The following is a 57,671-nucleotide window of genomic DNA, read 5'->3' as shown; positions in this document are numbered from 1 at the left end:
ATTTCAAGCGTCCTCGGACCAAGGACCGGCAAAAGGGATTCTCAGAAGGCCGGTTGGCCTCCTTGGCGCTCTCCCTGGTTAAGGCCTATTCCCTGAGGCCACAGGTCGACCGCGAAATATGCACCGGCTGTGGACGATGCGAGCGCATATGCCCCAAGGGGGCGGTCACGGTGCGAAAGGGCAAAGCCCGTATCAGGGCGCGCAGCTGCATCCGCTGCTTCTGCTGCCATGAGATGTGCGCCTCCAAAGCCATCGTCCTGCGCCGCAGCGCCTCGGGAAGAGTTCTGGCGCGGCTGGTCGAACGCCGCTCGAAAGGGTAAGCCTTCGGTTCGAGACGATGGAATACGAAAATAGGTAAATACCGCCTGCTGGAATGTTTGCATCACCGATAGGAGGTATTACAGAATGGGAGAGAAGACATACCAACTGCAGCCTTTGCCCTACGACTACAACGCTCTGGCGCCTGTCATTTCCGAGGACCTGTTGCGCCTGCACCATGACAAGCACCACGCCGCCTATGTCAACGGCGCCAATGCCGTATTGCAGAAGCTGGAGAAGGCGCGAAAGGAAGGCACGGATCTGGACATGAAGGCCTTGGCCAAGGAGTATTCCTTCCATTTCGGGGGACTATTCCTGCATGAGAGGTTCTGGCAGAACATGGGCCCCAGCGGGAAGTCGGGAGGGAAGCCGGGGGGTAAGATAGGGGATCTGATAAACAAGGAGTTCGGATCCTTCGAGCGCTTCAAGAAGGAGTTCTCCGCCGTGGCCAGCTCGGTGGAGGGTTCGGGATGGGCGGCCCTGGTCTATTGCGGGCATATCGAGCGTCCCATGCTGGTGCAGATAGAGAAGCACAACGTGAACGTCACGCCACAGCAGAAGGTGCTGTTAGTCTTGGATGTCTGGGAGCATGCCTACTATCTTGACTATAAGAACGACCGGGGCAAGTTCATAGAGAACTGGTGGAACATAGTCGATTGGGAGGCGGTGGAGAAGCGGCTTCCTTGAGCATCCTGACGGCTCCTCCCTCCCAATAGGGATGGGGCAGGAAGAAATGATATGACCTCCTCAGGAGCCAAAGGGGAGAAGCTGACCAGTCTCTTGCGCCTGATAAAGCGCGATCGTGGCGAGCTGCACCTGAAAGAGGGGATGAGGCTGGCGGATGCCAAGGAGTGGAGTGCTGCCGTGGAAGAGCTGCAGCTCGCCCTTTATGAGTTCGAGGAGATCGAGGATGGGGCGAGGATGTCCGCTGTCCTTGCCGCCCTAGCCCTCTGCCGCTTCGGGCAGGGAGATTTGGAAGGAGCTGAGGTAGACTCGAGGAGATCAATCGAGGCCATGAGGCAGGGGGGCGACAGGGAGGGTGAGGCCACCGCCATATTAGGGCTGGGGTATGTACTGCTGGCCAGGGGTGAGTATTCAAAGGCTCAGGAAGTCTTCCATGAGGCCCTTTCCCTCTTCAGGGCGGAGAGCTTGTGGGAGGGGGTGACCCGTTCCTATCTCGGCCTGGAGAGGGCTTTGAGGGCTAACGGGCAAGAGGAGGAGGCGGACGAGGCTCGGGCTAAGGCAGAGGATGCGAGGCGAAGGCTAGCGCATGGCATATGAGCCCCGAAGAATATTTCTAATCAGTAGATAAGTTGGAGGTGCATGAAGCTCAAATGCACCAAGGATGTCGCCATTTCATCCTTGGCATTGTTGCTCATCCTATTGGTCATTTTGGCAGTGATAGCCATGATCCTCATCGCCCCGATCAGATCGGTGGAGGTGGACGAGGAGAGACGCGCGTTATACATGGAAGGTCTCTCAGTTCTGGAACTGAGCTTGAAATGTGATGTGGGTAGAGTAATGGTGGATTTCTCGGATGAAGGCGAGGAGCTAGTCCTAATGAAGGTGCAGGGCGAGGTGCGACAGAGCCTGTTCTCCATGGGAGATCCGGTGCAAATCTCGTGGGATGCCTACGTTATTGATTCCCGTCTTAGGATTGAGGCAAGGGTGGGTTTGAATGCCTTCAGCACCAGCCTGGGAATGAATGGCCTGGATGTTAAAATCAGCATCTCCCCCTCCCTGCTGGCTGACCTGACAGTGGAGCATACGGTAGGAGAAATACAGCTGCAGGCCGACGAGAGCTGCTCCTTGAGCCATGTGAGATTGATAGGGAAGACAGGGAGCGTGGCAGCAAACCTCGCACCAGGCACCAAGCTCTTGGGAGATCTAAGCATCCAGACCACCACTGGCAATGCCAGGCTATATTGGGATGAGGTGGATGTACAGGGCCAAGTCAACGTTAGCGTTCGAACCACAACGGGGAGCATATCCATAAGCGTCATCCAGACCCAGCCCTATTCCGGCAGCGTCCTCATGCAAGGCTCAGCCACTACCGGTAGGGTGGATATGGAGATGAGCATCCAGCCACCGATCTCATCCCGGATCTCGTCCAGCGTATCCACGGGAAGCATCGAGATCGCCAGCAGCCAAGGTTTCGTTGGGGGCGATGCCCTGCTAAGCTCCGCTAATTATCCCTCTCCTCAGAGGATGGATGTCTTCCTCAGCACCAATACTGGAAGCATACGGTTGGACCTGGTATACTCATGAGCGATGTTCGCTGGGCTCAGATCGTCCATAATTACTACATCTTCCTCCTGCGAAGGGGCAAGGCCAGCAACAGCGCGATAACGGCTAGGCCGAACATGCCTATCAAAGGCCATGGCCCGAAGGGGCCTTGAGGACTGAAGGGATTGGTGTTGACCTCGAACAGCACGACCTCCCTCAAGCTGTTCCCCGCCTCATCGGTGATTATTATCTCCAGCTCATGCAAGCCATCCTTCAGCTCTCCCACGTCGATGGCCTCTCCCCCCAAGGGTCTGGTGAAATACTCTCCTCCGTCAAGGCGTACGGTTAATAGCGCCACCGAGGATGTCGGATCACTGGCCTGGAATGGTATCTGCACTCTCTTCGAAGTAAAAGGTTGGTTTGGTAGCATGAGATGCAGCATCGGCTTGTCCAAGTCGATCTTGAAGCTCTCCTGGCGTGTCTGTTGCACATTACCGGCCACATCCGAGCTCCTCCATTCTAGAGTATGATGACCTGAGGCATTTATCCTCACAACGCCTGAATAAGGTTGCCAATCCCCCCCATCCAGCCTCCATTCCGCGGAATAGATGCCACTGACAGCATCCTCGAAACCCAAGGTCAGATTCACGGCCGAGACGAACCACTCCGCTGCCCCCCGCTCCCCTTCCCACCTGAGCGCGCTTTGGGGCGCAGTCCAGTCGATTTTCAGAGCCATGGCTATCTGCTCTTCCTCGTTGCCTGCCTGGTCAACGGAGCGGAAGCGCAATAGATGCATGCCCTCTCCCAATGTTAAGGGTGAAATGTATTCGCGCCAAACCTCCTCGTTGAGCTTGTAGAATGTCTTCGCTGCACCGCTCGTCTCGTCCGAAGGCGATAATTGAATGGTGACTTGTGATCTGAACCACCCTCTTGCACCGTACTCGCCTGTGGTGATAGCCAGGGTGGCAGGAGGCTGCGAATCGACCATTATTTCCCGTGCTTGGAATCTCTCCTGGTTGCCAGCGCTGTCCACGGAAAAGTATTCCAGCATATGCCTTCCATCCGCGATCATTATTGATGACCAGGCCTCCTGCCAGCTCCCACCATCAATGCGATAGTATGTCCCCGCTATCCCGCTCACCCCGTCCCCAGGGTCCAAGTTAACTTCCACCTGGCTTACGTACCATCCTTCTCGCCCCTCACGCCCCGTGATATATAACTCGGTCACGGGTGCGCTCATATCCATCCTGATCTCCTGGGAGCTTATTTCTCCAGGGTTGCCAGCGTTGTCCACGGCGAAGAATCTCATCTCATGCACGCCCTCGTCGGACAGAGTTATGGGGGAAGAGTATTTCCTCCAAGCCTGTCCTGAGAGAGAGTAGTAGATCTCTCTGACTCCACTGGTCTCGTCCCTGGCATCTATATGCAAGTCCACCAAGGACACGAACCATCCCTCTTGGCCTTGGGAGCCTGAGATCCCAAGGGAGGCGATGGGCGGGCATCTATCCACCATGATGAGCAGTTCCCTCTCCTCTCCTTGGTTTCCTGCCCAGTCTACAGCGAACCATACCAGCCTATGCACCCCATCCTCTTGCAGTTGCAGGGAGGAAGGCAGAGGAGACCAATCCTCTATGCTAATGAACCTATAATAGAAAGCGGCCACGCCGCTTCCCTCATCGTTACCTTCAGCCATAATGAGGACGTCGGATCTATACCAGCCTTCATTGCCTATCTCCCCCACCACGACCAGATTGCCCATGGGAGGGGACACGTCCATCTTTAGTATCAACTCTCGCACTTCCTCCAGATTGCCTGCCAGGTCCACAGAGCGGAAGCGCAGTAGATGTTCCCCCGAATACGCTACAATGATAGGACTGACATAATCCTCCCAAGCGCCACCATCCAAAGACCACGTCGTCTGGCCTACACCGCTCAGCGCGTCCTGAGCATATAATCGAACAGTGATGGGGCTTACAAACCAGCCTGCGAGACCTTCGACCCCTTCTACGTCATATGAGGTGGTAGGCGCCGTGGCATCGATCCTTATGGTGAGCGACTGCGCCGCCTCCTCGTTACCAGCAACGTCAGTGGCATTGAAGCTGAGCGCGTGTTCTCCTTCCTTGTCTAACACTATGGGAGCCGAATAAGGAGTCCATGCTCCTCCATTCAAGCTGTAGAAGCAAGGCCCAGGACCGCTTAGGGCGTCATTGGTGCTCAACGTCACCATGACAGGGCCGCGGTACCATAGCGGACCTCCCTCGCCCTCGATGCTGCAGGTGGTTATGGGAGGGCTGAGGTCGGCTTTCAGATTCATCTTCTTGATGCTCTCTCCATTACCCGCGACGTCGACTGAGTAATATTCTAAGAGTATAAGGCCTTCTGCATTTATGATGGTGGTCGTGGTGTATATTCTCCAGATGCCACCGTTCACTCGATAGTAACTGTACTGAACCCCGCTGACAGAATCGCTGGTCGTGAGGCTAAGGCTTATGGAGGATACATACCAACCATCGCGGCCTTGTGCGCCCTCTATCTTGGCGCTCGTAGTGGGAGGGGTGGTGTCTATGCGCACCATCACCTGCCTCTGCTGTTCCACGTTCCCCTTCCAATCCACAGAGTAGAAACACACTAGATGCACCGCCGAGCCTGATACTTCGAAGGGTGACGAATACGATGCCCAAGCTCCTGAGTCCACGCTATACCAGGTCTCCTTTACTCCTGTTCCTCCGGTGTCAGTCGCAGTGAGAGTGACCATGACCGAAGAGCGATACCATCCATCCTGACCCGTCGTGCCGGAGAGGGACGCCATTGTGGAGGGGGGCTCGGTATCCAAAGATATGGCCTCGATGGTCAGCACCGCACAAGGGAGATATAGGAGGTGCATGCCATCGGGCATAAGCCAATCCACCAGCGCCCGACCTTCTGCCTTGCTCTGAGCGATTTGAAAGGGGCTCAGGGCGGAGAGATCGTTGCCATCCTCCCAGATAGGCATGCCGATAAGATGCGAAGTGGCAGAGGCGATCAAGGCCGGGGAAGATTCGTTGCGATAGGCGAAAAGGAGATGATATGCCCCCGGCTCCGTAGGGATGTCTAGGGAGATAGAGGTCTCGAGCTCTGATACACCTGAGCCTAAGTCATTCAGGATGGTCCAGAAAGAGGTTTTGGCATCACCCCACGAGGTCGTCGCGACCAAGGGCACTTCATCATCTATGCTCCAAAGGTTCGAGGCGCGCAAGAGAAGCTTTCCCTCCAGGCGGCTGCCCACCTCAATCACCAGGCTCGTTGCTGAGATATTGGCGAATCCTCCAGCACCAGAGACGATGGTCAACGAGGATGCTCTTCCCTGATCCGGTTCCCCTGGCTCGAACTGGAAGGAGAGCTCATACTGGGCCCATGTTCCAGCATCAGGGAGGACACAGATGTAATGATGTCCCTGCACGGTGGCCGTCATGTTAGCTATCTCCATTCCTCCACTTGTGGCGGAGAAGCCTAAAAGATGCGTGCCATCGGTGCCGAAGAGATAGAGGTCCAGGTCTCCTTGGGAAGAGTTGAAATCGACTCTCACCCGCAACCGATCTCCTGGCCGGAGCCAGACTTTGAACCAATCAGGGTCCAAGGCCTTCAGCCCGCTATAGCGCTGCTTGACGTCAAGCGGCTTTGCCTCGCTCCAAGCATCATTCTCCTCATAGAGGTCATCAGCAGGAACGAGCTCCACCGCGTCCACCCATCCTGCATCGGCATAGGCGCAATCATCCTCATCGTGCACGAATTCCCAGCGCAGCACGTGAACCGTGGGGGATATGGATATGCTGAACTTCGTCCATTCGACATTGCCACTAATGCTTCCTTGCAGCCCGTCATCCACGTAGAATCTCAGGAGATCCTTTCCGGACTGTGAGCTAACTTTCCAATAGAAGGAGACGCTGGAAGCTCCCGAAATCACTGATTGCAGGCTGCTGGCTGCCTTGTCTGGAATGCAGCCGCTCTGTGCGCTGTAGCCTCCTTTGTAGTAAGTATGATTCACCGCCACCCATCTTGCTTCCCCGTGACTGGTGAAGGAGAGGCCAGGAGTGTCGAGAGCGGAAGAAAAAGAGACGCTAGGGTATTTATAGAACTTGATAGAAGCGAAGCCCGGTAGGGTTCGTGGCACGGAAGCACTCTGCCCTGATGCCAAAGTGGCCGCACCAGGAAAATAAACTCCTTCATAAGCTTCCATGCGGAAGGAGCTCAGTTGAGCCGAGCCGCCTCCCTGTACCTCGATCCAGAAAGAGGATGTCCCTGCCTCCCATTCAGGAAGGAAGGAGGATATGTCCAGGCACATGAAGGCAGGCATAGGGCGCGTTGTGTCGTATTCATAGAAAGGAGATATGCTCTTCAGCGCCGTGGGATACTCGCCCAAGGCGATGGTGATCGATGCGCTCCTCAGAGGAGGGGTGTTGAAATACCAGGTGGCTAGAAGGGAAGGGGAGTAATCGGGAATGTCGACCACAGTGGTCATCCAAAGCCCAGCTCGGTTGGATATCTTCTTGAAAGCCTCGTAGGTGAGCCAATAATACCCTTTATCCCCCCAATCTGAGCCCCAGGAGTTGACCACGCGGAACGCACCCACCTCTCCGTCCTCGCTGATGCTGTCATCATAACCCACCAGGGTCTGGGCATGGTTAAGGGTGTCAGAGTTGTACTCTTGTGAGGTCACGATGAATGCCCCGTTGTCGAAAACGTAGTATCTGGAGTCCAAGGCGAAGGTGACTGGTATATCCTGAGAAAGCCAGGCCTTAGCCTGAGCCACCGCCGCATCCCCTTTGTAATACCACTCCTGATAGGTATGAGCCTTGTGCAAAGGGGCCTCCCTGAAGGCAGCAGCGCTTCCCCAGCTCACATAATCAGTTGGATTATAAGGATGCGTGGCCAAAGAGGCTACACCCCAATCCACGGCCACCCGGAAATTCTCGCTCATCCATGAGCCTTGATCCACCCCACCATTGATCTTATTGTAGGCCCAAGCGGGGCTCATGAGTCGTGAGCTATTCGTCCCGTTCTTGACATCGTACCAACCGTTGTCCTTAGCTTCCAAATAGCCATAGGTATAATATATCGCGGCCCATGCGGCGCATGAGCCTTGGCTCCCCTGGTTGCCCACCTTGGGGAAGAAGCCCTGCTTGGATATGTCATAGGAAGAGGGTAGAGTAAGATCTTGGAGAGGAACAGCGTCCGCCACCCACACCCTTCCCACCATCGCCCTATACTCCTCCTCGGTAGGAGGCGCCAGGCCGGTCCCGAAACCATCCACGATCAAATTGTAATCCACTCCTGCCTGCCTGACGCCCAAAGTCGCCTTCAGCTGCAGCATCTCCGCTTCGGTCATGAGATGGTGGCCAGGGATTGAAATCATCGATCTATCAGAATCGCTGGTGCATGCGCTTAGCTCCAAGTTCGCCTCCGGTGGCAGCGCTAAGGCGTAAAGGGAATTCACGGATAGGAGAAGTAGGAATAATGGGAATATCGCGATGAAGCGCCTCATGTTTATACCGTCTTCAATTGGTCAATGCTTATCCCATTACTCAGGGCACAGCAGTATAATCATCTTTTCTAACCGGTTATCGTTTATTGTTCTACAGGAAAGTATGCGAGCGCATTCTCACTGTTCTCCAAAGCGCGAAATGCGAAGGAATCTTGATATCCATTCGAAAGAAATGCGGTACGATATCATGAAGGTCAACCTCTTCGCCGTGATTGGAGGACTGTTGGGGGTGATGTGCGTCCTCATGCCTTGGCTGGTGGTGGAGACGCACAACATCTTCTGGGACAACCACCAAGAATACGCTATGACCGACCTGATGCATGATGAGGACTCCTCCTTGGCGGTAGCGGTGATACTGATGCTGCTCGGTTCTGCCCTGGCCATCGCCACACCCTTAGGTGGGATGGGCATGCTCTTCGGCATCCTGGTGTTCCTCGGTTCTACATATGATCGCCTGGGAAAAGTGACCAGCGGCATAAACGAGACCACTACCTCACTGGGATTGGGCTTCGCAGTAGGGCTGTTGGCGTTAGGCATGGTGCTGGTGGGTCTGTTGAGGCCGATAGGTCCAGGATACTCCAGAGGGAGAGTACTGCCGCGGGACCGCTTCTTGACATGGTCGGGGTGATCATTTCTCGGCCAGATCGTGAGTGGTGTAGCTCGTTTCCCCTTCATCGGGGCCACCAGTGGACTGTTCAAGGCAAGAGGGACAGGCGTGCCTCTTGCGATCCATCGGATCCATGCGCTCGGCGGTCACCATGTACACTACGCGCTCCCCTATGTTGCATGCATGATCCGCTATCCTCTCCAAATACCGCGCCACCAGGATGATGTGTGCTCCCACAGTAATCTTTCTGGGATCCTCGATCATGTACGTCAGCACGGCCCTGAAATTAGTGTCATACAGGCAGTCCACCTCATCATCGCGCTCGAAAAGCCTCTTCGCCATCTCCACGTCCCTGGTGGTGAAAGAGCGGATGGCGTCAGTGACCATGCCAACTACCAAGGAGGCCATATGCGGTATATTGACTGGCCTTCTGAATCCGTTGCTGGAGGCCAACACATCATAGAGCTCCACAATGTCGCTGGCGTATCGCCCTATCCGGTTCAAGTCGGTGATAATCTTCAGGCAGGTGGAGATGGTCCTTAGGTCCCCCGCTACCGGGGTGTGGAGGGCGATCAGGTCCAAGCAATGCTTCTCGATCTGCTGGTCCATTCGGTAGATCTCCTTATCCAGTCGCTCCACCTCCACCTTGAGCGCCGGCTCTTTATCTACGATGCATCTGACGGCCTTCTCGATGGCCTCGCGGGCCAAGGAGGCCATCTGAGAGACTTCTTCATTGAGCTTCTCCATCTCTTGATTGAACAGCACCCTCGACGTCATCATCCCATTCTCCCAGTGATATACTGCTCTGTCAACTTCTGCTCCGGCTTCTCGAATATCTTCTCTGTCTCCCCAAACTCTATCAACTCGCCCAAATAGAAGAAGGCGGTCTTGTCCGCCACACGGGCGGCCTGCTGCATGTTATGCGTCACTATCACCACCGTATAGTCCTTCTTGAGGTCCACCAATAAATCCTCTATCTTGGCGGTGGCAATGGGATCGAGGGCGGAGCACGGTTCGTCGAAAAGGATTATCTCAGGCTCCACCGCCATGGTCCGCGCGATGCACAGCCTCTGCTGCTGCCCGCCCGATAGCTCGTAGGCGCTCTTATCCAGCCTGTCCTTGACCTCATCCCACAGCGCAGCCCTTTTAAGACTGCGCTCCACCAATTCGGCCAGCTCCTTCTTGGTATATTTGACGGTACGCTTGCCCTGCAAGCTAGGGTCCAGATCCTTGCCGTGGATGCGAGGCGCGTAGGCGATGTTCTCGAAGATGCTCTTGGGGAACGGATTAGGCTTCTGGAACACCATTCCGATGCGCCTGCGCACCTCCACCACATCCACATCATCGTCGTAGATGTTCTTGCCATCCACCATCACTTTGCCGGTCACCCTGCACTTAGGCACTAAGTCGTTCATGCGGTTCAGGCAGCGTATGAAGGTGCTCTTGCCGCATCCCGAGGGTCCTATGATAGCGGTGATCTCGTTCTTGGGTATGGTTATGTTAACGTCCTTGAGCGCGTGGTTCTTATCGAACCATACGTTCAGACCAGTGACTACGATGTTCTCGGACATGTTATCACCACTTGTATTTCTCCCTGTATCGGTCGCGGATTATGATGGCGGCGAGGTTCATCAGCACCACCATTATTAGCAGCACCAATGCCGTCCCATATTGGAAGGGGGCCGTCTTCTCGAACACCGTCTGGGTGGCCAGGGCATAAAGCTGGAAGGGCATGGCCATGAAAGTGTCCCAGACGCTCTGGGGAAGTATGCTCTTGGTGAGCACTACACCGGTGAGCAGGATGGGGGCCGTCTCACCGGCTGCCCTGCTGAGCGACAATATCACACCTGTGAGTATGCCCGGGGTAGAGTATGGCAGGACGTGATGACGGATGGTCTGCCATTTGGTGGTGCCCAAGGCTAGTGAGGCTTCCCTCAAGGATTCAGGCACCGCCTGGATCGCCTCCCTGGAAGCCGTAATGACCAGGGGCAGGACCAGGAACGCCAAGGTCACGGCGGAGGCCATCAGGCTGAAGCCCCAATTGAAGTAGAGCACCAGCATTCCCAGACCCAGGAGGCCATAGACGATGGAAGGCACGCCGGCCAAGTTATTGACCACCACTCGAAGTATATTGGCGAAGCGGCTCTTTCCCTGATACTCGGAGATGTACACCGTAGTCAGCACGCCTATGGGAACGGCGATGAGCATCACCAGGCCCATGAGGTATAAGGTGCCCACGATGGCAGGGAAGATGCCTCCCTCCGTGAAGCCGCGACGGGGAAATTGCGTCAAGAACTCCCAGCTCAGCGTGCCCATACCTAGAACTATGATATAGCCTAATATGATGACAAGGGCCAGACCGACCACCAGGGCGCAGCCCCGGAACAGCATGAAGAAGATTTTCTCCTTGACACGTCGGCTCATTGATACCTCTCCGCGTATTTTCGCATGGCCAAATCGGCCACGTAATTCAGCACGAAGGTGATGGCGAATAGGACCAGGCCCAGTTCGAAGAGCACGTGATAGTGAGCTGTATTGGCCGCCACCTCCCCCATCTCGATGGCGATGGTGGAGGTGATCGGCTGACCGGATGAGAAGGGGTTGAAGGTCAATTGCGGCGAGCTGCCTGTGGCCATGACCACTACCATGGTCTCCCCCACGGCGCGGCCGATGGAAAGCATCACAGCTGCCACTATGCCTGGCCTGGCCGCTGGGATGATCACTTTCCAGGTGGTCTCCCACCTGGTCATGCCCAAGGCCAAGGAGGCCTCCTTCAACGCCCTGGGCACCGAGTTCATGGCGTCCTCAGATAATGATACCATGATGGGGACCATCATGACCGCCAGGAAGACCGCTCCATTGAAAAGGTTAAGATAATCATTAGGCCTCCAGCCGGGGGCGAAGGCTTCCCACATAAATTTGGCGAACACCGTCAGGGCCAAGAAGCCCAGCATCACTGAAGGGAGCCCGGCCAGCACTTCAATGGCTGGCTTGAATATCTTACGTACGCGAGGGTGAGCGATCTCAGAGAGGTATATGGTGGCACCAAGGCCGATAGGTATGGCTATGAGCGCAGACAGCAAGGTCACGATCAGTGTGGAGACCAGAAGAGGGAGGAAGCCATACAGTGGCTCCACCGGATGAGTAGGGTCCCAGACCGTCCCGGTGAAGAACTTCCATTGGTCGATCATGAAAAATGCGGGATAGGAGTTGGTGAAGAGAAAAATAGCCACGGCCGCGAGGACGAGTATGGCGAAGCCGGATACAATCGCCAAAATGACATGGACGCTCTTGTCATAGAAGTAACGTCTCTTGGCCGTTACTATTCTCTTCTTGGCCATGATTCAGGCTCTCCTTCCGCTCATTTCAAACGACAGTCTTTCATCTATGTTAGAATGATTTTGGAAATGACTTATCATGATTATGTAATTACAGTAATTATTGAAAGTAGAAAAGGTTTAGGAGCGGCCTAATGCTCAAAAGAGCTTAGCACGCTGTTGCTCCAGCACATCCGAGGGCAAGGCGTAGAAGCCTATATCCTCAGCCACCTTCTGGCCTTTGTTGGCATCGAGTATCCAGTTCAGCCACTGCCAGGTCCCCCCCGTAGGAGCGTCGGCGGTGTAGAGGTAGAGATACCTGGCGATGTCATATTGGCCTGAGAGCACTGCGTCCTTGTCAAGGGGCGAGTAGGCTGGGGAGCTGGCGGTCTTCTTTATCATCAGCACGTTGATGCCGGATGCGCCCGAGACATAGCCGATCCCGACGTAACCTATGCCACCCTCGTTGAGCTGCACCGCCTGCACGATGGCAGCGTTGCCAGTCATCTGGTTCATGCTGGCGGCGTAGGCGCCGTTGAGCAGCACATGCTCCTGGAAGTAGGCGTAGGTGCCGGACGTGGATTGTCTGCCGTAGAGAGCTATGGGCCGATCAGGACCTCCTACCTGGTTCCAGTTGGTGTAGGTGCCGTTGTATATGCCGCGCAGCTGCTCGATGGTGAGCTCGGTGATGGGGTTGGACTGGTGGACGATTATGGCTATGCCGTCGATGGCCACCTTGAACTCCACTGGATTCAAGCCAGCGGCTTGAGCTTGCGCGTACTCAGAGGACTTCATGGCCCTGGAGGCCTGCGCCACATCCACCTGCTTGGCTATCAGCGCGGTTATGCCTGTGCCGCTACCACCGCCCGAGATCTCGACGGTGATATTCCTCTCCTCTATTCCGAATTCCTCGGCCCAGGCGCTGCAAAGCTCCAACATGGTGTCGGAGCCTTTCTGCTTGATCGTCGTCTTGGCTGGTGTATCGCCTCCTTCTCCCCCCAGAAGCAATACGCCGGCCACGGCCGCGATTATCAACACGGCAACGACGCCGACCGCAATCATCATAGTTTTCTTTTCCATTGTGCTACCACCTCTTGGGATAAGGTCCTGAGCCGCGCCCCGCGGTGAAATGAAAGGTAGGCAGGAGGAAAGCGATTCTTTTGCCTTGTTCCTTCCAGTCTTTCGCTGCATGGCGCTGGCTCAAGTTGCATTTCTTCGAAAATTCCAAAAAAACGGGTATATCTATATGCATATCCAAAGTAGAATATGTTAGTATATATTGTAATACTTATGTCTATATATGATATATATTGAAAATACATTACATTATGATATACCAAGAAAAGTGAGATATGGTGATGGAATTGGAGATAAGGCGAGTACAGAAAACTGGTGCCTCCACCATGACAGTATCGTTGCCCAAGGATTGGATAGAGAGCAATTCCATAACACCCGGAACTCCAGTCGTGGTCCGCCCGATGCCCGATGGTACGATCTCCATCGACCCCCGCGTGCAGCGCGAGAAGGAGGAGACGCGAAAGATAATACAGGTTGATGATGACGAGACTAAGGAACACCTGACGCGCAAGCTCATCGGAGCTTATCTCGCAGGCTATAATATTATAGAAGTGAGGTCGAAAACGCGTCTTGACCTGGAGCTCAAGCATGCGGTGAAGGAGATTTCACGCATGGTCATTGGACCAGAGGTCATCGAGGAGACGATTAACACCGTCATACTCCACGATCTTTCGGACCCCGTGGAGTTGCCTCAGGAGAAGTGCGTGCGCCGCATGCATCTCATCGTCATGAGCATGCATAAGGATGCTATAATCGCGCTGATGGAGGAGGATAGCGCTCTGGCCAAGGACGTGATCGATCGCGATGCGGATGTAGACCGCCTATATTGGATGGCGGCTAAGCAGTACAACATGATTCTTAAGGACCGGAAACTGTCGGAGAAGATCGGGGTGGATATCTTCGAGGGCATGAACCTCATGCTGGTGGCAAGAGGGATAGAGCGCATAGGGGACCATGCGGAGAAGATGGCCAACAACGCCATAACCCTGATAAACTCTGGCATGAAGCTAGGGAATGCGGAAGAGATCCATAGGATGAGCGCTCAGGCCATGCGGATCTTGGAGATGGCCATGGAATCCTACTTCCGCAAGGATATCAAGGCCGCCAATAACATCATTGACATGGGAGACAAGCTGGTGCAGGAATGCCAGGACCTGAGCGTGTCGGAGAGGCTGCCAGCAAACCTTTGCGCTGTGGTTCGAACCTCGGTCATAGACTCGATAACCAGAACCACCATGTACGCCATGGATATAGCTGAGATTGCTATTAATGGCGCCATGCGGATGGACGGTTGAAGAGGTACCCCGGTCAAGAACTCAGATAAAGATTGAAGATTAGGATGAATCAAAACTCGTCTCAGGCGTCCTTAATAGCCTGCCAAAGGGCCATCCATGAATTCTGAGTATAGCATGCGGTGGCACTTGGGACAATAGAACCTTCTCTTCCTAGAATAAGCGAAGAAGACCAGGGCCACCGAGTCCAACAGAGTCTTCTCCCTCTCTTCCACCACCAGCTCCTCCTTGCTCCCCACCCAATCACACCTGTCGCACTTCACATTATTCAATACGTTCTTTTGACGATAAAGGTTACTTTTATGATTTTACGCCCGCCCTTCCCCCATTATCCGCCATGGGCTACGGGTGGATAAGCAAGGAGTTGGAAGATTTGAGTTAAGGAACGACGTAAGTGGTCCATTTGCAACCTGACACCTGATTTTTGAACTACTCCCCTTGTCCTTAACCGCGACCTTTCTTCGCTTGGTAATTGCTCCATCTGCTCTCCAGTTCAGGGTCTGCGAGGGTATCCATGAGGTATCTTGCGAACTGCTCTCCCGTGGCTCCGTTAGGACGGCCAGTGATCACCACCTTGCGTTCGAACTGGCAACAAATATCCAGCGCCATCTCCAGGCGTCGCGACTTCTCCGTGCGCCCGATGTGATTGAGCAGCATGGCCGCAGCCTTTATGATGCTGGAAGGGTCGGCGTACGCCGCCCTTCCCTCCTCCACCATGCGCGGCGCCGAGCCGTGAATAGCCTCGAACATGGCGTACTTGGTGCCGATGTTGGCGCTCCCCGCCGTACCCACCCCGCCTTGTATTTGCGCGGCCTCATCGGTGATTATATCGCCGTAGAGGTTGGGCAGAACCATGACCTTGAATTCGTGCCTTCGCGCTTCATCCAACAGCTTGGCTGTCATGATGTCTATGAACCAATCGTCCCACTTGATGTTGGGATAGTCCTTGGCCACGCGCTCCGCCACTGCCAGGAACTTGCCGTCCGTGGCCTTGACCACATTGGCCTTGGTGACCACGGTCACGCGGTCGATGCCATTCTTCTTGGCGTACTCGAACGCCAAGCGGAGGATGCGCTCGCAGCCTTGCGTAGTGGCCACGCAGAAATCGAAGGCCAGGTCGTCGGTAACATTGATGCCTTTGCTGCCCAGTATGTAGGCGCCCTCGGTGTTCTCCCTGAAGAAGATCCAATCGATGTTGAGAGAGGGCACCCGCACCGGGCGCACGTTAGCGAATAGGTCTAGCTCGCGCCTCATGGCGACATTTGCCGACTCGATATTGGGCCAAGGGTCACCCTTCTTGGGGGTGGTGGTGGGCCCTTTCAATATCACATCGCACCTTTTGAGCTCTTCCAGAACCTCCTGTGGCAGCGCCTGCATCTGCCGCACCCGGTTCTCTATGGTGAGGCCTTCGATGCCCCGCAGCTCGACCTTGCCCTCTGCCATCTCCTCTCTTAACAAGAACTCCAGGACGGTGCGGGCATGCGCGCAAATATAAGGACCGATCCCGTCCCCGCCGACGATCCCTATCACAATCTTATCCTTCTTGGCATGGTCCACCCATTCCACGGAGCGCTTCATCTTTTCCACGCGCTCCATCTGCTCCTGGACCAGCTTCCCGAAGTGCTCCTTGGCCCTCTCCACGGCCGCTTCGTCCATGGAATCCTCACTCCAGGTTGAAACAGCCGTGCTTCTTGAAATGCTCGGCCAGGCCACCGTCGTTCAATATCCTGACCATGACGGGAGGCAGGGGGTTGGCCCTGATCTTGATGTCCTTGGATATGTCATGCACCAAGCCCCGTTCCAAATCGACCCGAAGCTCGTCCCCTTCCTCGATCTTGGAAGTGTCGCATTCCAGCACCGGCAGCCCTACGTTTATGCAATTGCGATAGAAAATGCGGGCGAAGTCCTTGGCGATCACCGCCGAGATGCCGGCTGCCTTGATCACCAGCGGTGCCTGCTCCCTCGAAGAGCCCATGCCGAAGTTGTGCCCTGCCACGATGAAGTCGCCCTCCTCGATCTCCTCGTAGAAGCCGGGGCGGATATCCTCCATCAGGTGCTTGGCCATCTCCTTCATGTCCGTGCTCTTGAACTTGTACTTGCCAGCGATGATATAATCGGTGTTGATGTTGTCTCCGAACTTATGCGCCCGGCCGCACAGCTCCTTCATCACAGCACCTCCCTGGGGTCAGATATGCATCCTTTGATGGCGGAATAGGCCGCCGTGGCCGGGGAAGCGAGATAAACGGAGGATTTCACGTTGCCCATGCGCCCCTTGAAATTGCGGTTGGCCGTGGAAAGGACGTTCTCCTCATCCGAGGGAATGCCGTTACAGGTGCCCACGCAAGGCCCGCAGGACGGTGTGGTCACCGCCGCCCCCGCCTTGACTAGCCTTTGCATCACGCCGCACTCCATGGCCTGCTGCAGGATGGCGCGGGATGCCGGCGCCACTATCAGCCTCACGTCCCTATGTACCTTCTTGCCGTCGAGGATGGAGGCCGCTACCATCAGATCCTCCAGCCTGCCGTTGGTGCAGGTACCTATGAACACTTGGTCTATATGGAGTCCCAGCACCTTCTCGATGGGGACCACGTTGTCCACGTCCGGAGGGCAGGCGATCTGGGGCCCCAGGTCGGAGACATCCTCCTCCATCACCTTCTCGTATACCGCATCCGCGTCCGCATCAACTCCCTTGTAAGGATATTTGGCTCTCGGCGCCACGTAGTCCAAGACCTTCTGATCCGCTCGCATCAAGCCCACCTTGGCGCCCGTCTCCACCGCCATGTTGGAGATGGTCATGCGCGCCTCAGGCGTAAGGGCATCGATGGCCTCGCCCGTTATCTCCAGCGCCTTGTAGGTGGCACCGTTAGCGGTCAGTCGTCCGCACATACGCAGGGCTATGTCCTTGGAGAAGGACCCCTTGGGAAGCCTTCCAGAGTAGACGAGCTTGATAGTTTGCGGCACCTTGAACCAGGTCTTGCCCGAGATGAGCGCGGCCGCCATGTCCGTGGACCCCACGCCAGTGGCGAAGGCGTTGAGGGCGCCATAGGTCGTGGTGTGCGAGTCGGCGCCGATGATGACGCTGCCGGGAAGGGCATAGCCGTTCTCTGGCACCAATACATGGCATACGCCATCCCCTACGTCATACAGAATCGCTCCCTGCTCCTTGGCGAACTGGCGCATCTGCTTGTGCAGATTGGAGACGGATTCCAGCGGGGAGGGGGCATTGTGATCTATGACCACGGCGTAGCGGTCTGGCCTTGCCACTTTCTTACCCTCCATCTCCTTGAAGGCACGTATGGTCAGGGGTGTGGTTCCGTCCTGGCTCATCATGAAGTCCACAGGACATACCACGATGTCATTGGCCTTGACTTCTCTCCCCACATGATTCGAGATTATGTTCTCGGCTATTGTTCCCATAATCACCTACTCCAAGCGTTGGTTGCGGAACTTGTAGTCCTCGTACAGATAGATGAGCTCCCTTTCTGTCAGTGAGCGTTTGAGCGCCACACTGCTAGCGCGGACCATTTCCAGCAGCTCTCCGGCGGCATGGTCGTCCACCTCGAATCCATGCTTGGCCAAAACGCTCTTTATGGTGTGACGGCCGGAATGCTTGCCGATGGATATCCTCCTCTCCAAGCCTACGGATTCAGGAGCGAAGGCCTCGTAATTGGAGGCACATTTGATTACCCCATCCGCATGTATTCCAGCCTCGTGGGTGAAGCAGTTGAGGCCTACTATAGGCTTCCAATCGGGAATGGTGCGTCCGCAGGCCCTTGCCACATACTCAGCTATCTCCCGAAAGCGGGAGGTCTCGATGCCCGGATCGATGCCAAGAGTGTATTTGGAGGCCATGACTATCTCTTCCAGCGGTGCGTTGCCCGTCCTCTCCCCTATTCCCATCACCGTGGTGGAGATGAACTTGGCTCCTGCTTGAATTCCCGCCAAGGCATTGGCCGTGGCCATGCCGAAGTCGTTATGCGTATGCATCTCCACATCGATCTGAGCGTTTTCTATCAGGTCCTTGATGACTTTATGCGTGCGCAACGGCTCCATGATGCCTAGGGTATCGCAGAAGCGCACTCTGTCGGCCCCCGCCTCCTTGGCGGTGCGAGCGAATTGGATGAGGAAATCCCTGTCTGCACGGGAGGCGTCTTCAGCGTTGCAGGAGATGTAAAGGCCGTGGGACTTGGCGTACTCGATCGCCTCGGTTATCCTATCCAGCACCCACTGCCTGGACTTCATGAGCTTATGCTCGATGTGGATATCAGATGAGGACATGGAGATGGCTACTGAGTCCACGCCGCAATCCAGGCTATGGTTTATGTCCTCCATGCTGGCCCGATTCCACCCCAGCACCGAAGCGGAGAGACCGGATTTGGCGATCTCTTTGATGGCCTTCTTCTCGTCTCCTCCCATGGCCGGGATGCCCGCTTCTATCTGTGGCACCCCTATCTCATCCAGCATCCTGGCGATGCGGACCTTTTCGATGTTGGCAAAGACTATGCCGGCCGCCTGCTCTCCGTCTCTCAGGGTGGTATCGCATATCACCAATGGCGTTCGACTCAATTTCTCGAGGACTTTGCTCTTGTCCTTCATCTACTGCTTTCTCCTTGATGTGTGAGCGCGCCCATCCATCAGGGGCGACGGAGCCGCAGAATCTGCGGCCTATATGCATGAGGCGACTCGTGTCGGACACGGCGGTCGCATCCGCGTCGAAATGCATACAGAGCCCGAATCGATGCACCCTCGGGATAAGGCTGGGGAAAAAGCATACCGCATATCATACAAAAGCGTTACGCATAGTTCCATGGAGCTCTCCGGAGCGACGCTCGATACACGAATCGAGGAGTGGATGATGACGTTCGCCCAATGGCATTTGTGATCGCAGCCTTCTTCTTCATTCGCAAACCAGTCGCGGCTATGAAAATGAATTCCAGATCGACCGCGATTGAGGGGGATCGGAATCGCGTTCCTTTCTGCTTCCCATCTTCATTCCCTGAATCCTCTCAAATGAAAAAATTGGCTCGGCATTCTCTCTTATTCAATGAAGCCAGGAAAAGAGAGTCTGAGAGTTAATTCTAAAGGCTCGGAGATGTGGAACGATAGTGCATTGACATTCATACACGCGATTAAAAGGGGTCATGTTGCTTGTTCAATTGCCCTCGCCGGTTTTTTTCTATTAAAAATTGGTAAGAACAAGGTTTTTTATTAGGAAATTGGTAAGAACAAGGAGGGATTGAGGCCTTTCCACCTTTTTCTTCAACTGGCGAGCTTATACCTAAGAAGGGCGGCGATGCCCCCCAAGGCTTCCAACTTCTTACCCGCCTCGTGATGCTCGCTCACCACCACCACCTTGCCTCGCGCGCTCTCCACCGCCTTCATCAATTCCTCCACATCCTTCTCCCTCAGAATCGGGTCGAGTAGCAGCAGAGTGTCCACCGCCCCCGCATAAGCCGCCCTGCTGACCTCCTCTGGACCATAGGCCACCGGGCCCTCCTTGGCTATCTCTTCCAGGACCCTCTCCACTAGATTCGTCTCCTCGGCCACACGAGACCCTTGGAGGACTTCCGCTCCCAGGCCCTTCTTCATCAGCTCGTGCACCCCGGCCATGCCTGCCTGGCCGGTGTGATAAATGAAGGCGCGCTTGAAGACCTCTGGCGCCTTCTGCCTTCCCATGCTCACCAGAGTCTCCTTGGCGAAGCCTGGGCCGAGCACCACCAGAGGCACGTTCTCTTTGACCAATTGCTTCACCTTCTCAATTATCTCCTCATAATATGCGTCATCCGTCCTCTGCTCATACATCTTCCCTCCTGAGGGACCGTATATCGTGGCTATAGGCTGCATGCCATACTGGCGCATGACGGCGATGGTGGCCTCATCGTTCTCCAAGGCCACGAAGACGATGGAGGGGCGCTTAGAATCCTCCACTGCGCGCTTTATCCGCTCCAGCGTAGAGTCCTTCCAATCTCGCTTGACCACGGTCAGGACCTGGCCCTCTTCCACATTCAGGGTGTGATAGGCGCCTATGTCCTGGGGGCCTTGCTCGATCACCCCCGTTATCCTCAAGCGGTTATCGAACTCGTGGAATTCCACCTTCTCCACCCTGATGCCCAGGAACACCCTCCTCTTCTCCCCCCTCTCCGACCTTACCTTGTCCGACTTCTGCTCCTCCCGGCGGAAGGTTGTGGCCAGGACAAGATCGCCCTTCTCTATGATATTGTACAAATGCCATAGGTCGTCCAGGTTGTCGACCTCGAACTTGATCTCCCCCGTCCTCCTATCCTGGTGCAGCAGGCGCATCGGCCTAGTGATTCATGCCTGTCATATTAATCATGTCATTCCTGCCGCCTTGGTTCCCTTGTACTATGGCCCTAATAACGTCAAGGCCCTCATCCCCATACCATCATTATCGCTATCAATAACGCATAACCATGAGACACCCTTCATATTCGCAGAGTGCCAAGACATGGCGCAGGTCAGAGTCACGTGAGCCCTTCGCAAGTCCTTGTCTCAGTGCTACTGCCAGTGGCGATATCCTGCCTTCTATTGGCCATGTATACGTGGAGGAATCGAGAGGAGCCGGGCGCGGAGGCTTTCGTGGTCGTAATGCTGGCTGGGGCTGGTCTCTGCGCTGCTAATTTAGGGGAAGCGTTCGCGGCCACGTTCCCTGGCAAGATGATATGGAACAATCTCTCCTACCTCCCGCTCACTCTCATTCCCACGGCCTTCTTCCTCTTGGCCATGTCTTATACAGGCAGGGAGCGCTATCTCACGAAGAGGAACATAGCGCTACTCTGCATAATGCCGTGCTTCACCATACTCATGGTCTGGACCAACGACCTGCATCATTGGTACTATTCATGGATCGGCCTCACCACCACGGACGACCTAACTTATCCCATAAGAGAATATGGCATCCTCAGCTGGGCATGGATGTACTATGCCTATCTCCTCCTGCTCATAGGAAGCATGCTCCTCGTAGGCCTCTACTTCGGCACGCCCAAGAGGAAGAGGGGGCAGATTGGTTTGGTCACCCTGGGAGGGCTGGTAGGCTGGAGCGGGAACTATGTCTACCTTAATCTGAACCCCTTCCCCTTTCTGGACACCACTTCCGTGGCGGTGTTCACCGCGGGGATGCTGGTCTTCTTGGGCATCTATCGCTACCGCCTCTTCGACATCACGCCCATCGCTCGCATGGTCACCTTCGACCGCATGAAGCATGGAGTGATCGTGACCGACCGCAAGGGAAGGGTGGTAGATGCCAACGGGGCCGCTCTGACTCTGATGCGCTCGGACGCCTCCGAGGTCATCGACTCTCCGCTCACTGAGGCTTTCGCCCGGCGGCCCGAGCTGCTCGAGGCCATAGCCATGAACCATGCTGTCAGCGAGGTGGACTTGCGCTGGGGCGACTGCCCTCTAATCGTGGAGATGCACGTGCATCCAGTGTACGAGTTCAATGGCGCGAGGGGAGGGAGCATCATCGTCTTGGAGGACGTCACTGAGCAACGTCACGCGGAATATGAGCTTCGCTTGACACAGGAGAAGCTGGACATGCTGAACAGCATAACTGCGCACGACATCATGAACCGCGTCATGGTCATCAGAGGCTATGTAACCCTCCTGGAGGGCTTCATCTCGGACGCTAAGGGCAAGGAGCATCTCAGCAAGATAGCCCATGCCACGGAGTCCATACAGCGGCTGGTCCGGTTCTCCAAGGATTATCAGGCGGGAAAGGTCTCGGCCATGGCCTGGCGCTCCCCTTACACCATGCTCTACCAGGTCTCCGCCCAGCTGGAGACATCCCTAATTGAGCTCGATCCCTCCCTGCACAGGGTGGAATTATATGCGGATGCCCTGTTGGAGAAGGTCTTCTACAACATCATCGAGAATTCCCTGCGGCACGGAGGGAAGGTGACAAAGATTCGGGCCTGGGCGCAGCAGAACGATGGGCATCTGAGCCTCATCATTCAGGACGACGGCATAGGCATACCCTTGCAGGATAAGGAAAAGATATTCCAACAGGGATACGGACGCAACAACGGCTACGGGCTGTTCTTCTCGCGCGAGCTGGCCTCGGTCATGGGCTTCTCCATCGAGGAGAATGGCGTGCCTGGAGAGGGGGCCAGGTTCGAGATCCGCGTGCCCCAGAACAAGTTCCGTTGGAAAGGAGCTGTGATGATGGAGGATTCGGCTCCCTGACGACTGCGAGCCACTTCTCTGTCCCCTTCCCGACTAGGCTGTCCGTAATCGGACAAGTTTTATACGGCCTTGTCCCTACGCAGTGGGGAAGGGTTAAGTATCCCTTAACTTTTCCATCGAACCTTAATGGCGACTTGCTACCTGGTGCTCGAGGACGGAACGGTAATGGAGGGCACCGGTTTTGGTCATGAACAAACGGTCTATGGCGAGGTCGTCTTCAACACCGGGATGACCGGCTATCAAGAGAGCCTCACCGACCCCTCTTATCGCGGGCAGATATTGATTCAAGCCTACCCTCTGATAGGCAATTATGGCATCAATCCTCATGATTTCGAGTCCGATCGTGTGCAGGTGCGCGGCTACGTGGTGCGAGAGCGCTGCCTCGAGCCTACCTCCATGTATGGAGGGGAACGCCTCGAGTCCTTCCTTAAAAGGAATCGTGTCCCGGGCATCGCGGAGCTCGATACCCGCGCTCTGATAATTAAAATAAGAGAGAAAGGGACGCCTCGAGGCGCCATCTGCTTCGAGGAGGATGTGGACAAGGTGCTGAGCAAGGTGCAGAGCATGCCTTATCCCTCCGAGTCGAACCTGGTGGAAGAGGTGAGCGTCAAGGAGCCGCAGCGCTTCGAGCGCGAAGGCCTCAAGGAAGTGGTGCTCATCGATTGCGGCACCAAGCAGAATATCGTGCGCGAGCTGAGGAAGCGCTTCTCCTTGACGGTGGTACCATATGACACCCCGCCGCGCTTCTTCCGCGAGCATGAGGTGGATGGAGTGGTGCTCTCCAATGGGCCAGGGGATCCCGCTCATCCCGTGATACAGGAGACTACGGTGCGCACCCTCAAGGCGATAAAGGAGGACTATCCCATAATGGGCGTCTGCTTCGGGAACCAGCTCATCGCCCGAGCCTTCGGGGGAAGCACCTTCAAGCTCAAGTTCGGGCATCGCGGCGTGAATCAGCCAGTCAAGTACAATGGCAGAGTGTACATAACCTCGCAGAATCACGGCTTCGCCGTGGACCCTGAGAACCTCCCTGCAGAGCTGGAGGTCTCGATGGTCAACGTGAACGACGGCACGGTGGAAGGCTTGCGCCACAAAGAGCTGCCCATCTTCTCAGCCCAGTTCCATCCGGAAGCTTGCCCAGGGCCCAGGGACACGGCGTTCTTGTTCGATGAATTCGCCAAGGTGCTGGAGGGGAGGGGATGAACGTCCCGCCCAAGGGAGCCACCCTCATGGTCATCGGCTCCGGGCCCATCGTCATCGGCCAGGCGGCGGAGTTCGATTTCTCCGGATCCCAGGCCTGCCGCTCCCTAAGGGAGGAGGGGTACCGTACCGTCCTGGTAAATTCCAATCCAGCCACCATCCAGACGGACCTATCCACCGCCGACAAGGTATACGTGGAGCCTTTGGACGTGGAGACCATCACCGAGATCATCAAGAAAGAGAAGGTTTACGGCATCCTCTCAGGGATGGGGGGCCAGACCGCCTTAAACCTGTGCTCCGAGCTGGCGGACAGAGGCATACTCGAGCGTCTGGGCGTTCGGCTTCTAGGAACCCAGCCGGAAGCGATAGCCCTGTCCGAAGATCGAGAGCTTTTCAAGCAGACCATGCTGAAGATAGGAGAGCCGGTGCCCAAGAGCAGAGCGGTCAACTCCATCGAGGAGGCGAAGGAGGCAGTCAAAGAAATTGGCACCTATCCCGTGCTGATAAGACCTGGATTCACGCTTGGAGGCACGGGAGGAGGGATTGCCCACAACGAAGAGGAGCTGGAGGAGATCTGCGGCCGGGGATTGATATATTCACGCATACACCAGGTGCTGATCGAGGAGAGCGTGCTGGGCTGGAAGGAGTACGAGTACGAGGTCATGCGCGACGCCAAGGACAATTGCATAATCGTATGCAACATGGAGAACCTTGACCCCATGGGCATACATACCGGTGAGTCTATAGTGATTGCGCCCTCGCAGACCCTGAGCGATGTGGACCATCAGCGCCTCAGGACAGCGGCCATAAACATCATCCGCGCTTTGAAGATAGAAGGAGGTTGCAACGTCCAGTTCGCCCTGGACCCAGAGACGCGCGAGTACAGGGTCATAGAGGTGAACCCCAGGGTCTCGCGCTCCTCGGCCCTGGCCTCCAAGGCCACGGGTTATCCCATAGCCAGAGTGGCGGCGAAGATCGCCGTGGGCAGGACTCTGGACGAGATCCCCAACCGCATAACAGGGAAGACCTTTGCCGCTTTTGAACCTGCCCTCGACTACGTGGTGCTGAAGATACCTCGTTGGCCCTTTGACAAGTTCCGCACCGTGGACAAGCGATTGGGCACGCAGATGAAGTCCACAGGGGAGGTGATGGCCATAGGCCGCACCGTGGAGGAGGCGATAATGAAGGCGGTGCGCTCCTTGGAGATTGACAAGATGGACCTGGAGGCAGAGCCTTGGACGCGGGAGGAGCTGCTGGAGGAGCTGCGCCATCCCACGGACATGAGGCTCTTCGCCATCGCCGAGGCTTTGCGCCGGGGAATGGCGGTGGAGGAGATAGCCAGCATCACCAAGTGGGACGCCTTCTTCATCCACAAGATCAAGAATATAGTGGAAATGGAGCGCACCCTGAGGGACCTGCCTCATCTCGAGTTGAAGACGCTATTGAAGGCCAAGCGCATGGGCTTCCCGGACGAGAGCATCGCTCGCCTCAAAGGGCTGCCACCCGAGCATGTGCGCGAAGGCAGGAAGATAGCCGGCATATTGCCTACGTACAAGATGGTGGACACCTGCGCCGCGGAGTTCGCGGCCCAAACGCCCTATTACTATTCCACCTATGGCGCGGAGTGCGAGGCCAAGCCCTCCAAGAGGAAGAAGGTGGTGATAGTGGGAGGGGGGCCCATCCGCATAGGGCAGGGGATAGAGTTCGACTATTGCTGCGTGCATGGGGTGATGGCATGCCAGGAAGAAGGGGTTGAGGCCATAGTGATCAACAACAACCCTGAGACCGTGTCCACGGACTACGACATCTCGGACCGTCTCTACTTCGAGCCCTTGACCCTGGAGGACGTACTCAACGTGATAGAGAGGGAGGATGCCGACGGCGTCATAGTGCAGTTCGGAGGCCAGACCTCAGTCAACCTAGCCGTGCCCTTGGAGAAGGCATTGCAGGGGCACAAGTGCAAAATCCTGGGCACCTCTCCGGACATGATCGACGTGGCCGAGGACAGGAAGAGATGGACCGCCCTCATGAAGGAGCTGGGCATAAAGCAGCCCGAGCATGGCACGGGTTACTCAGAGGATGAGGTAAGGGAGGTGGCGGCGCGAATCGGTTATCCTGTGCTGCTGCGCCCCTCCTACGTCCTCGGCGGGAGGGGCATGGAGATCGTGCTCAACGAGGAGGAATTGAGGACGTACGTGAAGACCGCGGTGAAGGTATCGAAGGCGCACCCAGTGCTGGTGGACAAGTACCTCTCTCACGCCATCGAGGTGGACGTGGATGTGGTGGCTGATGGGGAGGACGTGTTCATCGGAGGCATAATGGAGCATATCGAGGAGGCAGGGGTGCATTCGGGAGATGCCATGATGGTCCTCCCTCCGCAGACGCTCTCCAAAGAGATAATAGAGAGGATAATCGAGATAACCAAGATCACCGCCAAAGCATTACAAGTAAAAGGCCTGATGAACCTGCAGCTGGCCATAAAGGAGGGGGAGGTGTATATGCTGGAGGCCAATCCCAGGGCCTCGCGCACCGTGCCCTTCGTGTCCAAGGCCATAGGCGTGCCCCTGGCCAAGGTGGCCACCAAGGTCATGCTGGGAAAAACGCTGAAGGAGCAGGGATATGTAGGCCTGGCGAAGTTCGAGGCGGTGGCGGTGAAGGAGTCAGTCTTCCCCTTCCTCAAGCTCCCCGGGGTGGACTCCATACTAGGTCCGGAGATGCGCTCCACAGGGGAGGTCATGGGCATCGATCCGGACTATGCCGCGGCGGTTTACAAGGCTATCAAGGGTGCAGGGCAGAAGGTGCCTCTGCAGGGCGCCGTGTACATGACCATCGCCGACGCGGACAAGGAGGCTATATTGCCGGTGGCGAAGCAGTTCGCTGAGTTGGGCTTCAAGATATATGCCACCAAGGGCACGAGCACTTTCCTGCGCAATCACGGCGTGGAGACCACCACGGTATACACCATAAGGGAGAAGCAGCAGCCCGACGCCTTGGGCCTGATGAGGCGTGGGGAGATCAATTTGGTCATAAATACTCCCACCTCCAACTCCGGCTCCCGGCGGGATGGCTATATGATGCGCAGGCTGGCGGTGGAGCTGGAGATACCTTACGTCACCACAGTGCAAGGGGCCAAGGCCACGGTGATGGCTATCGCGAGAGCAAGGCAGGGAAAAATATCAGTTATGGATTTGGCGGAATTTCATTCAGCTACGAGAAAATTGAAGAATTAATATTACTTTAAAAGTTCGCTTTGATAATAATTCTCTTTTTACACTTTTGAAAAAATTAAAGATAATTATATTCAAAGCGTGGAAATAAACAAAAAAGTTGATTTATGGCAATGTTAACCTGTTGATTAAAAGTACTTCATAATTAATTATATCAACTTAATTAATTATATCAACTGTAAATTCAAAATTTGTGTAAATTTCGGTCATTATAATGGTCCATGAGCAAATTCATTTTTATCAACCAAAAATGTGATATGCAATTACGACGAATAAGTATAATTGTGGCCTTAGAATTCAATATTCATGTCCATAAAGGACCTCACCCAAACTTCAATCTATACCATGTTTGGAAATGCTTTGATTTAGTAAGACGAAACGGGCCAATCGGTAGAAGAACTCTTGCTTCTATGATGAAATTAAGTGAAGCTAGTACTAGGACCTTATTAGAACACTTAACCAAAGAAGGTTGTTTAGAATTAACGAAACGGGGTGCTGTAATCACACAAAGAGGGCAGGAAAAGTTCCAAAAACTTGGGATGGAAATAATAGAATTAGGTTGGGTAGAACTCTCTATTGGGAAATTTAATTGCTGTGTACTTGTTAGAAAAGCAGCGGACAGAGTTAAAGATGGCATCCGCGAAAGAGATGAAGCCGTCAAAGTAGGAGCCAAAGGAGCCATAATATTAGTAGCGAAAAATGGAAAGGTGATTTTTCCAACAGATGAACGTTTTCCAGACCAAAAACACATTGAGCCCTTGAGGAAGTTCTTTACTATCGAGGATGGTGATGTTCTAATTATTGCCGGTGCTGATGAATATTCATCAGCAGAAATGGGAGCTATAAGGGCTGGTCTCTCTCTCACTGATACCTCAAATGGTTGCCTTGAAAAAATTGAAAAAATTATTTCTGAAGAAAACGAGGAAGAAGACATTAAGAGCATTGCGTTAATGGTTCACGAAATCGTTGGTCGACTTCCAGTTACTATGAGAAGCAGAAATCATTATGGGGTTAGATGCGAAGACGGCAAAATTATTGAAACCAATTTCACAGGCCCTGTTCTAGAAGAAACTTTGAAAAAAGGAACCGTGTTACGACGCATTTCAAAAGCTGGAAAATATAGAGGTTGCCCTGTTCTGGCTGTACCTTTAATTCGAAAAAATGAAGTTATAGCAGTAGTAGGCGTATTCGACATTACCCGCGGATCATATGCTGAATGGATGAGCCGCATTAAAGAATAGAGCCAATTGCGGCTCTTTTTGCCATCAAATAGGAAGACTCAACTATTTTTGGCACACATTTTATTTCCCCTCTCTCAAACTCGAAAAGCTTTGAAAACTCATCCACCTGCTTTTCAAATTCTTCTTCATCACCCAGACTAGTATCTATTTTTACCACTTTCTTATAACCAACACATTTGAATATGTATTTAGCTCCCTCAACATCATTAGGATCGGGCAATATCTGGACCTTATGAAACAAGATACGCCAATTAGCTGCCCACATAGGTGTGAGGAAAAAGGTACCCGCTGATTTTCTAAGTTGGTTAAAGTATTCTTCCACGCCTCCGAAAGCACAGCCTATGCAATCGTCCACAATCTGTCCTTTCTCATCACGAAGTATAATAGTTGGGATTTTAAAATCACCCGCATCTTTTTCGATGTGCTTGAAAGCATTTCCACAAAGTCCATAAAATAGGAGTACCGCGTCAACAAACGGTTCTAATTTTTTAAGGGTTGTTAGTATGTCCTCTCTAAGTCGATCTGGCTTTTGATGCAAAGCCATAGATTTTACCCATACTAAAACTGAATATCCTTTCAGTGCTTTTAACTTCGATAAATCATTTTCTGAAATTGTGGTAATGTTTGCTTTAATTCTCTTCTTAAATAATTTGCACAGTAAATTTTTTGAATCTTCATTGTCTACGATGAATATCTCGTTAATTTTTTCATCGTTTATCAAGACATGAACTAGTTCGTCTTCGAACAAACGGCAGCCCACAATAGCTAAGATCTTACCGTTTCCAGGCATCAGCTTGCGCCTTCCCCTACAATCCTCAGTTTCTCCAATTTCAATATTTTCAGTTTACAAGCTCGCTCACAACGCCTGCAGGCCGTGCCCATGCACTTATCTGATGAAATAATAACATTCCATTTTTCTTTAATTTTTTGAATTTGAATTGCATCTTCGTTGCACGCTTTGACGCATCGCCCGTCTCCAATACAACCCTCAAATTCTCCAATTAATTTTATTCCAATGTCATGCACCACGGTCAAACCTTTTTCACCAATGTCCTGGATATCCCGCTGTACCAACCTGATTACTTCTATATTACGATTCAGAGGTGGTCTTGACTCGAGACCAAAATGTTTCAACATTTTGTCTTCATTCTCGGTAGACATCCCCTGAGTCCAAACACCCAATTCCACTGCGAAAGCGTTCTCAAAGGTCTTAGAGTTGGCAAACATGATATGTTTCGCGCGAATAGAATTAGCCATTTCCTGAATCTTATCTATTAATTCAGGCTGACGGACTAAATCACGAGATAATGCCAGCGATGTGTTTCCCGCCTGAACTGTTCTTTCTACTGTACCAGGAATCAGACCAATTCTCGCTGCCTTTGGAGAGGACATATAGGTTCCCGAAGCTCCAGACATATACATCGATTTGATTTCTCGAAGCGAAATACCACATTCTGTTGCCAATGTTATGTGACCTGAGGTGAAAGCTGCGATTGTTTTTCCCACCTCAATGAAATCTTCTTCATCAAATGATATCCCCCCTTGCAATCTAATAATTTTATCAGGTGTGAGCATTTTGCCAGGTTTCATCAAACCGGTGTCTAGACCGGTTGCTACTAAACCAATAACACCAGTACCAGTTATGCCTTTTACCGGAATTTGAGCTGGACTTATTACCTCTCCTGTTAAAGGATTGACTATGTCAGAAAGGACAGCATACATCTGTTCATTCAAGACAAAGGTCTGCCATTTTCCATCAGAAGTTGCATTGACATCTGAAATAGCCCCTGGTGCAGCGAGCATGCCCATTTTTATATGCTGACCCTCTATTGCAGGCCCTGCAGCAGCAGAACCTGTATATATCTCGTCTCCGACTTTCAATGCCATTTCGGCGTTCGTTCCGAAGTCAGTGACCATGGCCACACCACGATACTTAAGGAAATCGGTTTCATACATCATTGCCAATGCGTCAGCCCCAATCTCATGCTTCACTGCAGGAGGTATAATAATATCCGCTTCTGGATTCATTTCCAGATTAAAATTGCCAGCCTTTACTATTTTTGAATCCCTTTTTATATTCTCGACGCCTAATTTTGCCTTAGCACGATCGCCTGCATAAGCAAGATCACGGATCTCGATATTTTGGAAGAGGGAAAGCTGAATCGGATTGCCACAAACAGCAGCTCTCTCAACTTTCCTTAAATCAATTCCAATTTTCATCAAAAGGGCGTTAAGTGCTCGGATGATTAAACGATGAGAAAAATCTCGCCCCACATCAATAGCGAAATGAAGGTGATCCATAACATTTGCACCAGGTAATGGATGGCGCAAAGTTATCGCTGTAGCTATGACCCTTTTACTTTCGAGATCTATGCTTTGAGCTCTTAAACCACTTGTCCCTATATCAATCGCTACGCCATATCTCTCTGCCATTTGTCGCACCTAGCCAATGCAACCGTACTTTTTTGTTGCCTCCACCATAGCCTTCATATTAGCGAGCGGGGTCTCTGGAGCGAAACCACAACCTGGAGCTACAATATCTGTTCCAGCCGAAATCACCCTTTTAACTTCAATCTCTACATCAGAGGGTTTCTTATACAAAAGAGTTGAAGTTGGACTTATATTACCTATGCATGCTGCTTTACCAATAAGCTGTTGCTTCACCCATCCGATATCCATTTGCTGGTCCACGCTTATTCCATTTGCTTTCGTTTTAAGCATGAATTGCATATTCTTGGAGGTCTTACCACAGATGTGAAGGATTGAATATCCATCTGCTTTGCAAATTGCCTCATTAACCCTCTTTTGGTATGGCATTGCAAACTCAGCATATTGGCTAGGACCAAGAACATCACCACTTGACGTTGCATCAATAACAGCAATAACGTCTGCACCTGATTCTAGAGCAGCTTTTGCAAATTCGATATTCCACTCTGTAGCTTTTTCCAGAATTCCTTTTATGAAATTTGGCTTTAGAGCTACATCCATTATTGCTTCTTGTGAACCGCGTAGCTGACCAGCGAGCATGAAAGGTCCTACAATAGCACAAATTATCGGTACGTCCTTTAATTCTGGATCCTTTGATAACAATTTGATTGCCTCAAGCACAACCGGTGCACGGCCTGCAGAGTATGGATCAGGAATCTTAGCTGCATTAAGTTCCTCCTGACTGGTGATGGGAGCCTTTAAAATTGAAGGTTGGCGATCTATGCCCTCTTTACCAGTTAAAGCGCCAAAAGCTGAAGCGTCGACTGAGACGTCGAATGGAATCCTTACGCTTTCAATGCCCGCGAACTCGTATGCAGCCTTTCCCAATTTAGCCATAAGAGCGGCATCGTTGTTAGCATGAGGCCAATAAGCTCCTGATGCTTTCATTAAATCTAAAGTCCCTGTCTGCAATGGACTGACACAAGGTATTCTATCCACTTTTTCTTGATTTAGCACTCTAAAGAGCCTGTCCTTCTCATTCAGAGTCTCAGCCTCCGCTATCTTATCATTAGGCTTGATGTTTTATCTCTTAGTTGCTTAATCAATAAGCACCATACTTTTTGGCAGCTTTTATCATAGTGAGTATGTTCCTCTCCGGTAGGGCATGGTGTACTTCACAACCTGCACTAAACCAGAACATCCCTCCTGGTTTGCCAATTTCAATAATTCTCTTCGTTTCTCTTTCCACTTCCTCCGCTGTACCACCGTAAGCCACACTCTGAGACTCAGAGACGCCAAGGTTTCCAGCCAGTATGACTTTCTTCCCATATTTCTCCTTAGCCCATTTTAAGTCGACAAGTTCATGGAAAGCCACTGCACCAGCACCTGTCCCTATGATATCGTCAAAAAACGGCGTAGCATCTTGGCATTGGTGGAAACAATAAGGTACCCCTACCCCTTTTACTATTTGCGCCTGATATTTAGCTACGAATTCCTTGAACTGCTGCGGCCCAATAGTCAGGTGATTGAATCCCCCTCCAACAGTTGCCAATGCATGTGCTCCTGAGGCTACCATCGCCTTTCCAAACTCTATTTCGAACTCTGTGATCTTTGCTAATAACTTATGCAAGGATGCCTTGTCAGTTGCCATCATTGGAAGTACAGTTGAATAATGTCCTTTGATTATGTCCGTCGCCACATCTGGTGGAGAGTTGATGAAACCCACAATTGGTACTTTATTACCATATTTCGAGCTCAATTTTTCAATGGTCTTAAGTATTATTGGACATCTGCCAGCTTTCTTTGGATCAGGTATTTCCAAATCATCGATTTCATCCTTGCTTTGAATGGCGAACTGAGTCACAACTGGCATCCTCATTCCGCCTCCACATTTTAATAAATACTCACATTTACTGCCAAAAGCTTCTCCATCAACCCTGAAATCTAAGGGAAGGAAGAAGTTATCCGCTCCATAATATTCATATTGTTGTACTATATTTTTATATAGCTTAGTCGAATTATTAAGTAACTCATACCAAGTATTATCATCTCTTACTGCTGCATATTGAGCAGCCGACTGGAAATACAAAATTACTGGTACTCGATCGGGAATACCTCCTTGAATTGTTGTTACTACTCTTTGTAACGGAGTCATTTCAGTCATTTTCATCACCCCTGTGACTTAAGCCAATTTACCGCTTCATTCTCATCTTCACCGTAGAAATCAGCTCCTATTTCATCAGCAAATTCTGCATCTACGGGCCCTCCACCTATCATAACCTTGCGACCCTCTCGAACATCTTCTTCCACCATGCCCTCAATTACTCTTCGCATGCTTTTCATCGTTGGCGTCATCAATGTTGACATTGCCACGAATTCAGGTTTGTTTTCGACAATGCATTGCACAAAATCTTCAACGGGTACGTCTCGACCCATATCTATGCAATGATAGCCATTGGCTTCGATCATTGTTTTTACTAGATTTTTTCCAATATCGTGGATGTCCCCCTCGACCACACAGATGGCTACTTTCTTCCCCACTGTTTTAGCGCCTGTCAACATATGGGGCCGAAGAATGTCAAAAGCCGCATAAAAGGCGTTAGCGGAAGCCAACACTTGAGGGAGAAATATTTCCTCTTTTTCATATTTACTGGCAACAATCTTCATACCCTTAACTAGCCCATCATTAATCGCGCTAACCACATCGAGTTTCTTTGAAAGAACCTCGTTGGCAGCGCTTTTAGCCAGGTTTTCGTCCATATCAAGGACTGCTTTCTCCAATTTTTCAAACACGCTATTCATTAAATACCCCCTTAGCGATTGGGGATTTCGTTTCCCCTCCGCTCAATTAATTTTTAAAAAGTCATGTAATAAGCATTTTCATGGTGGGTTAAACCAACCCACTTACATTTAGTTGATTAAATTGTTTATGAACCCTTTTAAAAATTGAATGATAGAAATTAGAAGTTAAATAATAAATATGGATGATATCAAGCAATGATTAAAAGAGTAATATTAGTAGGCGGCATAAATAGATTGACGAAGGAGATTATAATAAAATGGACACTAATGAATATATTTAATACTCTTAATGCGAATGATATTTTATTTATTCGAGAGATCGCTGAGCCTTTGGAATTAAGTTCTTGCAAAAATCGCGAAATTAAAGTGCACAATGAATACATAACAAGTGGTTGTTTCTGCTGTACGTCAAAAATAGATTTGGAAAATATCTTAAATGAATATAAGAATGAGGATTCCATAAATTTTATCGTATTGGAAATTCCAATTACCGCCGATTTGTTATCTGTCAGAAAGATAATCGAAACCTATTTTGAAAAAATTGAGTATTATATTTTTTTTACTATAGAATTAAATGAGATAATGATTCTTTTAGAAAGTTTCAAAGATCTTATTATAAGAAATACAAGATTTGCCGATTTTTTGGTACTTTTTAATTATGATAATGTCCATTTTAAAGTGCCGAAGATGCTAGATTTTGAGCTTAAAGGAAAGCAAAAATTATTTCTCGAAATATTAGGTTATAATATCGAGTTGTTTTATGATAAAATAAATGAAATAAAATTTCGAAAATTAATAAAAGAATTGTGAATTTTTTATGATAAATTATAAAATGATACAAAATCCATAATAATTATTTTTTAATAGTTAATAAAATACAAGCTTCTTGGGAACAAATTGTTTTAAAAAATATTCAAATTAAAAAAATTGCACTTATAAATCGAATAAACAAATGAGTACTGTCACTCATTGACAGCCAAAATAACTTAGAAAAATTTTAGTTATATTTTATAATAAAAATACTTTTAAATAAAATTTTATATTTATTTCTCATTTGTTAATTATTTTTCATTACACGTTTCAATGTCTTTGGCCCCCAAATAACTAGAATAATTATTACAATTATTATATTTAATACCAAAAGATAAAGTCCTCCCAATTGTGTTTGAAGAGTCGGAAATAAATAGAACGATAGGTTGTTGGTAGTGTGGAAAAGCATGGCGGCCAATATGCTACCTCCAGTGTTGTTATATACCCAAGTGAAGAAGACGGTCCCACACATGATCAGGATCATGAAGCCCCATATCGGGGTCTGGGATTGGATGGTCCCGGAGATGAAGAACAAAGGTAGATGCCAGGCCCCCCAGAACAACCCCAAAATGATGCTAGAGTAGAGAGCGTTCCACCTTGATTGCAGCCTGTCCAGGGCGTATCCCCTCCAGCCCCATTCCTCTTGGAATGGGCCTCCGAGGAAGAATATGAAGACGAACGCCATCAGGATGGACGCGGGATTCGATAATGCCGTCAGGCCGGGCATGTCATCCCCGCTCAGCACGGCCAACAGGAGCGCGCCCCCTGTGAGGGCAGGGAAAAAGAAGAAGATCGGTATCAGCCACCTCTTGTCAAATTTGTAATCCACACCTCTCCTTAAGAGAATCCTCACACCCTTTCCTCGCTCCTTAAAGTAGGTCAGGATGAAGGCTGAGACCAGGGGTCCGAAGGCGGCCGGGTTAAAAGGGCTGAATAGGAAATCTGACAGGGGGGCAGGAAGGGACAAAATGCCCGTGGACACCAATGCCTGTGGCACCCAGAAGGACCACGTGAACAGGAAGGTGATTACGAAGAACAAAATTAAATTCCGGTTCTCTGACTGCCTGATGCTCAAAACCTTTACCCCTCCAGGTTGTTTCTCATCGTTTTGGCCCCCTAATCCCCACGCCTAAAGCATCATGGTTTTAATATCGCGTGAAGGTAAGTACTTTTCCTGTTGGCCTGCATCAATATTTCATTAATGTTGTGTGTTCGGTTCAAACAAAATCAATCTCACAACTCCTCCAACCGTTTGAAATTAAATTTATAAATTTGAGGCTCTAATTTTTTATTAAACGCTCTTAAACGAGCAAATAGGGAGGAGGATAGCACATGAGAAAAGCGATAGCTACATTCATCGCCATTTCTTTCCTGCTTACGGCACTGGCCGGGATCTTTTTGGGAGAGCAGGTTAGAGGGGGATCCTCGAACTATGGCGAAGTAACGGTGTCGGGAGGCTTTCAGAAAAACCATTTCGACGAGATCTGGGACTTGACCAAGGGAGACATAGTGATAAGTTTCACCTATGATGCGAGAGGAATGGTGGACGATGTCGGTGGCTCAGCGCATGCCTGGGCCCAATTGGGCATGAGATCCGTGGGCTCGGACGACTTCAATCCTTCGGGAGCGGTCTATGCCACCAAGACCGTCGACCTAATGGCGGGTAAGTATCTCGACGTAGGCCAAGTGGAAGTGTGGAGGGTGAACGACAGGCTGTACATCCGCTTCGTGGTGGATGCCGAAGGATGGTATATGACGGAGACGCATGCCGCCGTGGCGGATAGTATGAAGGGAATACCCCAGACCAAAACCGGCAACCCCATCCCAGGGAAGTTCCCCATGGGCATGTGCCACGTTCCGCCAGTAACTGAGAAGCTCTATTGCTACGAATTGCAGGGCAAATTGAAGGACCCAACCAAAGACCTTTACGTGGCCGCGCACGCGGAATTGATCCACGTATCAGAATACTGTATGCAAATCGTGAGCGATGCCAACACCGAGTGGTCAGGCGACAACAGCACTTGGTATCCAGCAGTCCATTGCTGGGCCCACCCATCCTGGCCGACCATACCTGGCGCTTACTGGATATGGCGGACCGAGCTCACCGACCCCGGGGAGGAATACAACACTGTACCTGAGGGCGGCTGGTGGTTCCGGGAGAAGTTCACATTGCCCTCCAATGCCTTCGACATTCAAGCCAGCTTGTTGTCATCCAATGCCGATAATGCCTATGTGATCGGCATAAATGGAGTGGTCCTGGGTGGCGATGGCAATATGAACAAAGATGGCCCGGACCATCAGGAATGGTCCACTGTGGAGCAATTCCCCGTGCCCGCGGGAATCATAGTGCCAGGAGGCAATGAGCTGCAGCTACGCGCTTTGAACTACTTCAGTTGGGGCGACGCCTACAGTAATCCTGCCGGGCTCATCTACAAGCTCAGCGTATGCTACAAGGTCATCGACCGCTGCGAGAGCGCATGGGCGAATGGATATCAATTCCCTGGGGCCAATTGGGCGATGTACTTCACCTATAAAGCAGGAACTCCGATCCTTGAGGGAGCTGGCGTGTGGTTAGCCACAGATTATGATTGGAGCGCAAACACCTTCGATCCTGACCCTGTGGGAATGCCTTCCTTGGACCTCGATGACAAACTGATACTACAGAGGAGGGGAGGTGCTGGAGAGGGAGATTATAACCTGCCTTATGTACCGCCAGTCCCATGGAGTAATCATCGCGTGTGGTGGGACAGGGATGGGGTAGACCCATGGCAGAGCGATGATACGGCCAATACCGGAGGCATATATCAAATCGAGATATTCCTGCATGCCACCAGCGATATCACTGGTGAGGCTTATATGAGAATCAATGGCAAATGGCAGGGCTTCGAGACCGACGGCAACTGGAACACCATCGAACTGTCGCCCGCAGGTATGACCTTCGTGGCGGACATGCACGCACTGCAGGTGTTCTACGGGATTTTTGGCTATGGTGCCACTCACAGCGCCACCTTCAGCAACATAACCGTCACGCAGATGTGATGGCGAAGCTGGGGGCTCAAACCTCTTATTTCATTTTCTTTCTAATTTCACGGAAAACTCTTGTATCATTTCCATCGAGGCTTATGTGGTAAATAAAAGAAATAAAAAAAAAGATTGGATTTGGCATGGCTCACTTGGTATGGATGACTATGCTTCCCCCAGAAATGGCCGTGGTGGGGTCCGCCGTCTCCGAGGCACCCAGCATGTTGTCATAGACCAGTTCCCCCGTTGCAGCATCCCAAATCTTTATTCGGAACATGTCCGGGGCTTTAGTGCCTCCATCTATAGCTGATATCATGAAGCTGTAGCTGCCCTCGCCGTTTATGGTGCCCGTGCCCTTGAATATGGCCTTGGTCCCGGCTATCACCAGCCACTGATAGCTGCTACTCTTGAAGTTCAAGCCTGCGACATGGAACTGGAACTCAGTGTTGCCTGTAGGCACATTGGCCCCTTTCTGGTATTTCGAAACGAAGCCGAAGGTGGCCTTCCCGCTCAATGTCGGGTCGGCCGTGTAGGCTCCCGCCGGGGACCATATCCACCCACCGCCAGTGACGAAGCCTGTGGTGGGATCGTAGACCACGACATAATTCTCGCATGCTGCCAAATCGCTCCCCCCGTCCTTGTCCGTCACCTTGACCGTGATTAGGTACACGCCTGGTGATGTGAAAGTGTGCTGAGTGGTGGACGAGCCATTCCCGCCCGTATTTATTTCTATTAAAGTGGAGGAGCCGTCAGACCAGCTCCATTCCACGACCTGGGTATCCAACACACCAGGGTCTGTCCATGTGACTTTAAAATACACAGCCGAACCTATCCTGACCGGATCCAGCGGACATTCCACGGAGAGTATCTGTGGGGCAACGTTGTTCACCTTGATCGTCGCTGAAGCCGAGCCGATTCCTCCATCATCATCACCTACGGTCACGTTCAGAATGTATTCACCATCATCGACGTACATATGGCTGAGGTTGTAGTTCTTTCCGGCAAGAGCCAATGGCTGCGACCCTCCCCCGTCTCCATAATCGACCAAGCCCCACCAGATGTCCTCACCAGGGTCGGCGAAGCTGCTACATGTTGCGAAGATTTTTCCCTCCTCCATTGCGACATCGTCCATCCCATCAGGCTTGGGCTCCGCGTTGGCCACGTTAACTGTGGCGTAGGCGAGTGACTCCACATTCCCGTCAGATACGCCCACACGCACCTGCCCTGAGTAATCATCGAACCATGTATGTTCCACCGTGGCAGAGGAGGAGTAATTGGTGTCCCAGATCCCATCGCCATCGAAATCCCAGCGGAAACTAAGCTGATCCCCGTTGGGGTCAGAAGAAGCGGAGGCGTTGAAGGTTATAGGTGAGCCTTCGATCGCGGTATACGGCCCGCCAGCATTGGCCACAGGATAGTTCTGGGTACTATAGATGCCTGTGATGGTCATGGGAGAGGTGACAACAGTAGAAGGCTCTGCTGGATTAACGCTCAAGAGCTTGAAATAACGCCCCTGCACGCTGCTGCCCACCACATCCTTGAAGTCATAGCCTATTTCGGTACCTGGCTTGACCATGAGCACGTGAGGCAGATGCGCATACGCCAGGTTAACGGGGTCCGCCACGGATACCACGGTTCCTACTGCCGTGGTATCCAGCCCACTTTGCGTGAATCTCACCGGCACCATGGCCTGGTTCCATATCCGCACTTCATCGATTGTGCCTTTGAACTTGGCTCCGGATTCCGTATAAGTGCTGCCGATCAGCAACTTGTATTCTGGGATCCAATCGATACGGCCCGTGGCTGCAATCGTTGAGTCTAGATAGCCGTTGATGTACAACCTCAGGAAGGAGCGATCATAGGTCATGGCCAAATGATACCATACGCCCGTGGATAGAGTCGATGAAGAGAACCCGATGAATTTTCCATTCTCGGTGCAAATGAAGAATTGCACCCTGTTATAAGGAGAGCCTGTGGCTTGGTATACCATGAATCCTGTCGATTGATAATACTCCCCTTCGCTGATAATGGCATGGCCTTTGTTGTCAAGGAAAAAGACATCGTATTTTACCCATGCCTCCACGGTTATGGCCATAGATGGTTTGAGCTCAGGATGATTACCGATGTCTACGAAGCCATAGCCATCGAAAGCCAATCCTCCGCCCAGCCTGCCTGTGGTCCAGGGATTCGCGGTGAAGCCTATCAGAGCACCATCGAAGCCGTGCCCGCTGGAATCATGAGCCACCGAACCAGAGCCCTCATCGAAGTTCCAATATCCCATCAAACCGCTATCAGATCCTGCAACTGGAGAAATGAGCGACACATTGAGCGCACTTGCCAGCAACAGAACTGTCAATACCGCAACAACTATCTTCATTTCTTATATCCCCCCTTATCTCAATATTCCTCCTTAACATTGTAAAAAAATCAAAGAAAATATTTTCTGAAGAAAGTACATTTATCTTTTCATTCATACCATGGTTAATTTTACCATTGTTAATTATGCTCTCGATTTTAATGACGTTAAAACCCCTATCCCATAAAGACGTGCCTAGGGCATGGTGGGCAATAAGGATGCTCATGATATGCTGAGATGCCCCGCCTCGCCCCTTATCATCCTCTCTCCCGACAAGAGGCATGAGAAGATTTGATTTAAAAGCATGAGAAGGCGCATGAACAGCGCGAATATTTCGAGCTTAAATATTTTCCAAGCTCTCCCTCTTTCGCCGACTCACCGCCAAATATATGCCTGTCACTATCAGCAGGGCTCCGAGCAACAGACTGGCGGAGGGGAACTCGGAGAAGAGCACTACCGCCATGGCACTGGCGAACAGCGCCTCCCCCAACTGCGTCACGCTCACCTGAGGGGCTAGAAGATATTTGAGCGACCAATTATAGAGGGTATAGCCTAGGGTGGCCGGGATTATCGCCATGCCGAGGAATAGCAGCAATTCCCGCTCGGAATAAGGCCATAGCGGGACGCCTGTGGCTACGCATATAAGAACCAGGAATGCCGCGCAAGCTCCGTTCACCAAGAGCACGAAGGTCATGATGTCCACCTTCCTCCGCATGAACCTGGTCATGATTATGTAGAGTGCTTCCATCGCCGCCCCCAAGACGGCCAGCATGTCACCTGCGATGTTCCCCGACCCTAGATCTCCGAGGGAGATGACGATTATGCCTGCCACCCCCACCAAGGCCCCCATGGTGGTGAACCTGTTGCCCTCATGCAACAATAGGAAAGCCAAGAAGACGACGAATATAGGGTGCGAGTTGATGAGCACGGTGGCGCTGGCCACGGTGGTGTTCTGTACTGCGCTGACGAAGAAGAGGAAATGTAGCGCCAGGACTAGGCCGGTGGCGAGCAGGAACCAGGCGTCATTTCTGCCCAAAGTAAGAGGCTTAGAGCGCAGCCGCAGCAGGGCGAAAGGGGCGATGAGAAGAGTGGCTAAGACCATGCGGTAGGCCGCGATGGCCGGCGCCGGCGCCTCCGACATCCTGATGAATATGGAGGAGAAAGAGAAGCAGAATACGGCCAGGAGCAGGACGAGAAAGGCCTTTCGTCTCTCGGCCGACACGGCAAGACCTCAATGTATGAGTATGCTCTTGACGCCCCGGCAGGCCTTGATGTCCGGGATTATCTCAGGTGGGACCGGCGCTTCCGTGATGACGTACAGCCTGGGCTCGGTGCTCAGCTCTGGGTCGGAGACTATGGTCTGGCGGATGCTTATGCCCGCCTTGGCGATGACGCCTGTGACGTCGGCCACTATGCCCACTATCTGCGCATTCACGGGTATTATCTCTATAGCGGACCAGCCCATGACCGGCGCCACGTCCTTGAGCATGGCGGTGGAGCGCAGCTTGCCGAAGACTGAAATGAGCTCAGGATTAGATTCAATGGTCTCCACCGTGGAGCGCACGATCCGCCTGTCCACTCCCGCCGCCCTGCCGATGGCGGAGTCCGAGAGCTCGATGTCCCCGCAATATACGCTGCCGTTGCTCACGCGCAAGCCGAGCTCCAGCAGCATCCTGGCCACCTTGGCTTGCGAAGGGAATCGTCCGAAGTACTTCGAGAGTGAGCTCCACATACGAGCCTAATGATAGCGGAGGAGCGTATTAGGATTTCGCAGGGAGCTCGATAGACAGCGCCAAGGGCTCTTCAGATCTTGTTGCGGCAGGAGCGCATCAAGGCCACTAGGGAATTGAGGGTCAGACCCGCGATCATCAGCATCAAGCCAACTATGACGAACATCATTGCGCCTACTGATTGGAACAACCAACCCCATCCGAAGACGAATACCCCATTCATAGCCAGCAGCCCAAATATCATGCCCATCAGGGCCATGAAGAAGCCTGGCACTCCGAAGAGGAGGAGAGGACGACGATATCCTATTAACCCCACGGCCGCATTCAGCACGCCCATGCCATGGGGCAAAGGCTTCTTTTTATGTCCATTGGGGACCTCGTAATCGGCATTTATAGGGACCTCAGCAATCCTCAGACCCCTCTCTGCCATATAGGTGATCATGGCAGATTCGATGCCATATCCATCAGCTTCGAAATCCAAATGACGCATGGCATTTCGTGACAAAGCCCTGAAACCAGATTGGGTATCGGTGACTTTGACCTTAGCGCCAAAGGAAGTAGTCTTATTAAGGATTGTCTGGCCTAGCTTGCGATACCGAGGTATGCCATCGCCACCGTTGAGGAAGCGAGAGCCAATGATGAGATCAGCACTCCCTTCTAATATTGGTTTGATAAGATCTGGTATGGCAGAGGGGTCATGCTGCCCATCACCATCCAACATCACTACTGCCTCGAAGCCATTGCCTGCTACATAGCGCAGTCCCGACATCAAAGCCTCCGCCTTTCCGGAGTTGTGAGGCATCCTCAATACCTTGGCCCCGGCCATCTCTGCCAGCAAGGCTGTGTCATCCACCGAACCATCGTCGACTACCAACACCTCATCGACGTTGAGCTTGGCCTTCAGGACTATGCTGCCTATGGTCTTTTGCTCGTTGTAGGCCGGAATAACCGCAACGGTCCTTATTTGCGCACGCTCCATCCTTGCCTCATTTCGAAACGATAGTAGCATATTTACTATGAATTTATCGCAACCATTCCCTAGTCGTGCGTTTTGAAGTTGCATCTTGATTCCCTCATTCCTTCATCGCCTTAGGCGCATCGAATAGCGGACCAAAAATTAGGTATGGGAAGGTTTGGATAAAGGGGAGGAATCAGTAAGGACAACTCGATGAAATGCTTAGGAAAAAATGAAAAAAAAATTTTAAAAAGAAGTGGAGGAAGACCAGGCAGCTAATGGTAAAGCTGCCTATTCTAAGCGAAGATCCTCCGCTCAGCTAGCACTCCCCTTCTTGTCCTTGTCCTTATCCTTGTCCTCCTCCTTGGAGGTGCCTTTGGCGGCGATGATGTCGTCGATGCGCATGATCATGATGGCTGCGTCCGTGGCCGAGCTGATGGCCTGCTGGCCGACTCGTATCGGCTCGATGACGTTCTTCTCCATCATGCTCACGATCTTGCCGCTGAAGACATCCACCCCCGCGTCCTTCTTCCCATCCTTGTGCGCTTTGCGCATCTCGATGAGAATGTCGATGGGGTCGAGGCCGGCGTTCTCCGCCAAGGCGGTGGGGATGCATTCCAGGGCATCAGCGAAGGCATTGACCGCCATCTGCTCCCTGCCTCCGACGGAGACAGCATACTCCCTTAAGGCCAAGGCGAGCTCCACGGCCGTTGCTCCTCCACCTGGCACGATCCTGCCGTCCTCCACCACCAGCCTGACCACGTTCAGGGCATCGTCCAGGGAGCGCTCGGCCTCCTCCAGCACATGCTTCGTGCCTCCGCGGATGAAGATGCTGACCGCCCTGGGGTTCTTGCAGCCGGAGACGAAGATCATCCAGTCCTCCTCGATCTTGCGCGCTTCCACCATCTCTGCATAGCCCAGGTCGGCGGCCTCCAGCTCCTCCGCTTTGCCCACGATCCTCGCGCCAGTAGCCAGGGAGAGCTTCTCCATGTCTGACTCCTTGACTCTCCTGACCGCCAAAATACCCTCCTTGGCCAGGAAGTGCTGCGCCATGTCCTCGATGGCCTTCTCACAGAACAGCACGGTGGCACCCGATTTCTTCACTCGCTCCACCATGCGGCGGAACTGCGCCTCCTCCTCCTCCAGGAATGCCTTCATCTGCTTCGGATCGCGGATCTGTATCTTCGACTCCACTTCTGTCTTCTTGATCTCGAATCCCGCCTTGACCAGGGCAATCTTGGCCTTCTCCACCTTCTTAGGCATGCCGGGGTGCACGGGCTCTTTCTCGATGATCACACCCTTCACCACGGAGGTGTCGAGCAGCGAGGCCCCCGCCTTCTTCACGAACTGCACCGAGTCGAGGTCCACCACTTTCTTGCCGTCCTTCTCCTCGGCGATGGAGAGCACCGCATCCACGGCAAGCTTGGCGAAGTGATCGCGCGCGGTGGATACGGCCTTGCTCATCATGGCGGTGGTGGCGATCCTCCTTAGCATCTGCTCGTCATCCGGGCTGACGCGGGTGGCTATGGCGTCCATGACCCTCAAGGCCTCCCTCTGAGCCATGCGATAGCCGTTGGCCACTACCGTGGGGTGGATGTCCTGGTCGATGAGGTCCTCTGCCTTCTTCAGCAGCTCCCCCGCCAAGACCACAGCCGTGGTGGTGCCGTCACCGCACTCCTGGTCCATGGTCTTGGAGATCTCCACCATCATCTTGGCGGCGGGGTGCTGCACATCCATCTCCTTGAGGATCGTGGCCCCGTCGTTGGTGATAATCACATCGCCAAGGGAGTTGACGAGCATCTTGTCCATGCCCCTAGGCCCAAGGGTGGTTCGCACCGCCTCGGCCACCGCCTTGGCGACGGCTATGTTCCTTTGATATGCTTCCCTTCCGCGCTGTCTCTCAGTACCTTCCTTGAGTATTAAAACAGGCGTTCCAGACATTGCCATGTTCTATCATCCTCCATTAGCAAAGTTATCCTCTGCGAGCATAGTTATTTTTGAGGACGAAGACGGTATCTATCAGTTCTTCTATAAAAATTTTCCATCGATTTGAGCATGCCGGGGTCGGAGTTGCCTAGGTTCGAGGAGCGACTGCAATTCTTCACCTAACTATTGACGTCTTATCTATGCTATGATGCGAGTGTAGAGGATGATGAAAAGCCGATCAGTGATGTTCTGCTTCCTCTTTATAGGGAATCTCGATTGGGTTGATTAAGATGGGGGAGAGCCTAACTTCCATGTGAGCATTTTATGATACCTTCACGCATATTGAATGATGAGGTAGATGCTAGAGAAGGTCCTCATCCCAGTGGATTTCTCGCCGCAATGCGCCATGATGGTCGAGTGCGCCAGAGAGCTTAAAGACATAGGGACTAAATCAGTTACAGTGCTCCATGTCCTTGCACGGGGAAGGAACTTGAGGGATGAAGAAAAGAAGAAGCTTGATGAAATGTGCTCCAAGCTGAATGATGCCGGAATTCAAGCGACCCTGGTCATACGCCAGGGAGACCCTGTGGAAGAGATATTGAAGGAATCGGAGAAGGACACCGTGGACATGATCGCAATGGCCTCCGGCGGGAAATCCAGAGCAGAGGCATTCTTCGTTGGCTCTGTATCTTTCGGAGTCATTCGCAGGTCATCAAAGCCTGTTCTCTTGGATAAATATCCTGAAGGGGAGGGGGCGGCTTGTCGCATCGGGCAGCACCTCTTTCGGCATGCCCTAGTATCAGTGGATATTCCCATGTGCTCCACCAATCTAGAGGATCTTTTCGATACGCTCTGCATGCGAGGACTTAAGGAAGCTACCTTATTCCATGTTATCGACTCATCAAAATACAATATAAGTGATGACAAGAGATTCGCCACGGTCAAGCTGGCCCTTGACAAGATGAGAAAGAAAGCTAGGGGAGGAGAATGCCAAGTCAGCTCTCACGTGCATTTCGGGTCCATATCCTACAACATACTGGAAGCAATTAAGGAGGTCGATGCTTCTCTCGTCATAATAGGGACCAGGAAGATGTCCTATCTTAGAGGCGCAGCGCTTGGTTCCACTGCTGAGGAGGTGGTGCGGAAGTGCACCGTGCCGGTCCTTGTCGTCCCCTGCTGAATCGAAGACCTCGAGGATAGCTTTGAACGCGCCTTCCCTTTTAAGTTCAGCCTTACCAGAACTTGCCAACAGTCAGGAACGCCGTAGGCAGCAATAGCATCAAGAACAATGCTGTCGCGGTGCTAAGCCTTCCCCAATGGCGGGATGGCGAGTTGGTCATAGAGCCAGATGCCAGAAGAGATATGCCAGCAATTAGCGTAAGCTGCAGTCCTGCCAGCATGACGGTCCGAGTGGTGATTGTACCAATATCCTCAGGCGTGACATTTGTTGCTATGGTTGTTAAGGCAAGGCCCCCGACAACAAGAAATGCGCCAGACACCAGCTTCAGAGCGGAGAATGCAGATTTAAAACGCACCGCCAAATCAACTAGGTAGCAACTCACAAGATAGACGAGGCTTAAAAACAATAATGCTGTTCCTGCCATCAGGACAGTCCTTTCCAAAATGCCGCCTAGTCCATCGATTATTGTAGGGTCTGCGATTCCTATCACCACAACCCCTTCTGCAGCAATCACTATGCCACCCAAATACATGAGCAAACGGGTCAGCTTAAATTGCATGAAGGAGATTAACTCTAGCCACAAGAGCGCAATTCCAATGAAGAAAAGCTGGCCGGCGAACAGAGCCCAGATATAAGTCTCATAAGTCCCTAGGCCCTCAATTGATGCCATACCAGCAATCAAGGCGAGCATCACGCCTTCAAGGGCTATCGCCCCTCCTCCAATGATCTTGACCAATTTGGAGATGATGAGCAACCTCAAATTCTCTTTTAAAATCAAAGGCTTCATAATGGTCAGAATGCCAAACGCCAAAGAGGCCAGGCCGATGAAAAGCAGAACAACACCTAGCGTCGTTACATCACCAGAAAGCATGGGATTTCCTTTGATTGTGACTCCCTTTACGAGAAGCAGCCACATGGCCCCCTCTAACGCTATGAAGGCAGAAACGATGATGGAGAGCAAGAGCCAGGCATTCTCTTTGAGCTTCATCCTCCGCTATTACCAGCGTCTCTGTTTAAATCTCTTTGCCTCATATTATCCATCAGGGAAGCGATGCCCAATAAATTCGCGTTTCTAAAACACTCAGAGACTGGCGGATGATTAAATACCCAATGAATAATGCCAAGGCGATATTATGATTGGAAGGCAATCCCTGCTAATATTGGCCGTGAGGCTGCTCACTTCGTTCCTTGGATTCGTGGGACTCTTCCTCATAACCAATCTACTAGGGCCAGAGGTCTATGGCTCCATCGCCTTCACCCTCTCGCTCCTGGCCGCCTTCAACGCCGTGGCGGACCTGGGGTTCAACAGCGCTCACATCAAGAAGGTCTCGGAAGGACAGGATCTGAAGGATTGCCTGGCCACCTTCGCTATGATCAAAATGTTTCTGATTGGCCTGTTGGTCGCCGTTACGATACTTTCTGTCTTTGCTTATTTTGCAATCATGGGCATGGTATTTTCTCCAGAGTCAATAGAACTCATCACACTGTTCACGCTATATTATGTACTCTATAATCTTTCCAGCATCGTAACCACGACATATTATGGGATGCTGAAGATAGCCAAAGCCCAACTAATGATCTTGGCTGATGTTGGGGTAAGGATACCTTTGATCGCCATTGTGGCCTTTGCTGGTGGTGATACCGTTTCGCTAGCTTTCGCATACGTGGCTGCTGGCATCTCCGTTGTCATCACTGCCTTCTTGCTCCTAATGAGAGATGGGATCAGATGGGGGAGACCTACACTATACAAATCTTATGCGCGATTCGCACTTCCGTTGGCGTTAGTGGTGATCGTTGGGACAGCTAGCGCCAACGTTGACAAAATCCTCATAGGCTACTTTCATTCTCCGGTCTCTGTTGCCTTCTATTCCTCGAGTCAATCCTTCTTGAGTGTGGTCGCCCTTGTGGGGGTTTCGGTTTCGACCATAACTTTCCCCTCATTTTCCAAATGGCATGCGAGAGGCGAAGTTGAAGCCATCAGACGTGTCACCTTGGCAGCCGAGAGGTATATCACTATGTTCGGTCTTCCCATAACCGCTCTCCTTTTCCTCTTCCCCACCGAGATTGCCGTCGCTCTATTTGGGCCTAGGTTCACAGAGGCTGGAGGCCCGATGAGATGGCTCTCCCTCGCTACCTTCTTAAATCTGGCCAACGCGGTTCATGCTTCACAGATAAATGCTGTGAATAGACCTGATATCGATGCTAAACTAACCTTTCTAAACTTCCTGATCTTCGTCCCGCTTTTGCTTATCACAGTACCAAATGACCTACTGGGGATGCCCATGCTTGGCCTTTCCTACACAGGTGCAGCAATATCCTTGCTCATCTCCACGTCTGTGGTGTTTATGGCTACCAGACTGGTAGTGCTTGGCTTGACAGGTACATCCTCAAATCCCTGCATCCTCTATCAGTTGCTGGCAATGTTTGCGAGTTCAGTACTATTAATATTGATATCCAATTTAATGCCCATAACGAACTGGGTCATCCTCTTGCTCTATGTGGCTATGGCAATGGGGTCCTTCTCAGTGGTGCTCTATGCGCTTGGAGAGCTAAGGGCCGACGATATCCGATATATATTGGACATGCTCAACCCACATAAGCTGGTGCGCTACTCCATCGATGAAGTTAAGGCGAGACCAAAAGGATGAGGCGCACAAAGCATCAAGCGCGCACATCGAGGTTGAGATTAAGGCTCAAGAGCTCATTTCTCACCGCTTTCTGCACCAGCTCTTCGCTGGGTGTACCCCTGCAATCTTGCATGTACTGCAACCCTTCCGCGTACCAAGGCACCTGGTCCAGAAAGAGGAAGAACCATACCTTATATTTGCCCTCGATGGGGATGGAGAAGGAGTAGTTCATCTCCCACTGCGATTCCCAAGGGGACTCGAGGTCGACGTCCTTATGCCCCAGCACTACATCGAACTGCTCCAGATAATATAACTCGTGCACCACGGTGCGGTTGTCGATGAAGCTGGCGTTGACTAGCCAGGTCTGGATGAAGTAATGTACCTGGCGACGCTCGTGATTAGCGATGCCAACTATAACGTTGGCCTGCTCTCCGACCCTTAGTCGGTGCGGGTAGCCGGAGGCGTTGTGGCCCGGCCCTAGGATGTAGAACTCGGTGAAGGACTCTCCTTGACGAGGCACAGCGATGACGTAGGCGAGCGCTATTCCCGAGGAGACAATCGAAATCACCAAAATGATGCTTAGGGCTCTGTCCAGCCTGCCCTCAGAGCGGTATTGGGCGAATAGGGAGTTGAACGTGCCCTTAAGGTCGAAGGGCAGGTAAGGCTCCTCTATCTTATACCTCCTCCACCATGCCAGGTAGCTGAATCCTAGGTTGAAAGCGGTGATGCTAACAAGGATCGGCGCCAATCGAATGCCAAAAGGCGTGTAGTTGAGTGCAAAGCCTATAAGTGGTGTCACGGCGATACTCAGCCCGAAGGAGAGGGCGATGCGCTCTATGATCTCCAAGCTCTTTTTCTCAGGGAAAAGGAAGGCTATGAGCACGTATCCGGGGAAGAAGAGTAGGAAAGGCAGACCGAGGACGATCCTCAGAGGGAACTCTGGCAGAAAGGCTATGGAGAGAACCAGGAGGATGGAGGAGACTGCTATGCCCAGCAGATCCCATGACTCCTTGGCCTTTTGATTCATCCCCGCCTTTGAAACAATAGGCTGTATTTATTGATTCTCGAAGGCTTGACATGAAAGCGGATGAAGAGTTAAGGTGTGAATCTGCTCTTGAGCACCGAACCGTTATGCTTTCATAGTGCTAAGGCATCACTCACGCCACAGGCCTAGATAATGTCTCAGCCTACGATAACTGGAGATGGAGAGGTCGAGCAGACAAAGCAGTCGATTATGGAAATCGGAAAGGGCGGTGCCCTGACTCTAAGGAACCTCATCAACATCCTCCTTCCTTTGGCTCTAATCCTCTCCGCCGAGGCCTTCTTCTTCGTCGGCTATCCCATGGAATGCATATGGGTGCATGGGTTGAATGTATTCCTTTGCCTTCTGCTGTTGGTGGTGATAGGCGATGACCAAGGTCTGTTCCAGGCTTTCTCTCTTGTCTCCCTCATCCGCATATTGGGTCTCGGTATGCCCTTGTTCTTCGACCTCACCCTCTACAACTTCGTCCCCATCTACCTGGCGGCCATCGTAAGCGGCATGATCGTGATAGGCGATGGCAGGCCGGTCAAGGAGCAGTTGAAGCTAGTGGCGCAGGGCGGTATGAAAGCCTTCCGCTGGGTACTGCGTAGGCCTATGAAGGCCACGGCACTCCTGGCCACAGGAGTTTTGACCGGATACGCCTTGGCAAACGTTGAGTACGCCATCATATCCCCTGAAGCTTTAATACCAGAATGGGACCTGGCCAATCTGCTTTTTCTAGGCGTCATTATGCTCCTCTTCGTGGGATTCGGAGAAGAATTGCTTTTTCGCGCCATTCTACAAAGGAGGGTAATCAGCAAAATGGGCGAGTTCATGATGACCGTATCCGCCGTGGTGCTAGGTGTGGTGCTCTCCTCCATGGTATTCGCAGCGATGCACTCAGTATATCTGAGCCTCGACTATTTGGCCTATGTATTCATCGTAGGTTTGCTCCTGGGGAATCTGTACCGCATCACTGGTAGTCTGGGATACGTCTCTCTCATACACGGCTCGATCAATTTCTTCCTCTTCTCCTTCCTGCCCTTCGGCTACCTGAGGCTGTTTTAAGCTTATGTGTTGGAGAGACGGATGACAATATACCAATGCTGACGAGAATAGGGTGAGTGGGATCCTCTAACATGTCTATGGTATGTTGATATTAAAATTGTTCAGACCATATGATGCATTCACGAATCTGGAAAGATAATGGACTAGCAATTTTTTTATAAGGGCCATACCAATTACCTCAATAAGGTAGAAAACATGCCTTTACTAGCAGCTACTACCATGACCGCAACATCGACAGCGGCAACCACTAGCGCGATCACTCTTACCTCGGCAGTCACATTGGGCATCGGCGGAGCATTGGTAGCAGTGTTGCTAATCCTTCTGCTCTCAGGTCGAGAGTTAGTCATGGCCTCGAGCAAGAAATCAAAGAGAGCCCTAAGCTCGTTGGACGCAGTCATAATGCCGCTTTTCTTAGCGTTCGTTATGAGCGTCACCTTCCAGGTGCTTCAGGTTATAACACCTTTCGCCTGAGGTCAAGGTTTTAAAGTAAAGCAGTTATTCGAAAAGCGATTTGATGATGAAAATAATATATTAGTTGTTGTGACCTTACATATTTCATATCCTGACCGTCTTCACGATTAGGCGAATTTAGCGCTCATGATTTTTATCGATTGATGAAATTCCCCAGAAAAGGTATTTGAGTGAGTGACTCATAGGCAGCTTCGCATGTCATGTGATGTCATGCGTGTCCTGGCAGTGGACGATGATGAAAGCTTCGCTGAGGTGATCAAGGCATTCCTTGAGGTAGAGCAGGGAACAGTAGTCAGGGTCGCCCTCTCCACCAAGGAGGCAAGGAAGAAGCTAGAAGAGGATGACTATGATGCCATAGTCTGCGATTACCAAATGCCAGGAGAGGATGGGATTGAGTTCCTGAAATGGCTTAGAAAAGAGGGGGAAGAGATACCTTTTATCCTTTTCACCGGGAAAGGGCGCGAGGAAGTCGCCAAGGAGGCCCTGAACGTTGGCGCGGATGGATATCTGCAAAAGACCATTCCGTTGGAACCGACCTTCGCCGAACTGAGACATCGGATCAATTCGGTAGTGCATAAGCGGAAGGCAGAGGAGCTGCTTCGCCAGAGCGAAGAAAGGCTAAGGGAGATAATCGAGGCCACGCCTGCGGGCTATTTCTTCATTGATTCCGAGGGGAGGTTCAGGAAGGTCAATAAGGCATGGCTAAGCATGCATGGCTATGATCATGAGAAGGAGGTCATAGGAAAGCATTTCTCCTTGACGCAGCCACCTGACTATCTGCCGGAGGCAGAGAGGGTAGTGGCGCGGGTACTCTCTGGCGAGACGATATCACATGGCGAAGCCAAGAGGCTCACCCGCGACGGCAGGGTGTTGTACCATAACTACACCGCGCGCCCGGTCAACCTAAATGGCTCTGTAATCGGCCTAGAAGGTTTCTTGATCGACACTACGCAGCACATGCTCTCGGAAAGAGCGCTGGTGGAGGCGGAGCAGAGGCTGAGAGGGCTGTTCGAGACGATGATCGATGCCGTGGCTGTCCATGAAATCATATTGGACGAGGGGGGAAGACCGGTGGACTCCCGCCTCCTCCAGGTAAATCCTGCCTTCGAGGCCCTCACTGGCCTTAGTTCAGATCATGTCATAGGCAGGACACTAAGAGAAGTGATACCAGGGCTGGAAGATTTTTGGGTGGAAAGGTTGGGAAAGGTAGCGATGACGGGTGAGCCAGATAGGTTCGTCAGCTACGCCAAGCCCATGGGGAAATATTTCTCTGTCAGCGCCTACCGCAATGCCCCGATGCAGTTCACGGTCATATTTGAGGACGTGACCGATCGCATCATTGCAGAGGAGAGGCTGAGAGAGAGCGAAGCGAAGTACCGCACCCTGTTCGAAAGCGCGTCGGAGGCCATAGTGCTTGCGCAGGGATCGATGCTGCTCATGGTGAATCCCATGGCCATCGAGCTCACGGGATATAGCAGGGAGGAGATGCTCTGTCTCCCTTTGACGACCTTCATACATCCTGATGACAGGGGCATGGTCACGGACATAATGACGGCAAGAGCCAAGGGCGAGAATGCCCCCTCTAGTTACCAGATACGTGTCCTAAAGAAGAGCGGCGAGGTGCGCTGGACGGATGTGAAGGCGGTGAGGGTCAATTGGAATGGGAGGCCCGCATCATTAGCCTATCTCACGGACATCACTGAGATGAAGCTAGCAGAGGAGAATTTGCGCACCTCACATGAAGTGCTGGAAGATGTGCTCGATTTCTTCCCCGAGGCTACCTTCGTGGTCGATTCCGAAGGCGAGGTGGTGGCATGGAACCGCGCCATGGAGAAGTTGACCGGCGTGCCCAAGGAGGAGATGTTGGGCAAGAAGGGAGGGGCCCAGGCGGTTCCTTTTTACGGCATATCCCGACCGATGCTCCATGACCTGATCGCCATGGACGATAAGGAGCTGGAGAGCAAGTACGATTACGTGACCAGGAAGGGCGAGGTGCTCTATGCCGAGACCTTCTGCCCCGCTTTGGCCGATGGTAAGGGGCTTTACATTTGGGGCACGGCCGCACCGATATATGACGCCAAGGGAAGGAGGATAGGGGCTATCGAGACGGTGAGGGACGTAACCGATCTGCGGCGTAAGGAGATGGAGCTCAGCAAGATGAATTCTAGTCTCAGGATGCTGAACGAGATCGTGAGGCATGATCTGAACAACCAAATGGTGGTGCTGAGCGGTCTTCTGGGGCTATGCCTCAGGCTCACCACCGAGGGCGATAAGCTCCGGCCTAGCCTGGAAAGGATGGCGCAGGTCCTGGAGAACGTGCAGGAGCAGGTCTGGTTCATGAGCGATTATCAGAGAGTGGGGGCGAGCGAGCCGGCTTGGTTCAGCTTCGCCACGCTGGTTGAGGATGCCTTCTCCCGCCTCAGGCCGAAGGGCGTGACACTGCACAACATGCCCAAGGAGTTCCAGATCTTCGCCGATCCCTTGGTGAAGAGGGTCCCCTACAATCTCATCGACAACTCCATGCGCCATGGAGGGGGAGTGAAGAATATAAGGGTGAGCGCGGAGGTGAAGGGTAAGGAGTTGGTAATCGTTTACGAGGATGATGGAGTTGGGATTAAGGAAGAGGATAAGCCTCGGCTTTTCGAGAAAGGATTTGGAAAAAATACTGGCCTAGGACTTTTTTTAATTAGAGAGATATTAATCGTAACAAATATTAAAATTTATGAAAATGGGGAAAAAGGGGCCAAATTTTTAATATGCGTACCTGAGAATAATTGGAAAAAATGAAGAGAAAAATTCATTTTTATAATTAAAAATTAGTGATAAACAGTTTCAAGAGTTTGTTTAATTAATTAATGAAGTATTAATTGTATCTTTTAATATAAATATATTGTCTATATTTTAAAAATATTATTATAATTTTTATAATAATAAAAATAATAATATTATATAAAAAAGTTTAATTAATATATTATTATATAATAAATAAATAATCAAAAAAGTTTAGCAAAATGAAAATTGCTTATTATAATTATAAATTAGGATTGTAGCATTTTATAATATTTACAAATTCAGAAGTTATAGATAACATTATAAAACTAAAATGGATTCATTTAAAAAAATGAATGTACTAATATTGACACCCGAATTTCATACTGTTTGGGGAGGAGTTGGAACTTATGTAAATGAGCTAGCGAAAACTTTATCTCATAAAGTTGAGCTTTATATTATTACTCCAAAGAGAGTGACTTTTAATAAAAATATTAAAATTATAGAGGAAGAATATAAATATAAAAATAACGTTAATTTGTATAGTGTTGGTATTGCATCAGATACATTTCTCTTTAATGTCGATTTTCAATTAAAAGTTAAAGGTATTCTAGAAAAAATTTTGAAGAAAGAAAATATTGACATAATTCATACGCAAAGTACAATGCCAGATTTATTTATAAATACTTCTCGTATAAAAATACCGATTTTGACAACGATACACACCACCGTTCAAGGTCAAATTAATGCAATAATATATAATAAAATAAATTTTAGCTTTTTAGAAAGAAGTGAATTTCTTAGTTATTTAATTTCACCGATTATTATTCCATTGGAAAATAATTATTATAAAAAAAGATATAATTATATTACAGTTTCAAATTGGGCAAAGAAAATATTTTCAAAAGAAAAAAAAATAGATGAAAATAAGATAAATGTTATTTACAATGGAATTGATATAAATGCGTTCAACCCAGGTAATAAAGATGTAAGTTTCTTAAAAAATATGAATCCGAATATAAAAACAAATATGCCCATAATAACATTTATTTCAAGGGTTGTAGGAAAAAAGGGAATTTTGACACTATTAGAAGCGATAAAAATTATAGAAAAATATTATGATGTCCAATTTATAATTGCGGGACCGGGCGATCAAAATATTATAAAAAAGTTACCTAATTCCTGCCTTTATTTAGGATACCTTACAACGGAAGAGAAAAAAAAATTATTGGCCTCATCGGACATTTTTGTCTTACCATCCTATTACGAAAATTTTCCATTTGCAATTCTCGAAGCAATGTCCTCCGGCACAGCTATTGTGACTACAAATGTAGGTGGAATTCCGGAAATGATTACTAACGATCAAGAAGGAATTCTAATTAATCCTGGCGATAGCAAAATGCTTGCTGAGACATTGATTTCTTTAATTGAAAACGATAATAAAAGGAAGAAATTGGGAGAGGCGGCAAGAAAAAAAGCAATACAGGAATTCAATTGGAACATCACAGCAAAAAAAACCGAATTATTGTATGAATCGATTTTAAAAAATTGAATTCTAATGTTTTTTTAATTACATTATACTTCATTTTTTACACCTTGAAAAACCCTTTTTAGAAGTCTAAAACTATAAGATAAATTACTTTTTATTTCTTGATTGTTAAATAAAGCTTCCATGGCATTATAAAGCCACCAAGTAGGATTTAAATAAATCATTTTATAAATCTTTTCCCTATACATATTGATTTGATTTGCATTTAAATGATCTGATAAACTGATTGGAGTGTTATATAAAAGTAAATCCTCAAAGTTATAATCTTTTAATAAGCCTTTTTGTTTAGCAATTTCAAAAATTTTACTTCTTGGATATGGAACCAAACTATTGATTTGAAAGCCATTAGGTTTTGTATTAAGAATAAATTCTTTAGTCATACGCATAGTATCCATAGTTTCACCAGGAAGGCCTAAAATAAAAGATGTATATTGTCTAATGCCAACAGATTTTAAAATCTTAATCGTATTAGAAGCTTGATTTATATCAATGCCTTTCGCGGCATTTTCTAATATTTGCTGCGAACCTGATTCTATTCCTATTGAAACTCCTCGGCAACCAGCTTCATACATTGAAGTTGCTTCTTCTTTCGTTATGCCTGCACGAATATTTGCGAACCAAATTAATCCTTTCAATTCCCTGCTTTTGATCTCTTGGCAAATAGCAATAAGTCGTTTGTGATTCAAATTAAAAGTTGCATCAAAAAAAGAAATATAATTTATATTTTTTTTATTATATAAAAACTCAACCTCATCAACAACATTTTTTATATCACGAAAAGAAGGCTTTATATCATAAATAGTACAAAAAATACAACCCATGCCACACCCTTTTGTACTTATCACCATACACCATGGAGAAAAGACAGGTGCTTGAACCCAATATTTCTCAAAGTTTTCAATTAAATTCCAGTTAGGTTTTTTTATTTTATTATAATCAAATTTATTGGAACCTTCATTTAAAACGATTTTGTCTTCTTCACGATATGCTAATCCCTCTATTGATGATAATCTTACTTCGTCAATGATTTCTGGTATAACTCTTTCATAATAATGATCAATAATATAATAATCTACAAATTTTGCATTATTCATCACGTCAAGAGGTAAATTTGTTAAGGACCAACATATCATTATAATTTTACTTTTGCATATATTTTTACATAATTCGGCTACTTTTAAATCTGAATGAAAAGTTTCTGGAGCTACTTTGATGACTAAATAATCAGGTTTTTCAGTAAGGAATACTTTGCGCAAAAAATCTAAAGAATAATCAGCTCCATTCGCATCAATTATTTTAACTTGGTGATTTTTTTCTTCCAAAATACTTGCTAAATATACCAATCCAGTTGGTGGAATAGGGTTGATTACAGAATTTTCACACCTATCTTCTCTGGCAATAAATTGCCCTTTCTTAGATGTTGGAGGGTTAATTAACAATACTTTCATTAAATATTAAATAGAAAATCTCATCTTAAATGCTTTTATTATGAAAATAATAGATAATATTATAAGCATATAATAATTTTAATTAAGTCATTTAGTAATAAATAATTCAAAATAATCCAAATCAGCCATTTTAAAAAGTCTGTCAAATCCTCCTTCTATTTTACCATAATTATATTTGCTATATTTATAAAAATATAAATATAAATTTAATAAAGGTAACCTTAAAGGGGGGGGTTCATTAAAAATTGCTAATATTTTAAAACCGTTTTGTTTAAGTAGATTTAAAATTTCTAAATACTTATTAATTCCTAGTATTTTAGGATGTAATTCAATGAAAATTGTTATATTTTTACAATTTTTCAAAAATTTTTTAGCCCCTTCAAAAATCTCATATTCATAACCTTCAACATCCATTCGAATAATGTTTGGACATATATTATATAAATAAATAAAATCATCTAAATTTTTAGTTTCTATTAACTTTTCTGAAACAATCTTTTTATTATTTAATTTAATGAAACTAGATAAATTACAACACTCATATTCATAAATTTGCTTAAATTCGTTTTTGTCAGAAATTCCTATATTTATTGGAATTATATTATTAATTTTATTAATATATATATTTTTTAATAAAATATTATAATTCTTTAACACAGGTTCAATAGCATATATTTTACCATTTTTTGCATGGATGGATTCTAATAGCGCATAATAACCAATATTAGCTCCTATATCTACAATTATTGAATCATCTTTTATTATATTTTTAAAAAAACTATAAGAATAAATTTCCCTTTTTCTATATACTTTTAAATCCTGGTGAATTCCTCTTGCATTTATATCTAAATACATAAGATAATTATCTATTCTAAAAATGTTATAGATATCACCTTTTAGTTTAATATTTAAAATTATATTTTTTATTATAAAAATAATGTAGGATAATATATCTAAGCCTAAAATTATCAAATATAAAACTTTTTTAGTATATTTTTTTTCCAAACCAATTTTCTTTAATGAATTTTTTAAAAAGACAAACTCATTGATCATGAATTAATGAATATCATGCCAATTTTTAATTTTTTTTATATTCTATTATTCTTTTTATTTATTATATATTGTTTTTTAAAAACTAATTTATATAAATATTATTTTATAAATTAATAATTTATTATATTTTAATATAAAATTAATGTTTATTATACAACTAAAATTTTACAAATAATCACAATACAATGCTTTTTACGCATTTGGTAAATAATTATTTTCATTATACTTTTCAT

General features: G+C 50.0%; 48 protein-coding genes (1 of these 48 running past the window's edge). 20 read left to right on the top strand and 28 right to left on the bottom strand.

Annotation, left to right across the window (positions count from 1 at the left end; genetic code table 11):
* The 4 genes from QW520_04955 to QW520_04940 all read left to right on the top strand — a co-directional run.
* Positions 1-320: the 3' portion of a DUF362 domain-containing protein gene (locus tag QW520_04955; GenBank protein MEM0449152.1), read on the top strand. The gene continues 868 nt to the left of window position 1, outside the view; the window shows 320 of its 1,188 coding nt (coding positions 869-1,188); its start codon lies off the left edge, out of view; its stop codon occupies positions 318-320.
* 85 nt (positions 321-405) lie between these two features.
* Positions 406-1,005, top strand: a complete 600-nt coding sequence (locus tag QW520_04950) for a superoxide dismutase (protein MEM0449151.1) — start codon at positions 406-408, stop codon at positions 1,003-1,005.
* Positions 1,006-1,056: 51 nt separating this feature from the next.
* A complete protein-coding gene (locus QW520_04945; protein ID MEM0449150.1) occupies positions 1,057-1,599 on the top strand; it encodes a tetratricopeptide repeat protein in 543 nt (180 codons plus the stop codon).
* Positions 1,600-1,641: 42 nt separating this feature from the next.
* Positions 1,642-2,586 carry a hypothetical protein gene (locus tag QW520_04940; protein MEM0449149.1) on the top strand — a complete coding sequence of 315 codons (945 nt, stop codon included), beginning with the start codon at positions 1,642-1,644 and terminating at the stop codon, positions 2,584-2,586.
* A gap of 34 nt (positions 2,587-2,620) precedes the next feature.
* Here the strand turns inward: QW520_04940 and QW520_04935 are convergent, their stop codons facing one another.
* Positions 2,621-8,065 (bottom strand): C1 family peptidase, encoded by a 5,445-nt coding sequence (locus tag QW520_04935; protein MEM0449148.1) that lies wholly within the window; start codon positions 8,063-8,065, stop codon positions 2,621-2,623.
* 172 nt (positions 8,066-8,237) lie between these two features.
* Between QW520_04935 and QW520_04930 the strand changes: the two genes are divergently transcribed.
* On the top strand, positions 8,238-8,693 hold the full coding sequence (locus QW520_04930; protein ID MEM0449147.1) for a hypothetical protein: 456 nt from the start codon (positions 8,238-8,240) through the stop codon (positions 8,691-8,693).
* Here QW520_04930 and phoU read toward each other — a convergent pair whose 3' ends face one another.
* The 5 genes from phoU to QW520_04905 form a co-directional block, all read right to left on the bottom strand.
* Positions 8,694-9,452 carry a phosphate signaling complex protein PhoU gene (gene phoU, locus QW520_04925; protein MEM0449146.1) on the bottom strand — a complete coding sequence of 253 codons (759 nt, stop codon included), beginning with the start codon at positions 9,450-9,452 and terminating at the stop codon, positions 8,694-8,696.
* Positions 9,449-10,243: a phosphate ABC transporter ATP-binding protein PstB gene (gene pstB / locus QW520_04920; protein ID MEM0449145.1), complete on the bottom strand. Its 795-nt coding sequence runs from the start codon at positions 10,241-10,243 to the stop codon at positions 9,449-9,451. Before pstB ends, phoU begins: the two co-directional genes overlap by 4 nt.
* A 4-nt stretch (positions 10,244-10,247) precedes the next feature.
* Positions 10,248-11,096 (bottom strand): phosphate ABC transporter permease PstA, encoded by an 849-nt coding sequence (gene pstA, locus QW520_04915; protein MEM0449144.1) that lies wholly within the window; start codon positions 11,094-11,096, stop codon positions 10,248-10,250.
* Complete coding sequence (pstC, locus tag QW520_04910) at positions 11,093-12,013, bottom strand: phosphate ABC transporter permease subunit PstC (protein MEM0449143.1); 921 nt, start codon at positions 12,011-12,013, stop codon at positions 11,093-11,095. The genes pstA and pstC overlap by 4 nt, the downstream gene beginning before the upstream one ends.
* A 135-nt stretch (positions 12,014-12,148) precedes the next feature.
* Positions 12,149-13,069 (bottom strand): PstS family phosphate ABC transporter substrate-binding protein, encoded by a 921-nt coding sequence (locus QW520_04905; protein MEM0449142.1) that lies wholly within the window; start codon positions 13,067-13,069, stop codon positions 12,149-12,151.
* A gap of 278 nt (positions 13,070-13,347) precedes the next feature.
* Between QW520_04905 and QW520_04900 the strand changes: the two genes are divergently transcribed.
* Positions 13,348-14,361 (top strand): phosphate uptake regulator PhoU, encoded by a 1,014-nt coding sequence (locus QW520_04900; protein ID MEM0449141.1) that lies wholly within the window; start codon positions 13,348-13,350, stop codon positions 14,359-14,361.
* A 71-nt stretch (positions 14,362-14,432) separates the two neighbouring features.
* Here the strand turns inward: QW520_04900 and QW520_04895 are convergent, their stop codons facing one another.
* The 5 genes from QW520_04895 to nifV form a co-directional block, all read right to left on the bottom strand.
* A complete protein-coding gene (locus QW520_04895; GenBank protein MEM0449140.1) occupies positions 14,433-14,621 on the bottom strand; it encodes a hypothetical protein in 189 nt (62 codons plus the stop codon).
* A gap of 181 nt (positions 14,622-14,802) precedes the next feature.
* Positions 14,803-16,014: an isocitrate/isopropylmalate family dehydrogenase gene (locus tag QW520_04890; GenBank protein ID MEM0449139.1), complete on the bottom strand. Its 1,212-nt coding sequence runs from the start codon at positions 16,012-16,014 to the stop codon at positions 14,803-14,805.
* Positions 16,015-16,021: 7 nt separating this feature from the next.
* Positions 16,022-16,525 carry a 3-isopropylmalate dehydratase small subunit gene (locus QW520_04885; GenBank protein MEM0449138.1) on the bottom strand — a complete coding sequence of 168 codons (504 nt, stop codon included), beginning with the start codon at positions 16,523-16,525 and terminating at the stop codon, positions 16,022-16,024.
* The gene (locus QW520_04880) at positions 16,525-17,775 is read right to left on the bottom strand and encodes a 3-isopropylmalate dehydratase large subunit (protein MEM0449137.1); all 1,251 of its coding nucleotides are present in this window, start codon (positions 17,773-17,775) and stop codon (positions 16,525-16,527) included. Before QW520_04880 ends, QW520_04885 begins: the two co-directional genes overlap by 1 nt.
* Positions 17,776-17,781: 6 nt before the next feature.
* Positions 17,782-18,954, bottom strand: a complete 1,173-nt coding sequence (gene nifV / locus QW520_04875) for a homocitrate synthase (GenBank protein MEM0449136.1) — start codon at positions 18,952-18,954, stop codon at positions 17,782-17,784.
* 73 nt (positions 18,955-19,027) lie between these two features.
* Between nifV and QW520_04870 the strand changes: the two genes are divergently transcribed.
* Positions 19,028-19,240, top strand: coding sequence for a hypothetical protein (locus QW520_04870; protein ID MEM0449135.1), 213 nt, complete (start codon positions 19,028-19,030; stop codon positions 19,238-19,240).
* 377 nt (positions 19,241-19,617) lie between these two features.
* On the opposite strand, the gene QW520_04865 is transcribed toward QW520_04870, so the two are convergent.
* Positions 19,618-20,658: an mRNA surveillance protein pelota gene (locus QW520_04865; GenBank protein MEM0449134.1), complete on the bottom strand. Its 1,041-nt coding sequence runs from the start codon at positions 20,656-20,658 to the stop codon at positions 19,618-19,620.
* 49 nt (positions 20,659-20,707) lie between these two features.
* On the opposite strand from QW520_04865, the gene QW520_04860 reads away from it, so the two are divergent.
* From QW520_04860 to QW520_04840, 5 genes are all read left to right on the top strand, one after another.
* Positions 20,708-20,848: a hypothetical protein gene (locus QW520_04860; protein MEM0449133.1), complete on the top strand. Its 141-nt coding sequence runs from the start codon at positions 20,708-20,710 to the stop codon at positions 20,846-20,848.
* On the top strand, positions 20,845-22,557 hold the full coding sequence (locus QW520_04855; protein MEM0449132.1) for a histidine kinase N-terminal 7TM domain-containing protein: 1,713 nt from the start codon (positions 20,845-20,847) through the stop codon (positions 22,555-22,557). The genes QW520_04860 and QW520_04855 overlap by 4 nt, the downstream gene beginning before the upstream one ends.
* A 126-nt stretch (positions 22,558-22,683) precedes the next feature.
* Positions 22,684-23,760, top strand: a complete 1,077-nt coding sequence (carA, locus tag QW520_04850) for a glutamine-hydrolyzing carbamoyl-phosphate synthase small subunit (protein MEM0449131.1) — start codon at positions 22,684-22,686, stop codon at positions 23,758-23,760.
* Positions 23,757-26,987, top strand: coding sequence for a carbamoyl-phosphate synthase large subunit (carB, locus tag QW520_04845; GenBank protein MEM0449130.1), 3,231 nt, complete (start codon positions 23,757-23,759; stop codon positions 26,985-26,987). The genes carA and carB overlap by 4 nt, the downstream gene beginning before the upstream one ends.
* Positions 26,988-27,205: 218 nt before the next feature.
* Positions 27,206-28,225: a DUF2111 domain-containing protein gene (locus QW520_04840; protein ID MEM0449129.1), complete on the top strand. Its 1,020-nt coding sequence runs from the start codon at positions 27,206-27,208 to the stop codon at positions 28,223-28,225.
* On the opposite strand, the gene QW520_04835 is transcribed toward QW520_04840, so the two are convergent.
* From QW520_04835 to QW520_04815, 5 genes are read right to left on the bottom strand one after another with little or no spacing between them, the layout of a single operon-like run.
* Positions 28,215-29,015 (bottom strand): DUF1638 domain-containing protein, encoded by an 801-nt coding sequence (locus tag QW520_04835; protein MEM0449128.1) that lies wholly within the window; start codon positions 29,013-29,015, stop codon positions 28,215-28,217. The genes QW520_04840 and QW520_04835 overlap by 11 nt on opposite strands.
* The gene (locus QW520_04830; GenBank protein MEM0449127.1) at positions 29,015-30,658 is read right to left on the bottom strand and encodes a methylamine methyltransferase corrinoid protein reductive activase; all 1,644 of its coding nucleotides are present in this window, start codon (positions 30,656-30,658) and stop codon (positions 29,015-29,017) included. Before QW520_04830 ends, QW520_04835 begins: the two co-directional genes overlap by 1 nt.
* 9 nt (positions 30,659-30,667) lie before the next feature.
* On the bottom strand, positions 30,668-31,696 hold the full coding sequence (locus QW520_04825) for an MtaA/CmuA family methyltransferase (protein ID MEM0449126.1): 1,029 nt from the start codon (positions 31,694-31,696) through the stop codon (positions 30,668-30,670).
* A gap of 58 nt (positions 31,697-31,754) precedes the next feature.
* The gene (locus QW520_04820; protein ID MEM0449125.1) at positions 31,755-32,816 is read right to left on the bottom strand and encodes a uroporphyrinogen decarboxylase family protein; all 1,062 of its coding nucleotides are present in this window, start codon (positions 32,814-32,816) and stop codon (positions 31,755-31,757) included.
* A 5-nt stretch (positions 32,817-32,821) separates the two neighbouring features.
* On the bottom strand, positions 32,822-33,454 hold the full coding sequence (locus tag QW520_04815) for a corrinoid protein (GenBank protein MEM0449124.1): 633 nt from the start codon (positions 33,452-33,454) through the stop codon (positions 32,822-32,824).
* Between the two features lie 195 nt (positions 33,455-33,649).
* Here QW520_04815 and QW520_04810 point away from each other — a divergent pair, with 195 nt between their 5' ends.
* Positions 33,650-34,264 carry a hypothetical protein gene (locus QW520_04810; GenBank protein ID MEM0449123.1) on the top strand — a complete coding sequence of 205 codons (615 nt, stop codon included), beginning with the start codon at positions 33,650-33,652 and terminating at the stop codon, positions 34,262-34,264.
* A 247-nt stretch (positions 34,265-34,511) separates the two neighbouring features.
* Here QW520_04810 and QW520_04805 read toward each other — a convergent pair whose 3' ends face one another.
* Positions 34,512-35,339 carry a type II CAAX endopeptidase family protein gene (locus tag QW520_04805; protein ID MEM0449122.1) on the bottom strand — a complete coding sequence of 276 codons (828 nt, stop codon included), beginning with the start codon at positions 35,337-35,339 and terminating at the stop codon, positions 34,512-34,514.
* A gap of 257 nt (positions 35,340-35,596) precedes the next feature.
* On the opposite strand from QW520_04805, the gene QW520_04800 reads away from it, so the two are divergent.
* Positions 35,597-37,303: a hypothetical protein gene (locus tag QW520_04800; GenBank protein MEM0449121.1), complete on the top strand. Its 1,707-nt coding sequence runs from the start codon at positions 35,597-35,599 to the stop codon at positions 37,301-37,303.
* Positions 37,304-37,433: 130 nt separating this feature from the next.
* Here the strand turns inward: QW520_04800 and QW520_04795 are convergent, their stop codons facing one another.
* The 6 genes from QW520_04795 to thsB all read right to left on the bottom strand — a co-directional run bounded on the left by QW520_04795 (position 37,434) and on the right by thsB (position 44,273).
* Positions 37,434-39,662: a PKD domain-containing protein gene (locus tag QW520_04795; GenBank protein ID MEM0449120.1), complete on the bottom strand. Its 2,229-nt coding sequence runs from the start codon at positions 39,660-39,662 to the stop codon at positions 37,434-37,436.
* Positions 39,577-39,924, bottom strand: coding sequence for a hypothetical protein (locus QW520_04790; GenBank protein ID MEM0449119.1), 348 nt, complete (start codon positions 39,922-39,924; stop codon positions 39,577-39,579). The genes QW520_04795 and QW520_04790 overlap by 86 nt, the downstream gene beginning before the upstream one ends.
* A gap of 57 nt (positions 39,925-39,981) precedes the next feature.
* Complete coding sequence (locus QW520_04785; protein MEM0449118.1) at positions 39,982-40,863, bottom strand: DMT family transporter; 882 nt, start codon at positions 40,861-40,863, stop codon at positions 39,982-39,984.
* A 9-nt stretch (positions 40,864-40,872) separates the two neighbouring features.
* The gene (locus tag QW520_04780) at positions 40,873-41,373 is read right to left on the bottom strand and encodes a regulator of amino acid metabolism, contains ACT domain protein (GenBank protein ID MEM0449117.1); all 501 of its coding nucleotides are present in this window, start codon (positions 41,371-41,373) and stop codon (positions 40,873-40,875) included.
* Positions 41,374-41,444: 71 nt separating this feature from the next.
* On the bottom strand, positions 41,445-42,350 hold the full coding sequence (locus QW520_04775; GenBank protein MEM0449116.1) for a glycosyltransferase family 2 protein: 906 nt from the start codon (positions 42,348-42,350) through the stop codon (positions 41,445-41,447).
* A 291-nt stretch (positions 42,351-42,641) separates the two neighbouring features.
* Positions 42,642-44,273, bottom strand: a complete 1,632-nt coding sequence (gene thsB / locus QW520_04770; protein MEM0449115.1) for a thermosome subunit beta — start codon at positions 44,271-44,273, stop codon at positions 42,642-42,644.
* Between the two features lie 337 nt (positions 44,274-44,610).
* Between thsB and QW520_04765 the strand changes: the two genes are divergently transcribed.
* Positions 44,611-45,432, top strand: a complete 822-nt coding sequence (locus QW520_04765; GenBank protein MEM0449114.1) for a universal stress protein — start codon at positions 44,611-44,613, stop codon at positions 45,430-45,432.
* A 52-nt stretch (positions 45,433-45,484) separates the two neighbouring features.
* On the opposite strand, the gene QW520_04760 is transcribed toward QW520_04765, so the two are convergent.
* The gene (locus QW520_04760) at positions 45,485-46,420 is read right to left on the bottom strand and encodes a hypothetical protein (GenBank protein MEM0449113.1); all 936 of its coding nucleotides are present in this window, start codon (positions 46,418-46,420) and stop codon (positions 45,485-45,487) included.
* Between the two features lie 145 nt (positions 46,421-46,565).
* Between QW520_04760 and QW520_04755 the strand changes: the two genes are divergently transcribed.
* Positions 46,566-48,080 carry an oligosaccharide flippase family protein gene (locus QW520_04755; protein MEM0449112.1) on the top strand — a complete coding sequence of 505 codons (1,515 nt, stop codon included), beginning with the start codon at positions 46,566-46,568 and terminating at the stop codon, positions 48,078-48,080.
* Between the two features lie 13 nt (positions 48,081-48,093).
* Here QW520_04755 and QW520_04750 read toward each other — a convergent pair whose 3' ends face one another.
* Positions 48,094-49,086: a DUF1616 domain-containing protein gene (locus tag QW520_04750; GenBank protein ID MEM0449111.1), complete on the bottom strand. Its 993-nt coding sequence runs from the start codon at positions 49,084-49,086 to the stop codon at positions 48,094-48,096.
* 150 nt (positions 49,087-49,236) lie between these two features.
* On the opposite strand from QW520_04750, the gene QW520_04745 reads away from it, so the two are divergent.
* From QW520_04745 to QW520_04730, 4 genes are all read left to right on the top strand, one after another.
* Complete coding sequence (locus tag QW520_04745) at positions 49,237-50,148, top strand: type II CAAX endopeptidase family protein (GenBank protein ID MEM0449110.1); 912 nt, start codon at positions 49,237-49,239, stop codon at positions 50,146-50,148.
* Between the two features lie 219 nt (positions 50,149-50,367).
* Positions 50,368-50,619 (top strand): hypothetical protein, encoded by a 252-nt coding sequence (locus QW520_04740; protein MEM0449109.1) that lies wholly within the window; start codon positions 50,368-50,370, stop codon positions 50,617-50,619.
* A 174-nt stretch (positions 50,620-50,793) separates the two neighbouring features.
* Positions 50,794-53,406: a PAS domain S-box protein gene (locus tag QW520_04735; GenBank protein ID MEM0449108.1), complete on the top strand. Its 2,613-nt coding sequence runs from the start codon at positions 50,794-50,796 to the stop codon at positions 53,404-53,406.
* A 334-nt stretch (positions 53,407-53,740) separates the two neighbouring features.
* Positions 53,741-54,940, top strand: coding sequence for a glycosyltransferase family 4 protein (locus tag QW520_04730; protein MEM0449107.1), 1,200 nt, complete (start codon positions 53,741-53,743; stop codon positions 54,938-54,940).
* 23 nt (positions 54,941-54,963) lie between these two features.
* Here the strand turns inward: QW520_04730 and QW520_04725 are convergent, their stop codons facing one another.
* Together QW520_04725 and QW520_04720 are read right to left on the bottom strand one after the other, a co-directional pair.
* Positions 54,964-56,385, bottom strand: coding sequence for a radical SAM protein (locus QW520_04725; GenBank protein MEM0449106.1), 1,422 nt, complete (start codon positions 56,383-56,385; stop codon positions 54,964-54,966).
* 87 nt (positions 56,386-56,472) lie between these two features.
* The gene (locus tag QW520_04720) at positions 56,473-57,438 is read right to left on the bottom strand and encodes an FkbM family methyltransferase (GenBank protein MEM0449105.1); all 966 of its coding nucleotides are present in this window, start codon (positions 57,436-57,438) and stop codon (positions 56,473-56,475) included.
* Between the last annotated feature and the right edge of the window lie 233 nt (positions 57,439-57,671).

This window comes from Methanomassiliicoccales archaeon, from assembly GCA_038740345.1.
In the GTDB taxonomy this organism is placed as follows: Archaea; Thermoplasmatota; Thermoplasmata; order Methanomassiliicoccales; family UBA472; genus JAJRAN01.
This window is presented reverse-complemented; position numbering and strand designations above follow the sequence as displayed.

Coding starts and splice junctions, on each gene's coding strand:
- QW520_04950 (MEM0449151.1), top strand. CDS start 406: ATGGGAGAGAAGACATACCAACTGCAGCCTTTGCCCTACGACTACAAC.
- QW520_04945 (MEM0449150.1), top strand. CDS start 1,057: ATGACCTCCTCAGGAGCCAAAGGGGAGAAGCTGACCAGTCTCTTGCGC.
- QW520_04940 (MEM0449149.1), top strand. CDS start 1,642: ATGAAGCTCAAATGCACCAAGGATGTCGCCATTTCATCCTTGGCATTG.
- QW520_04935 (MEM0449148.1), bottom strand. CDS start 8,065: ATGAGGCGCTTCATCGCGATATTCCCATTATTCCTACTTCTCCTATCC.
- QW520_04930 (MEM0449147.1), top strand. CDS start 8,238: ATGCGGTACGATATCATGAAGGTCAACCTCTTCGCCGTGATTGGAGGA.
- phoU (MEM0449146.1), bottom strand. CDS start 9,452: ATGATGACGTCGAGGGTGCTGTTCAATCAAGAGATGGAGAAGCTCAAT.
- pstB (MEM0449145.1), bottom strand. CDS start 10,243: ATGTCCGAGAACATCGTAGTCACTGGTCTGAACGTATGGTTCGATAAG.
- pstA (MEM0449144.1), bottom strand. CDS start 11,096: ATGAGCCGACGTGTCAAGGAGAAAATCTTCTTCATGCTGTTCCGGGGC.
- pstC (MEM0449143.1), bottom strand. CDS start 12,013: ATGGCCAAGAAGAGAATAGTAACGGCCAAGAGACGTTACTTCTATGAC.
- QW520_04905 (MEM0449142.1), bottom strand. CDS start 13,069: ATGGAAAAGAAAACTATGATGATTGCGGTCGGCGTCGTTGCCGTGTTG.
- QW520_04900 (MEM0449141.1), top strand. CDS start 13,348: ATGGAATTGGAGATAAGGCGAGTACAGAAAACTGGTGCCTCCACCATG.
- QW520_04890 (MEM0449139.1), bottom strand. CDS start 16,014: ATGGACGAAGCGGCCGTGGAGAGGGCCAAGGAGCACTTCGGGAAGCTG.
- QW520_04885 (MEM0449138.1), bottom strand. CDS start 16,525: ATGAAGGAGCTGTGCGGCCGGGCGCATAAGTTCGGAGACAACATCAAC.
- QW520_04880 (MEM0449137.1), bottom strand. CDS start 17,775: ATGGGAACAATAGCCGAGAACATAATCTCGAATCATGTGGGGAGAGAA.
- nifV (MEM0449136.1), bottom strand. CDS start 18,954: ATGAAGGACAAGAGCAAAGTCCTCGAGAAATTGAGTCGAACGCCATTG.
- QW520_04870 (MEM0449135.1), top strand. CDS start 19,028: ATGCATGAGGCGACTCGTGTCGGACACGGCGGTCGCATCCGCGTCGAA.
- QW520_04865 (MEM0449134.1), bottom strand. CDS start 20,658: ATGCGCCTGCTGCACCAGGATAGGAGGACGGGGGAGATCAAGTTCGAG.
- carA (MEM0449131.1), top strand. CDS start 22,684: ATGGCGACTTGCTACCTGGTGCTCGAGGACGGAACGGTAATGGAGGGC.
- carB (MEM0449130.1), top strand. CDS start 23,757: ATGAACGTCCCGCCCAAGGGAGCCACCCTCATGGTCATCGGCTCCGGG.
- QW520_04840 (MEM0449129.1), top strand. CDS start 27,206: ATGAGCAAATTCATTTTTATCAACCAAAAATGTGATATGCAATTACGA.
- QW520_04835 (MEM0449128.1), bottom strand. CDS start 29,015: ATGCCTGGAAACGGTAAGATCTTAGCTATTGTGGGCTGCCGTTTGTTC.
- QW520_04830 (MEM0449127.1), bottom strand. CDS start 30,658: ATGGCAGAGAGATATGGCGTAGCGATTGATATAGGGACAAGTGGTTTA.
- QW520_04820 (MEM0449125.1), bottom strand. CDS start 32,816: ATGACTGAAATGACTCCGTTACAAAGAGTAGTAACAACAATTCAAGGA.
- QW520_04815 (MEM0449124.1), bottom strand. CDS start 33,454: ATGAATAGCGTGTTTGAAAAATTGGAGAAAGCAGTCCTTGATATGGAC.
- QW520_04810 (MEM0449123.1), top strand. CDS start 33,650: ATGATTAAAAGAGTAATATTAGTAGGCGGCATAAATAGATTGACGAAG.
- QW520_04800 (MEM0449121.1), top strand. CDS start 35,597: ATGAGAAAAGCGATAGCTACATTCATCGCCATTTCTTTCCTGCTTACG.
- QW520_04795 (MEM0449120.1), bottom strand. CDS start 39,662: ATGAAGATAGTTGTTGCGGTATTGACAGTTCTGTTGCTGGCAAGTGCG.
- QW520_04790 (MEM0449119.1), bottom strand. CDS start 39,924: ATGCCTCTTGTCGGGAGAGAGGATGATAAGGGGCGAGGCGGGGCATCT.
- QW520_04780 (MEM0449117.1), bottom strand. CDS start 41,373: ATGTGGAGCTCACTCTCGAAGTACTTCGGACGATTCCCTTCGCAAGCC.
- QW520_04775 (MEM0449116.1), bottom strand. CDS start 42,350: ATGGAGCGTGCGCAAATAAGGACCGTTGCGGTTATTCCGGCCTACAAC.
- thsB (MEM0449115.1), bottom strand. CDS start 44,273: ATGGCAATGTCTGGAACGCCTGTTTTAATACTCAAGGAAGGTACTGAG.
- QW520_04765 (MEM0449114.1), top strand. CDS start 44,611: ATGCTAGAGAAGGTCCTCATCCCAGTGGATTTCTCGCCGCAATGCGCC.
- QW520_04760 (MEM0449113.1), bottom strand. CDS start 46,420: ATGAAGCTCAAAGAGAATGCCTGGCTCTTGCTCTCCATCATCGTTTCT.
- QW520_04755 (MEM0449112.1), top strand. CDS start 46,566: ATGATTGGAAGGCAATCCCTGCTAATATTGGCCGTGAGGCTGCTCACT.
- QW520_04750 (MEM0449111.1), bottom strand. CDS start 49,086: ATGAATCAAAAGGCCAAGGAGTCATGGGATCTGCTGGGCATAGCAGTC.
- QW520_04745 (MEM0449110.1), top strand. CDS start 49,237: ATGTCTCAGCCTACGATAACTGGAGATGGAGAGGTCGAGCAGACAAAG.
- QW520_04740 (MEM0449109.1), top strand. CDS start 50,368: ATGACCGCAACATCGACAGCGGCAACCACTAGCGCGATCACTCTTACC.
- QW520_04730 (MEM0449107.1), top strand. CDS start 53,741: ATGAATGTACTAATATTGACACCCGAATTTCATACTGTTTGGGGAGGA.
- QW520_04725 (MEM0449106.1), bottom strand. CDS start 56,385: ATGAAAGTATTGTTAATTAACCCTCCAACATCTAAGAAAGGGCAATTT.
- QW520_04720 (MEM0449105.1), bottom strand. CDS start 57,438: ATGATCAATGAGTTTGTCTTTTTAAAAAATTCATTAAAGAAAATTGGT.